General features: G+C 61.1%; 53 protein-coding genes (2 of these 53 running past the window's edge). 27 read left to right on the top strand and 26 right to left on the bottom strand.

The genetic code is table 11. From position 1 onward, the window contains the following. The 7 genes from KI231_RS03660 to KI231_RS03630 all read left to right on the top strand — a co-directional run. Nucleotides 1-281, top strand: the final stretch of a protein-coding gene (locus tag KI231_RS03660; RefSeq protein WP_103306255.1) for a LysR family transcriptional regulator. 640 nt of this gene lie to the left of the window's left edge; the window shows 281 of its 921 coding nt (coding positions 641-921); its start codon lies beyond the left edge, outside the window; the stop codon is at nucleotides 279-281. A gap of 121 nt (nucleotides 282-402) precedes the next feature. Next, nucleotides 403-1791 (top strand): uracil-xanthine permease family protein, encoded by a 1389-nt coding sequence (locus KI231_RS03655; RefSeq protein ID WP_103306256.1) that lies wholly within the window; start codon nucleotides 403-405, stop codon nucleotides 1789-1791. A gap of 88 nt (nucleotides 1792-1879) precedes the next feature. Further along, nucleotides 1880-2530 (top strand): TetR/AcrR family transcriptional regulator, encoded by a 651-nt coding sequence (locus tag KI231_RS03650; RefSeq protein WP_103306257.1) that lies wholly within the window; start codon nucleotides 1880-1882, stop codon nucleotides 2528-2530. Between the two features lie 7 nt (nucleotides 2531-2537). Continuing rightward, nucleotides 2538-3119 (top strand): IMPACT family protein, encoded by a 582-nt coding sequence (locus KI231_RS03645; protein WP_103306258.1) that lies wholly within the window; start codon nucleotides 2538-2540, stop codon nucleotides 3117-3119. A gap of 551 nt (nucleotides 3120-3670) precedes the next feature. Then, the gene (locus KI231_RS03640) at nucleotides 3671-5218 is read left to right on the top strand and encodes an ABC transporter ATP-binding protein (RefSeq protein ID WP_213027473.1); all 1548 of its coding nucleotides are present in this window, start codon (nucleotides 3671-3673) and stop codon (nucleotides 5216-5218) included. Nucleotides 5219-5232: 14 nt separating this feature from the next. Next, the gene (locus KI231_RS03635; protein WP_213027472.1) at nucleotides 5233-6339 is read left to right on the top strand and encodes an ABC transporter permease; all 1107 of its coding nucleotides are present in this window, start codon (nucleotides 5233-5235) and stop codon (nucleotides 6337-6339) included. After that, on the top strand, nucleotides 6339-7265 hold the full coding sequence (locus KI231_RS03630) for an ABC transporter permease (RefSeq protein ID WP_213027471.1): 927 nt from the start codon (nucleotides 6339-6341) through the stop codon (nucleotides 7263-7265). Before KI231_RS03635 ends, KI231_RS03630 begins: the two co-directional genes overlap by 1 nt. A gap of 73 nt (nucleotides 7266-7338) precedes the next feature. Here the strand turns inward: KI231_RS03630 and KI231_RS03625 are convergent, their stop codons facing one another. Continuing rightward, nucleotides 7339-7761, bottom strand: a complete 423-nt coding sequence (locus KI231_RS03625; protein WP_213028735.1) for a hypothetical protein — start codon at nucleotides 7759-7761, stop codon at nucleotides 7339-7341. An 83-nt stretch (nucleotides 7762-7844) separates the two neighbouring features. Here KI231_RS03625 and KI231_RS03620 point away from each other — a divergent pair, with 83 nt between their 5' ends. The 3 genes from KI231_RS03620 to KI231_RS03610 all read left to right on the top strand — a co-directional run bounded on the left by KI231_RS03620 (nucleotide 7845) and on the right by KI231_RS03610 (nucleotide 10517). After that, on the top strand, nucleotides 7845-8195 hold the full coding sequence (locus KI231_RS03620) for a MerR family transcriptional regulator (protein ID WP_213027470.1): 351 nt from the start codon (nucleotides 7845-7847) through the stop codon (nucleotides 8193-8195). Nucleotides 8196-8219: 24 nt separating this feature from the next. Beyond that, nucleotides 8220-8906: an SDR family oxidoreductase gene (locus tag KI231_RS03615; protein ID WP_213027469.1), complete on the top strand. Its 687-nt coding sequence runs from the start codon at nucleotides 8220-8222 to the stop codon at nucleotides 8904-8906. A gap of 252 nt (nucleotides 8907-9158) precedes the next feature. Then, nucleotides 9159-10517 (top strand): 8-oxoguanine deaminase, encoded by a 1359-nt coding sequence (locus KI231_RS03610; protein ID WP_213027468.1) that lies wholly within the window; start codon nucleotides 9159-9161, stop codon nucleotides 10515-10517. Nucleotides 10518-10650: 133 nt separating this feature from the next. On the opposite strand, the gene KI231_RS03605 is transcribed toward KI231_RS03610, so the two are convergent. Further along, nucleotides 10651-11742, bottom strand: coding sequence for a calcium:cation antiporter (locus KI231_RS03605; RefSeq protein ID WP_213027467.1), 1092 nt, complete (start codon nucleotides 11740-11742; stop codon nucleotides 10651-10653). Nucleotides 11743-12028: 286 nt separating this feature from the next. Here KI231_RS03605 and KI231_RS03600 point away from each other — a divergent pair, with 286 nt between their 5' ends. The 3 genes from KI231_RS03600 (at nucleotide 12029) to KI231_RS03590 (ending at nucleotide 15261) form a co-directional block, all read left to right on the top strand. Then, a complete protein-coding gene (locus tag KI231_RS03600) occupies nucleotides 12029-13102 on the top strand; it encodes a BMP family ABC transporter substrate-binding protein (protein ID WP_213027466.1) in 1074 nt (357 codons plus the stop codon). Between the two features lie 159 nt (nucleotides 13103-13261). Next, nucleotides 13262-14227, top strand: coding sequence for a 2-oxoglutarate and iron-dependent oxygenase domain-containing protein (locus KI231_RS03595; RefSeq protein WP_213027465.1), 966 nt, complete (start codon nucleotides 13262-13264; stop codon nucleotides 14225-14227). 80 nt (nucleotides 14228-14307) lie between these two features. Then, a complete protein-coding gene (locus KI231_RS03590; RefSeq protein ID WP_213027464.1) occupies nucleotides 14308-15261 on the top strand; it encodes an adenosine deaminase in 954 nt (317 codons plus the stop codon). A gap of 117 nt (nucleotides 15262-15378) precedes the next feature. Here KI231_RS03590 and KI231_RS03585 read toward each other — a convergent pair whose 3' ends face one another. From KI231_RS03585 to vimR, 3 genes are all read right to left on the bottom strand, one after another. Beyond that, entirely contained in the window at nucleotides 15379-16761 is a 1383-nt protein-coding gene (locus KI231_RS03585) for an MFS transporter (RefSeq protein WP_213027463.1), read from the bottom strand. Between the two features lie 141 nt (nucleotides 16762-16902). Continuing rightward, a complete protein-coding gene (locus KI231_RS03580; protein ID WP_103306270.1) occupies nucleotides 16903-17634 on the bottom strand; it encodes an ArsR/SmtB family transcription factor in 732 nt (243 codons plus the stop codon). A gap of 317 nt (nucleotides 17635-17951) precedes the next feature. Beyond that, nucleotides 17952-18881 (bottom strand): transcription regulator VimR, encoded by a 930-nt coding sequence (gene vimR / locus KI231_RS03575; RefSeq protein WP_213027462.1) that lies wholly within the window; start codon nucleotides 18879-18881, stop codon nucleotides 17952-17954. A 120-nt stretch (nucleotides 18882-19001) separates the two neighbouring features. On the opposite strand from vimR, the gene KI231_RS03570 reads away from it, so the two are divergent. The 3 genes from KI231_RS03570 (at nucleotide 19002) to KI231_RS03560 (ending at nucleotide 20668) form a co-directional block, all read left to right on the top strand. Continuing rightward, a complete protein-coding gene (locus KI231_RS03570; RefSeq protein WP_103306272.1) occupies nucleotides 19002-19295 on the top strand; it encodes a putative quinol monooxygenase in 294 nt (97 codons plus the stop codon). A 32-nt stretch (nucleotides 19296-19327) separates the two neighbouring features. Continuing rightward, entirely contained in the window at nucleotides 19328-20341 is a 1014-nt protein-coding gene (locus tag KI231_RS03565; protein WP_213027461.1) for a zinc-binding alcohol dehydrogenase family protein, read from the top strand. Between the two features lie 153 nt (nucleotides 20342-20494). Beyond that, entirely contained in the window at nucleotides 20495-20668 is a 174-nt protein-coding gene (locus KI231_RS03560; RefSeq protein ID WP_177431451.1) for a hypothetical protein, read from the top strand. Nucleotides 20669-20674: 6 nt separating this feature from the next. Here the strand turns inward: KI231_RS03560 and KI231_RS03555 are convergent, their stop codons facing one another. After that, nucleotides 20675-21871: a multidrug effflux MFS transporter gene (locus KI231_RS03555; protein ID WP_213027460.1), complete on the bottom strand. Its 1197-nt coding sequence runs from the start codon at nucleotides 21869-21871 to the stop codon at nucleotides 20675-20677. A gap of 212 nt (nucleotides 21872-22083) precedes the next feature. Next, on the bottom strand, nucleotides 22084-22281 hold the full coding sequence (locus tag KI231_RS03550) for a cation transporter (RefSeq protein WP_103306275.1): 198 nt from the start codon (nucleotides 22279-22281) through the stop codon (nucleotides 22084-22086). A gap of 150 nt (nucleotides 22282-22431) precedes the next feature. Between KI231_RS03550 and KI231_RS03545 the strand changes: the two genes are divergently transcribed. The 3 genes from KI231_RS03545 (at nucleotide 22432) to cueR (ending at nucleotide 25747) form a co-directional block, all read left to right on the top strand. After that, on the top strand, nucleotides 22432-22815 hold the full coding sequence (locus KI231_RS03545; protein ID WP_213027459.1) for a hypothetical protein: 384 nt from the start codon (nucleotides 22432-22434) through the stop codon (nucleotides 22813-22815). A gap of 128 nt (nucleotides 22816-22943) precedes the next feature. Beyond that, nucleotides 22944-25337, top strand: a complete 2394-nt coding sequence (gene cueA / locus KI231_RS03540; RefSeq protein WP_213027458.1) for a copper resistance metal-translocating P1-type ATPase CueA — start codon at nucleotides 22944-22946, stop codon at nucleotides 25335-25337. Further along, nucleotides 25334-25747, top strand: coding sequence for a Cu(I)-responsive transcriptional regulator (cueR, locus tag KI231_RS03535; protein ID WP_096819703.1), 414 nt, complete (start codon nucleotides 25334-25336; stop codon nucleotides 25745-25747). Before cueA ends, cueR begins: the two co-directional genes overlap by 4 nt. On the opposite strand, the gene KI231_RS03530 is transcribed toward cueR, so the two are convergent. The 3 genes from KI231_RS03530 to KI231_RS03520 form a co-directional block, all read right to left on the bottom strand. Continuing rightward, nucleotides 25701-26909 (bottom strand): MFS transporter, encoded by a 1209-nt coding sequence (locus KI231_RS03530; protein WP_213027457.1) that lies wholly within the window; start codon nucleotides 26907-26909, stop codon nucleotides 25701-25703. The genes cueR and KI231_RS03530 overlap by 47 nt on opposite strands. A gap of 232 nt (nucleotides 26910-27141) precedes the next feature. Beyond that, nucleotides 27142-28038: a PA4780 family RIO1-like protein kinase gene (locus tag KI231_RS03525; RefSeq protein WP_103306280.1), complete on the bottom strand. Its 897-nt coding sequence runs from the start codon at nucleotides 28036-28038 to the stop codon at nucleotides 27142-27144. A 341-nt stretch (nucleotides 28039-28379) separates the two neighbouring features. Next, entirely contained in the window at nucleotides 28380-29657 is a 1278-nt protein-coding gene (locus tag KI231_RS03520) for an acetyl-CoA C-acetyltransferase (RefSeq protein WP_213027456.1), read from the bottom strand. A gap of 239 nt (nucleotides 29658-29896) precedes the next feature. On the opposite strand from KI231_RS03520, the gene KI231_RS03515 reads away from it, so the two are divergent. From KI231_RS03515 to KI231_RS03500, 4 genes are all read left to right on the top strand, one after another. After that, complete coding sequence (locus KI231_RS03515) at nucleotides 29897-31249, top strand: 3-oxoacyl-ACP reductase (protein WP_213027455.1); 1353 nt, start codon at nucleotides 29897-29899, stop codon at nucleotides 31247-31249. 2 nt (nucleotides 31250-31251) lie between these two features. Continuing rightward, a complete protein-coding gene (locus KI231_RS03510) occupies nucleotides 31252-32106 on the top strand; it encodes a MaoC family dehydratase (RefSeq protein WP_103306283.1) in 855 nt (284 codons plus the stop codon). Nucleotides 32107-32518: 412 nt separating this feature from the next. Then, nucleotides 32519-34132, top strand: a complete 1614-nt coding sequence (locus KI231_RS03505) for a collagen-like triple helix repeat-containing protein (RefSeq protein ID WP_213027454.1) — start codon at nucleotides 32519-32521, stop codon at nucleotides 34130-34132. Nucleotides 34133-34265: 133 nt separating this feature from the next. Continuing rightward, nucleotides 34266-35936: a ShlB/FhaC/HecB family hemolysin secretion/activation protein gene (locus tag KI231_RS03500; protein WP_103306285.1), complete on the top strand. Its 1671-nt coding sequence runs from the start codon at nucleotides 34266-34268 to the stop codon at nucleotides 35934-35936. Between the two features lie 129 nt (nucleotides 35937-36065). Here the strand turns inward: KI231_RS03500 and KI231_RS03495 are convergent, their stop codons facing one another. The 10 genes from KI231_RS03495 to cpaB form a co-directional block, all read right to left on the bottom strand. Further along, nucleotides 36066-38471, bottom strand: a complete 2406-nt coding sequence (locus KI231_RS03495; RefSeq protein ID WP_213027453.1) for an autotransporter family protein — start codon at nucleotides 38469-38471, stop codon at nucleotides 36066-36068. A 342-nt stretch (nucleotides 38472-38813) separates the two neighbouring features. Next, entirely contained in the window at nucleotides 38814-39176 is a 363-nt protein-coding gene (locus KI231_RS03490; protein ID WP_103306288.1) for a DUF6124 family protein, read from the bottom strand. 633 nt (nucleotides 39177-39809) lie between these two features. Then, nucleotides 39810-40088, bottom strand: coding sequence for a DUF3613 domain-containing protein (locus tag KI231_RS03485; RefSeq protein WP_213027452.1), 279 nt, complete (start codon nucleotides 40086-40088; stop codon nucleotides 39810-39812). Continuing rightward, nucleotides 40088-40789, bottom strand: coding sequence for a tetratricopeptide repeat protein (locus tag KI231_RS03480; RefSeq protein WP_213027451.1), 702 nt, complete (start codon nucleotides 40787-40789; stop codon nucleotides 40088-40090). Before KI231_RS03480 ends, KI231_RS03485 begins: the two co-directional genes overlap by 1 nt. 10 nt (nucleotides 40790-40799) lie before the next feature. Further along, the gene (locus KI231_RS03475) at nucleotides 40800-41690 is read right to left on the bottom strand and encodes a type II secretion system F family protein (protein ID WP_213027450.1); all 891 of its coding nucleotides are present in this window, start codon (nucleotides 41688-41690) and stop codon (nucleotides 40800-40802) included. Beyond that, a complete protein-coding gene (locus tag KI231_RS03470) occupies nucleotides 41687-42571 on the bottom strand; it encodes a type II secretion system F family protein (protein ID WP_103306292.1) in 885 nt (294 codons plus the stop codon). The genes KI231_RS03475 and KI231_RS03470 overlap by 4 nt, the downstream gene beginning before the upstream one ends. Before the next feature lie 10 nt (nucleotides 42572-42581). After that, entirely contained in the window at nucleotides 42582-43853 is a 1272-nt protein-coding gene (locus KI231_RS03465; RefSeq protein ID WP_213027449.1) for a TadA family conjugal transfer-associated ATPase, read from the bottom strand. Continuing rightward, complete coding sequence (locus tag KI231_RS03460) at nucleotides 43850-45040, bottom strand: CpaE/TadZ family protein (RefSeq protein ID WP_103306294.1); 1191 nt, start codon at nucleotides 45038-45040, stop codon at nucleotides 43850-43852. The genes KI231_RS03465 and KI231_RS03460 overlap by 4 nt, the downstream gene beginning before the upstream one ends. Continuing rightward, the gene (locus tag KI231_RS03455) at nucleotides 45037-46308 is read right to left on the bottom strand and encodes a type II and III secretion system protein family protein (protein ID WP_103306295.1); all 1272 of its coding nucleotides are present in this window, start codon (nucleotides 46306-46308) and stop codon (nucleotides 45037-45039) included. Before KI231_RS03455 ends, KI231_RS03460 begins: the two co-directional genes overlap by 4 nt. A 21-nt stretch (nucleotides 46309-46329) precedes the next feature. Continuing rightward, a complete protein-coding gene (gene cpaB / locus KI231_RS03450; RefSeq protein WP_213027448.1) occupies nucleotides 46330-47277 on the bottom strand; it encodes a Flp pilus assembly protein CpaB in 948 nt (315 codons plus the stop codon). Between the two features lie 338 nt (nucleotides 47278-47615). Between cpaB and KI231_RS03445 the strand changes: the two genes are divergently transcribed. Together KI231_RS03445 and KI231_RS03440 are read left to right on the top strand one after the other, a co-directional pair. Then, nucleotides 47616-47819 (top strand): Flp family type IVb pilin, encoded by a 204-nt coding sequence (locus KI231_RS03445; protein ID WP_103306297.1) that lies wholly within the window; start codon nucleotides 47616-47618, stop codon nucleotides 47817-47819. A 59-nt stretch (nucleotides 47820-47878) separates the two neighbouring features. Then, a complete protein-coding gene (locus tag KI231_RS03440) occupies nucleotides 47879-48295 on the top strand; it encodes a response regulator (RefSeq protein WP_103306298.1) in 417 nt (138 codons plus the stop codon). A gap of 28 nt (nucleotides 48296-48323) precedes the next feature. On the opposite strand, the gene KI231_RS03435 is transcribed toward KI231_RS03440, so the two are convergent. Together KI231_RS03435 and KI231_RS03430 are read right to left on the bottom strand one after the other, a co-directional pair. Next, complete coding sequence (locus tag KI231_RS03435; protein WP_283246356.1) at nucleotides 48324-49097, bottom strand: response regulator transcription factor; 774 nt, start codon at nucleotides 49095-49097, stop codon at nucleotides 48324-48326. Nucleotides 49098-49221: 124 nt separating this feature from the next. After that, nucleotides 49222-49692 (bottom strand): prepilin peptidase, encoded by a 471-nt coding sequence (locus KI231_RS03430; RefSeq protein WP_213027446.1) that lies wholly within the window; start codon nucleotides 49690-49692, stop codon nucleotides 49222-49224. Between the two features lie 75 nt (nucleotides 49693-49767). On the opposite strand from KI231_RS03430, the gene KI231_RS03425 reads away from it, so the two are divergent. Together KI231_RS03425 and KI231_RS03420 are read left to right on the top strand one after the other, a co-directional pair. Further along, on the top strand, nucleotides 49768-50208 hold the full coding sequence (locus tag KI231_RS03425; RefSeq protein ID WP_213027445.1) for a TadE/TadG family type IV pilus assembly protein: 441 nt from the start codon (nucleotides 49768-49770) through the stop codon (nucleotides 50206-50208). Continuing rightward, nucleotides 50205-52940: a PAS domain-containing sensor histidine kinase gene (locus tag KI231_RS03420; protein WP_213027444.1), complete on the top strand. Its 2736-nt coding sequence runs from the start codon at nucleotides 50205-50207 to the stop codon at nucleotides 52938-52940. Before KI231_RS03425 ends, KI231_RS03420 begins: the two co-directional genes overlap by 4 nt. Here the strand turns inward: KI231_RS03420 and KI231_RS03415 are convergent. From KI231_RS03415 to KI231_RS03400, 4 genes are all read right to left on the bottom strand, one after another. Next, entirely contained in the window at nucleotides 52937-54925 is a 1989-nt protein-coding gene (locus KI231_RS03415) for a pilus assembly protein TadG-related protein (RefSeq protein WP_213027443.1), read from the bottom strand. The genes KI231_RS03420 and KI231_RS03415 overlap by 4 nt on opposite strands. A 250-nt stretch (nucleotides 54926-55175) precedes the next feature. Continuing rightward, nucleotides 55176-55733, bottom strand: a complete 558-nt coding sequence (locus tag KI231_RS03410; RefSeq protein ID WP_103306303.1) for a DUF4136 domain-containing protein — start codon at nucleotides 55731-55733, stop codon at nucleotides 55176-55178. A 54-nt stretch (nucleotides 55734-55787) separates the two neighbouring features. Beyond that, on the bottom strand, nucleotides 55788-56396 hold the full coding sequence (locus KI231_RS03405; RefSeq protein WP_213027442.1) for a DUF4136 domain-containing protein: 609 nt from the start codon (nucleotides 56394-56396) through the stop codon (nucleotides 55788-55790). A 12-nt stretch (nucleotides 56397-56408) separates the two neighbouring features. Beyond that, nucleotides 56409-56927, bottom strand: partial view of a methyltransferase gene (locus KI231_RS03400; RefSeq protein ID WP_213027441.1) — the 3' portion only. 231 nt of this gene lie beyond the right edge of the window; 519 of the gene's 750 nt are visible here — the last part of the coding sequence; its start codon lies off the right edge, out of view — the gene reads right to left on this strand; the stop codon is at nucleotides 56409-56411.

Genomic DNA, 56927 nt, shown 5'->3' with positions numbered 1-56927 from the left:
CGTTTCGTTTGCCGGCGGATATTCAGGCGCATTACCAGGCGCTCAATTGCACCGCCAGTGCCTCGGACCGTGAGGGCATGGCGTTTCTGATTCTGACTGGGCGTTATATCGGTTATTTGCCGGATCACTACGCCAGCCTTTGGGTGCAGCAGGGGCGCTTGCGTGCGCTGAAGGCGAACACGCGTTTTTATGATCTGAGCCTCGCATCGGTCACGCGCAAGGGTCGCCGCCCACATTTGGTGCTTGAAAGCTTTCTGGAGAGTCTGGCGGCGACGCGGTGAAAATCTTCAAAGGCCCAGCCATATTGGGCTCTGGCGGGACGCTCAGACAATAACCTGAGCAAGTGGACAGCTTTTTGCAAAGCAGGATCAATCTCGATCCATCAACAAGAAGCCCAAGCCCATGCAGCCAGATTCCGCACCGTCCAGCGATTTGATCTACGGCCTCAACGATCGCCCCAAACCGCTCGCCGCGATCCTCGCGGCGCTGCAACACGTGCTCGCCAGTTTTGTCGGCATCATCACCCCGCCCCTGGTGATCGGCTCGGCGCTCGGTTTGACCGCACACCTGCCCTACCTGATCAGCATGGCCTTGATGGTTTCGGGCGTCGGCACGTTTATTCAGGCGCGTAGGCCGTTCGGCATTGGCGCCGGGATGATCTGTTTACAAGGCACCAGTTTTGCCTTCCTCGGTGCGGTGCTGTCGGCGGGGTTTCTGGTCAAGCAGCGTGGCGGTAGCCCGGAGGACATTCTGGCGATGATCTTCGGCGTGTGCTTTTTCGGCGCGCTCGTGCAGATCGTCCTCAGTCGTTTCATTGGCCAGTTGCGCCGGGTGGTTACCCCACTGGTGACCGGGATTGTCATCACGCTGATCGGCATCAGTCTGATCAAGGTCGGCATCACCGATCTGGGCGGCGGTTTCAATGCGCCGGACTTCGGCGCGCCGGGCAATCTGGCGCTGGGTGTATTTGTGTTGCTGACGATCATTCTGCTCAACCGCTCGAACACGCCATGGGTGCGCTTGTCAGCAATCATCATCGGTTTGGTGCTCGGCAGCCTGGCGGCGTGGTTCAGTGGCAAACTGGTGCCGCAGCCATTGCCCGACTTGCCGCTGGTAAGCCTTCCTACACCATTCAAGTTCGGATTCAGCTTCGACTGGACGGCTTTCCTGCCCGTCGCGCTGATTTATCTGATCAGCACCATCGAAACCGTCGGCGACCTCACCGCCAACTGCATGCTCGCCCGGCAACCGATCAGCGGCCCTTCTTATATAAGTCGCCTGCGTGGCGGGGTGCTCGGTGATGGCGTGAGCTGCATGATCGCCGCGACCTTCAGCGCCTTTCCCAACACAACCTTTGCGCAGAACAACGGCGTGATCCAGTTGACCGGCGTTGCCAGCCGCTACGTCGGGTTGTACATCGGCGCGATCCTGTTTTGCCTTGGACTGTTCCCGATGATCGGCGCGGTGTTGCAACAGATTCCGAAACCGGTGCTCGGCGGCGCGACATTGGTGATGTTCGGCGCCGTCGCTGCTGCCGGCGTACGCATCCTCGCGCAGTCGCCACTGGATCGGCGCAGCATGCTGATCATCGCCACGTCGTTCGGCGTCGGCTTGGGCATCGCCGCGCAACCGAACCTCTTGCACTTGCTGCCAAAGCTTGTGCAGAACCTGTTCGATTCAGCGATTACCAGCGGCGGGCTGACCGCAATCATCCTTTGTCTGTTGTTGCCGGAGGCCAAAACCGGGTCTGCCGAAGTACATGCACCACTGAACAAGATCGAACAGGCGTAACGGTTTTATCGCTTCAGGGCTTGTCGGATGCCTGTGGGTGCGCTATCAACGCAATTGGTTGCACCCACAGACAAACCCGGAAGTGCCTATGACCTTTGAAGTCCCCGCTCACGGCGGCAAGCCCGCCAGCCGCATTCGTCAGAAGAACGAAGAGACCATCCTCAAAGCCGCCGAAGACGAGTTCGCCCGTCACGGGTACAAAGGCACCAGCATGAACACCATCGCCCAGAATGCCGGGTTGCCCAAGGCGAACCTGCATTACTACTTCACCAACAAGCTGGGTTTGTACGTCGCGGTGCTGAGCAACATCATCGAGCTGTGGGACAGCACCTTCAACACCCTCACCGCCGAGGACGATCCGGCCGAAGCGCTGACCCGCTACATCCGCGCAAAAATGGAATTCTCCCGCCGTCAGCCGCAAGCCTCGCGCATCTTCGCGATGGAAGTGATCAGCGGTGGCGAATGCCTGAGCGAATATTTCAATCAGGACTACCGCACCTGGTTCCAGGGCCGCGCGGCGGTGTTTCAGGCGTGGATCGATGCGGGCAAAATGGACCCGGTCGATCCGGTGCACCTGATCTTCCTGTTGTGGGGCAGCACCCAGCATTACGCCGACTTCGCCACGCAGATCTGCCGCGTCAGCGGGCGCAGCAAGTTGACCAAGCAGGACATGGAAGACGCCGGCAACAACCTGATCCGCATCATTCTCAAAGGCTGCGGCCTCACCCCTTCTATTTAAGACGTTTATGCCTTTCACCCTCAGCGGTTTTTGCGAGTACCGCGAAGAGATTCGCAAAAGCCGCTTTATCACCTACGCCACGCCGATTGGCAGCCCCGCCGATGCGCAGGCGTTCTTCGAGCAACACAGCGACTTGAACGCCTCGCACAATTGCTGGGCGTGGAAACTCGGCGATCAATATCGCAGCAATGATGACGGTGAACCCGGCGGCACGGCCGGGCGACCGATACTGGCTGCGATTGAAGCGCAGGATTGCGATCAGGTCGCGGTGCTGGTGATTCGCTGGTATGGCGGCATTCAACTGGGCACCGGCGGATTGGCTCGGGCCTACGGCGGTGGCGCGAACAAGTGCCTGCAAACGGCGGCGAAAGTCGAGTTGATCAGCCGTGTGCCACTGCGTTGTGCCTGCGCGTTTGCCGAATTGGCGCTGGTGAAATTGCGCGTGGCGGATCTCGGCGGGTTGGTGGTGGAAGAAAATTTCACCGCCAATGGCGTGGAGTTGCAGTTGGCGGTGGGCGAAGCGCAGATTGATTTGTTGCAGAGCCAATTGGCCGATCTCAGCCGTGGGCGGATTCTCTTGCAGCGGTGAAGCAAGATAAAAAGAAGGCTGCGATCTTTTAGGGCACAGCCCATATCCCTTATTCCACCGAGTTGCCCACATCTGCTGTGCACCCGACTGTGGATAACCTGAGTACATTCCGCTGTAACCCTTCTGTCACGCGGGTTTGCGGGCATTGCTCACTTTTCGCTCAATTCGCCAGACGAAATGCAAATCCCACGCAAAAACAACCAGTTAGCCGTGTTTATCACCATTAGAAGAAAGCACCCCAGTGCTTATGCCCGGGTTTTCCGCTTGCGCACAATAACTGTGGAACAACCTGTGGATAACCCGTTCATGGCTGGCGCAGTCGCAGGTATTGCATAGGCCCCACCGGTTTGTTCGTTTTTTGATCAATGGCCGACGGGCAAAACTGGAGCCTGCTCAATGGCTTTGCGCCGAATTGGTGCCATGAATCAGCTCGATTCCGGCTGCGAAGCTCTGTGTTCAGCCCTTGCGAGCAGGCACTGCACAGGTTCCTGACTCAATGGCCAGGAAATTGCTTTATCCACAGGCATAACTCCAAGCCAGTCGAGCCTGCCATGCCCATCGCCGATTCAACCCCGCGCCTGCAACTGCGCCATATCAGCAAACGCTACCCCGGTTGCCTGGCCAATGACGCCATCGACCTGAGCATCGCACCCGGGGAAATCCACGCCCTGCTCGGCGAGAACGGCGCGGGCAAAAGCACGCTGATGAAGATCATCTACGGCGTCACCCAGGCCGATGCGGGGGAGATGCTCTGGCAGGGCCAACGGGTGACTATCCGCAATCCGGCGCAGGCACGGCAGTTGGGCATCGGTATGGTGTTCCAGCATTTTTCACTGTTCGAAACGCTCAGCGTTGCGCAAAACATTGCGCTCGCGATGGGCGCCAAGGCCGGAACGCCGAAGCAGCTGGAACCGAAAATTCGTGAAGTCTCGCGCCGCTACGGCATGGCTCTGGAACCTGAGCGACTTGTCCACAGCCTGTCGATCGGCGAGCGGCAACGGGTGGAAATCATTCGTTGCCTGATGCAGGACATCCGCCTGCTGATCCTCGATGAACCCACTTCGGTGCTGACGCCACAGGAAGCCGACGAGTTGTTCGTTACCTTGCGCCGTCTCGCCGCCGAGGGCTGCAGCATTCTGTTTATCAGCCACAAACTCGCTGAGGTGCGCGCCTTGTGCCATAGCGCCACGGTATTGCGCGGTGGGCGCGTGGCCGGGCATTGCGCGCCGGCCGAGTGCTCGGATCAACAGTTGGCGCAGTTGATGGTCGGCGAAGCGGCGGCGCTGATTGGCGACTATCCGAAGGTCGGCGGTGGCGCGGCGTTTTTGCAGGTCAGTGGCTTGAGTTGGCACAACCCCGACCCATTCGGCTGCTCGCTGACGGCTGTCGACTTGCAAGTACGCAGCGGTGAAATCGTCGGCATCGCCGGGGTCGCTGGTAATGGTCAGGATGAATTGCTCGCGCTGCTCAGTGGCGAACAAACCCTGCCCCGTGCCGAGGCTGCGACCATTCGATTCGGCGAAAAAAACGTCGGTGATTTACGCCCCGATGCGCGACGCAAACTCGGTCTGGCATTCGTACCCGCCGAGCGACTGGGGCACGGCGCGGTACCGGAATTGAGTCTGGCGGACAACGCCCTGCTTACCGCTTTCCAGCAAGGACTGGTCAGCAATGGCTTGATCGAGCGCGGCAAAGTCGAAGCCCTCGCCGAAACAATCATTCAGCGCTTCGGCGTGAAAACCCCGGGCCCCCAAGCCGCCGCGCGCAGTCTGTCCGGCGGCAACCTGCAGAAGTTCATCCTCGGCCGGGAAATCCTTCAGCAACCGCAACTGCTGATCGCTGCGCACCCGACCTGGGGCGTTGACGTCGGCGCCGCCGCCACGATCCACCGCGCACTGATCGCGCTGCGCGATGCCGGCGCGGCGATTCTGGTGATTTCGGAAGACCTCGACGAACTGTTCCAGATCAGCGACCGCCTCGGCGCGTTGTGCGGCGGCAGGCTGTCGGCACTGCAAAACACCACAGACACCTTATTGAGCGACGTTGGCGGCTGGATGGCCGGTCAGTTTGACGTCGCGCAAAAACACGCCACGGTTTAACGGAGCTTTCAACCATGCTGCTTTCCCTCGAACCCCGTGGCCAGCAATCGCGCCTGATGCTCTGGTGCTCGCCGTTGCTGGCGGCGGCGCTGACGCTCGGTTGCGGTTCGCTGCTGTTCATCGCCCTCGGCCATGATCCGCTGCAAACCTTGTACACCTTGCTGATTGCGCCGGTCAGCGACGTGTATGGCGTCTCGGAATTGCTGGTCAAAGCCCTGCCGATTCTGCTCTGCGCGCTCGGTCTGGCGGTGGCCTATCAGGCGCGCATCTGGAACATCGGCGCCGAAGGTCAATTACTCCTCGGCGCATTGGCCGGCAGTGCCCTGGCGGTGAACATCATCGACATGCAAAGCCGTTGGGCGCTGGTGTTGATTCTGCTCACCGGCACCTTCGCCGGTGCGGCGTGGGCCGGGCTGACGGCGTGGTTGCGCACGCGCTTCAACGCCAACGAAATCCTCACCAGCATCATGCTCAATTACATTGCGCTGAACCTGCTGCTGTTCTGCGTGCATGGGCCGCTGAAAGACCCGGCCGGGTTCAACTTTCCCGAATCGGCGATGTTCGGTGACGCCAGCCGTTTGCCGTTGTTGCTGGAGGATGGCCGCGTGCACGCCGGGGTGTATTTCGCCCTGCTTGCACTGGTTGCGGTGTGGGTGTTGTTGCAGAAAAGTTTTGTCGGTTTCCAGATCAAAGTGCTCGGGCTGGACAAGCGCGCGGCAGGGTTTGTCGGCTTTCGCGAGAAGCGCCTGATCTGGCTGGCGCTGTTGATCAGTGGCGGCTTGGCGGGGCTCGCGGGTGTCTGCGAAGTGACTGGACCGATCGGCCAATTGGTGCCGCAGGTGTCGCCGGGTTATGGCTATGCGGCGATTACCGTGGCGTTTCTCGGGCGACTCAATCCGCTCGGGATTCTGTTCTCGAGCCTGTTGATGGCGCTGCTGTACATCGGTGGCGAGAGCGCGCAGATGAGTCTGAATCTGCCGCAAGCGATCACCCAGTTGTTTCAGGGAATGATGCTGTTTTTCCTGCTCGCCTGTGACGTGCTGATCCTCTATCGGCCGCGCCTGAACCTGCGCTGGACACGGCGTACTTCGACCACCGCCGTAACCGCCGGAGCGCTGTGATGGATATCGATCTGTTGAGCAATATTTTCTACGCCATGGTGCGTTGCGGCACGCCGCTGTTGCTGGTGGCGCTGGGCGAACTGATCTGCGAGAAGAGCGGCGTGCTCAACCTCGGGCAGGAAGGAATGATGCTGTTTGGCGCGGTGATCGGTTTTATCGTGGCGCTGAACAGCGGCAACCTGTGGCTTGGCGTGTTGCTGGCGATGCTTGCCGGGATGTTGCTGTCGTCGCTGTTTGCCTTGGTGGCGCTGGTGTTCAATGCCAATCAGGTCGCGACCGGGCTGGCGCTGACGATTTTTGGTGTAGGGCTGTCGACCTTCGTTGGCGCGGCGTGGGTCGGTAAACCCTTGGCCGGGTTTGAACCGTTGGCGATTCCGTATTTGAGCGACATCCCGCTGATCGGGCGGATGCTGTTCGCTCAGGATCTGCTGGTGTATCTGTCGTTTGCGCTGTTTGCACTGGTGGCGTGGGTGATCATCAAAAGCCGTGTCGGGTTGATCATTCAAGCGGTTGGTGAAAATCCGGATGCGGCCAGTGCGATGGGCTTGCCGGTATTGACGGTGCGCACACTGGCGGTGCTGTTTGGCGGCGCGATGGCCGGGTTGGCCGGGGCGTATCTGTCGCTGGCGTATACGCCGATGTGGGCGGAAAACATGACCGCCGGGCGCGGCTGGATTGCGCTGGCACTGGTGGTGTTTGCCAGTTGGCGGGTGTGGCGATTGTTGCTCGGGGCGTATCTGTTCGGCCTCGCCAGCATCCTGCATCTGGTGGCGCAGGGGTTGGGGCTGGCGATTCCGTCGAGTCTGTTGGCGATGCTGCCGTATGTGGCGACGATTGTGGTGTTGGTGGTGTTGTCACGCGATGCGGTTCGGACTCGGTTGTATGCACCGGTGTCGCTGGGGCAGCCTTGGCAATCAGGGCATTAGGGCGGTGATCTCACTGGCCCCATCGCTGGCAAGCCAGCTCCCACAGGTTTTTGTGGTGTGGCTGATATCTCATTCACATCCGAGATCCCTGTGGGAGCTGGCTTGCCAGCGATGGGGCCCGAACAGGCAACACTTGAGCAACGCCCCACGCCAGCTCAAAGAACAAGAAGATCACCAACAATGAACTGGCGCCATGGAGCAGCGCATAGCCCTGCCAAGCCGCAAACAGAAACCGCGCCACCGCGTCATAACGTCCATAAAGCGCCTGCGGATCACGAATCCGCAGCACCGCCCACACGCAAACCACTGAGCCCAGCAGATTCGCCATCAGCACATGCACAGGCTGGAATGCCGGCAAGTCACCCGGCAGATTCAGCGCGGTCAAAAAACCATGCACAACGGCAAAGCTCCACGGCGTGGCAAATGCCGCCGTCACGATCAGGTCATACCAGGCACTGCCGCGCACCACGTTTCGATACTGCGTTGAAGTCCACATCATCCATGCTCCAGAAATTTGAGGAGCAAGCACGGTAAAGCCTGGAGTATGCTCCAGGGTCAATAGACCTTTTGAGAGCCCCCATGCGCATCGGTGAATTAGCCCTGGCCAGCGCCGTCAGCCGCGATACTTTGCGTTTCTACGAGCAACGCGGATTGATCGCGGCACAACGCAGCGCCAACGGTTATCGCGACTATCCACCGGAAATGGTGCAACTGGTGCTCTACATCAAGACTGCGCAACGGCTGGGCTTTACCCTCAGCGAGATCGGCAACAGTGTTGCCGCGTTGTGGAAAGCGCCCGATCCGGAAAACGCCGTGGCGCAGTTGCTGCGCGACAAACTGCAACTGATTGAAACCCGCATGAGCGAACTCGACGCGCTCCGACAGGAGTTGCAACTACGGCTCGGTCAGGCGTGTCCATTGAATCCGTGAACCGTAACTTTCAAGGAACCCATCATGTCCCAGGCAAAAAATGCACTGATCATCGGCGCCTCCCGTGGCTTGGGCCTCGGGCTGGTGAAAACCCTGCTGGCTGACGGCTGGCAAGTGACGGCCACCGTGCGCAATCCGCAAAAGGCCGAGGCGCTGCAAGCGCTGGGCAAGGTGCGCATCGAGAAGCTGGATATGGATGATCAGCAAGCGGTCATCGCCCTGAGTCAGCAACTCAAGGGCCAAACGTTCGACCTGCTGTTCGTCAACGCCGGGGTCAAAGGTCCGGATCTACAAACACCGGGCGGGGCGACCCTGGCCGAAGTCGGGCAACTGTTTTTCACCAATGCCGTGGCGCCGATCAATCTGGCCCAGCGTTTTGTCGGGCAGATCCGCGATGGCAGCGGCGTGCTGGCGTTCATGAGTTCGGTGCTCGGTAGCGTGACCATGCCCGATGCGCCGGAACTGGCGTTGTACAAGGCAAGCAAGGCTGCACTGAATTCGATGACCAACAGTTTCGTGACCCAGTTGGGCGAGCAGAAACTCACCGTGCTGTCGCTGCATCCGGGCTGGGTGAAGACCGACATGGGTGGTGAAGGCGCCGACATTGATGTCGAAACCAGCACGCGCGGTTTGATTGATCAGGTGAATGCGTTTACCGGCAAGGGCGGGCATCACTTTGTGAATTACAAGGGTGAGACCATTCCCTGGTAAACAACCCAAATCCTGTGGGAGCCGGGCTTGCCCGCGATGACGGAGTGTCAGTGGCCATATAAGGTGCTGATCCGACGCCATCGCTGGCAAGCCAGCTCCCACAGGGATATGAGTTGTCCGGTCGGGTGGGGCTTGCCCGATGCAACAATTTGTTTGAAACTGCGCACCTCGTCCTTCGCGGCGACCCTGGATCAGCAGACAGGGCATCACTGAGCTGGCAACCCTGAACCCAACTTTCAGAGGAGCCGGCAAATGCCCGCGACCCGTACCTGGTTAAAAAATCCCCTCGCCATTTTCACGGCCAACGCGCTTGATGCCCGTGGCGGTCTGGTGCTGCAAGACGGCGTGATCGTCGAAGTGCTCGCTGCCGGTCAACAGCCGTCCGCGCCGTGCAATGAAGTGTTCGATGCCCGTGAGCATGTGATCCTGCCAGGCCTGATCAACACCCACCATCACTTCTATCAAACCCTGACTCGCGCTTGGGCGCCGGTGGTCAATCAGCCGTTGTTCCCGTGGCTGAAAACCCTGTACCCGGTGTGGGCGCGCCTGACACCCGAGAAACTTGCCCTCGCCACTAAAGTGGCTTTGGCTGAATTGCTGCTCTCCGGTTGTACAACCGCCGCCGACCACCATTACCTGTTCCCGGACGGTCTGGAAAACGCCATCGACGTGCAAGTCGAAACCGTGCGCGAACTGGGTATGCGCGCCATGCTCACTCGTGGCTCGATGAGCCTCGGCGAGAAGGACGGCGGCCTGCCACCGCAGCAGACCGTGCAGGAAGGTCAGGTGATTCTCGACGACAGTCAGCGCCTGATTCACGAGTACCACGAGCGTGGCGATGGCGCGCAAATCCAGATCGCCCTGGCGCCATGCTCACCGTTCTCGGTGACCCCGGAAATCATGTCGGCCAGCGCCGAACTCGCGAACAAACTGGACGTGCGCCTGCATACGCACCTCGCTGAAACCCTCGACGAAGAAGACTTCTGCCTGCAGCGTTTCGGCCTGCGCACCGTCGATTATCTGGACAGTGTCGGCTGGCTCGGCCCGCGCACCTGGCTGGCTCACGGCATCCACTTCAACCCGGACGAAATCGCCCGCCTCGGCCAGGCCGGCACCGGTATCTGCCATTGCCCGAGTTCGAACATGCGTCTGGCCTCCGGCATTTGCCCAAGCATCGATCTGACCGACGCTGGCGCCCTGTTTGGTCTGGGCGTGGATGGTTCGGCGTCCAACGATGCCTCGAACATGATCCTTGAAGCGCGTCAGGCCCTGTACATCCAGCGCCTGCGTTATGGCGCCGAGAAGATCACCCCGGAGCGCGTACTCGGCTGGGCGACCAAGGGCTCGGCGAGTCTGTTGGGCCGTACCGACATCGGTGAACTGGCGGTGGGCAAGCAGGCGGATCTGGCGCTGTTCAAGCTCGATGAGCTGCGGTTCTCGGGTAGCCATGATCCGATTTCGGCGCTGCTGCTGTGCGGTGCGGACCGTGCGGATCGGGTGATGATTGGCGGCAAGTGGCGGGTGATTGATGGCCAGGTTGAAGGACTGGATCTCAAAGGCCTGATTGCCGATCACAGCCAGGCGGCTCGCCAGTTGATCGCCGGTACCTGATTCCCCCTCCCCATCTGATCGTTCCCACGCTCTGCGTGGGAATGCATCTCGGGACGCTCCGCGTCCCAGCAGCGTACGCAGAGCGTCCATGGCGGCATTCCCACGCGGAGCGTGGGAACGATCAATGTGGCTATCAGAGACCCAGCAGCGACAGCATGATGAACGTCGCAAACAACACAAAATGCGTCATGCCTTCAATGGCATTGGTCTCGCCGTCGTTCAGATTGATCGCGCTGACGATCAAGGTAATGAAGATCATCACTGTCTGCACCGGCGTCATCGCCATCTGAAACGGCTGGCCGGTATACAGCGCCATCGCCTCCATCACCGGCACGGTCAAAATCACCGTCGACAGTGACGCCCCCATCGCAATGTTGACCACCGACTGCATGCGGTTGGCCAGCGCCGCGCGCAATGCGGTCAGAATCTCCGGCGCTGCGGAAATCGCCGCCACCAGAATCGCCGTAATCACCGGCGGTGCGCCCGTGCCTTCCAGGCCCAGATCGAGGGTTTTGGACATCACTTCGGCGAGTGCGCCAATTACCACGACACCGAACACCAGAATGCCGATCGACCAGCCCAGGCTGAGCGGTTTCGGTTCCTCCTCCACCGGCTCTTTCTTGCGGCGTTTGTCCGGGTAGCTGTAACTGAAAAAGTAACTGTGCGGGCCGACCTGCATGCGCAGGAATAACGCATAAAGCACCACCATCGCACCGATGGTGAACGCTGAATAAATCTTCCAGTTCGCCTCGGGAATAAACTCCGGCACCACCATCGACACGCCCATCGCGGTGAGGATCATCACGCTGTAGCTGCGCGCCGAATCGTCGTTGTAGGACTGTTCGCCATGTTTGATCCCGCCCATCAGTGCGGCGAGGCCGAGGATACCGTTGATGTCGAGCATCACCGCCGAATAGATCGTGTCGCGCACCAGCGTCGCCGATGCCTCGTTGCTCATCATGATCGCCAGGATCACCACTTCCACCAGCACCGCGGCGAGGGTCAGGATCATCGTGCCGTAGGGGTCGCCGACCTTTTCCGCGAGCAGTTCGGCGTGATGGGCGACGCGCATCGACGCGGCGACGATGAAGGCGATCAGCAGCAGGCCAGAGATCAGCGCAACGATCTGGCCGCTGTGCAGCATCCAGTGCTCCAGCGGATAGGCGACGCACGCGGCAATGACCGCCAGTAGCAGAAAGCTTTCTTGCTTGAGGATTGAGAACATGGCGGCCTTTTTGCCAAGAGAGTCGAATGAGCTACTGACTGCGGGGCGGCGCTAACGTTTCGTTACACCTTAGCGCACCAACTGATAGCGAGACTTTGCCAAGTGCACTTTTATTGGCCTTGAGGGCGTTATCGCGAGCAGGCTCACTCCTACAGGGGAACGCGTTCCAAATGTAGGAGTGAGCCTGCTCGCGATGGCCGTTACGCAGTTGCGGAAGGTTTGTTGTCCTGTTGGTCAGCAATTTGCATTGGCCCGGAGCACACACAACAAAATGGAGCTCCAATTCATGCAAATACGTCCGCTGCACAAACTGCTGTGCGCCGCCATCGGTCTGGGGATCAGCCTGAGCGCCAGCGCTGCCGATCCGCTGAAGGTCGGTTTCGTCTATATCGGCCCGATCGGCGACCACGGCTGGACGTATCAGCATGAGCAGGGGCGCAAGGCACTCGCGGAGAAACTCGGCAATCAGATCACCACCAACTACGTGGAAAACGTCGCCGAGGGCGCCGACGCCGAGCGGGTGATCCGCAACATGGCCAAGGACAAGTACGACCTGATCTTCACCACCTCTTTCGGCTACATGAACCCGACCGTGAAAGTTGCCAAGCAGTTTCCCAAGGTGACTTTCGAACACGCCACCGGCTACAAGCAGGACAAGAACCTCGGCACCTATCTGGCGCGCACGTATGAGGGCCGCTACGTCGGTGGCTTCCTCGCCGCGAAAATGACCAAGACCAAAAAGATCGGCTACGTCGCCTCGTTCCCGATCCCGGAAGTGATCCGCGACATCAACGCCATTCAACTGGCCCTGAACAAATACAACCCGGGCACCGAGATCAAAGTGGTGTGGGTCAATTCCTGGTTCGATCCGGGCAAAGAGGCCGATGCCGCGAATGCGCTGATCGATCAGGGTGTCGACGTGGTATTCCAGCACACCGACAGCCCGGCGCCGATTCAGGCAGCAGAACGCCGTGGCGTATACGCCGTGGGTTACGCCTCGGACATGGCGCACTTCGGCCCGAAAGCGGTGCTGACCTCGATCGTCAACGACTGGGCGCCGCATTACATCCAGGCGACGCAAAGCGTGATCGACCACACCTGGAAACCTCAGGATTACTGGGGCGGACTGAAGGAAGGCACAGTTGAATTGCCGATCAGCGATCTGGTACCGGCACCGGTGAAAGCCGAGGCCGAGCAGATCATTGCCGACATCAAGAGCGGCGCGTTGCAGCCATTTACCGGGCCGATCAAGGATCAGAGCGGTGTCGAGAAAATCCCCGCAGGTGTGAGCGCGACCAATGCGGAACTGGCGTCGATGAACTATTACGTGGAAGGCATGAAGGCCGAGATGCCGAAGTAATCCCCTCGAAAAAAACACCGACCCTGTGGGAGCTGGCTTGCCAGCGATGACGGTCTGACAGGCAACAATGATGTTGAATGTGATGGCCTCATCGCTGGCAAGCCAGCTCCCACAGGGTTTTTCAGTGTTCTCAAGTTAACGTTTCTTCAGGACAATTGTATGGATCAGCTTCCGATCATCGACATCAGCCCGCTCTACTCCGACAACCAAAACGCCTGGCCCGCCGTCGCCGAGCAAATCGACCGCGCCTGCCGCGAATGGGGCTTCTTCTACATCAAGGGCCATCCGATCTCCGCCCAGCGCATCGCCGATCTGCTGGATCACGCGCAACGTTTCTTCGCCCTGCCCGTCGCCGACAAACTCAAGATCGACATCACCCAGACTCGCCACCACCGCGGCTACGGCGCGATCGCCACGGAGCAACTCGACCCGAGCAAACCCAGCGACCTCAAAGAAACCTTCGACATGGGCCTGCACCTGCCGGCCAGCCATCCCGAGGTGCTCGCAGAAAAACCGCTGCGCGGACCAAACCGTCATCCTGCGCAAACGGGGTGGGAGGCGCTGATGGAGCAGCATTACCTTGACATGCAGGCCCTCGCGCAAACCCTGCTGCGCGCCATGACCCTTGCGCTGGGCATCGAACGCGATTTTTTCGACACCCGCTTCAATGAGCCGGTCAGCGTGCTGCGCATGATCCACTACCCGCCCCGCCACACCGCCAGTTCCGCTGAGCAGCAAGGCGCCGGCGCGCACACCGATTACGGCTGCATCACCCTGCTGTATCAAGACCGCGCCGGGGGCTTGCAGGTGAAGAATGTGCGGGGCGAATGGATCGACGCGCCCCCCATCGACGGCACCTTCGTGGTCAACCTCGGCGACATGATGGCGCGCTGGAGCAACGACCGTTATCGCTCGACACCGCACCGAGTGATCAGCCCGCTCGGGGTGGATCGCTACTCGATGCCGTTCTTCGCCGAGCCACACCCGGACACGCGCATCGAATGCCTGCCCGGTTGTCAGGACGCACAGCACCCGGCGAAATATCCGACCACCACCTGCGCCGAGTTCCTGCTGTCGCGCTTCGCCGATACCTACGCTTATCGTCGTGAGCAGGAAGCAGTGTGATGGATCGCTTGGTCAGGTTTTGCCAATTGTTTCGGCGAGCATCTGTAGAATGCCGTCATTGCACCTGATGAGAAAAGAATATGTACGACTGGCTCAACGCCTTGCCCAAGGCTGAACTGCACCTGCACCTGGAAGGCTCGCTGGAGCCCGAGCTGTTGTTCGCCCTGGCCGAACGCAACAAGATCGCCCTGCCGTGGAACGACGTCGAAACCCTGCGCAAGGCCTATGCCTTCAACAACCTGCAGGAATTCCTCGACCTGTATTACCAGGGCGCCGACGTGCTGCGCACCTCGCAGGATTTCTACGACCTGACCTGGGCTTACCTGCTGCGCTGCAAAGAACAGAACGTGATTCACACCGAACCGTTCTTCGATCCGCAGACCCACACCGACCGTGGCATCCCGTTCGAAGTGGTGCTCAACGGCATCGCCGCCGCACTGAAGGATGGCGAGCAGCAACTGGGCATCACCAGCGGTTTGATCCTGAGTTTCCTGCGCCACCTCAGCGAAGACGAAGCACAGAAAACCCTCGATCAGGCGCTGCCGTTCCGTGACGCTTTTGTTGCCGTCGGCCTCGACAGTTCCGAGATGGGCCACCCGCCGAGCAAGTTCCAGCGTGTGTTCGATCGCGCTCGTCACGAAGGCTTCCTGACCGTCGCTCACGCCGGTGAAGAGGGCCCGCCGGAGTACATCTGGGAAGCCATCGACCTGCTGAAAATCCAGCGCATCGACCATGGCGTGCGCGCCATCGAAGACGAGCGTCTGATGCAGCGGATTATCGACGAGCAAATCCCGCTGACCGTGTGCCCGCTGTCGAACACCAAACTCTGCGTGTTCGATCACATGTCGCAGCACAACATTCTCGACATGCTTGAGCGCGGCGTGAAAGTCACGGTGAACTCCGATGACCCGGCGTACTTCGGTGGTTATGTCACCGAGAACTTTTATGCGCTGCACGAACACCTGGGCATGACCCAGGATCAGGCCAAGCGCCTGGCGCAGAACAGCCTGGATGCGCGGTTGGTAAAACCATAAAGAGCAATACGAAAAACTGTGGGAGCGGGCTTGCCCGCGATGAGGCCATCAGTTCCAACATCAATGTTGATTGACGGTCCGCCATCGCGGGCAAGCCCGTTCCCACAGGAGTTATGTTTAGCTGGAAATCTCGCGCTCAGTCAGCTCTTCCAGCGTCTTGCCCCGCGTCTCCATCCCGAACAGCCACACCACCCCCGCCGCTATCGCAAAGCACAGCGCCCCCAGCGCAAATACCCCACCCTGCCCGGTAATCGGGAACACCAGCCCGGTCACCAACGGCCCGAGCAGCGAACCCACACGGCCGATCGCCGAGGCGAATCCCGAGCCCGTCGCCCGTGCCGAGGTCGGATACAACTCTGGCGTATAGGTGTAGAGCACCGCCCACATGCCGAACAGGAAGAACTGCATCAGCAGCCCCGTGCCGATCAACAGGGCAACGTTGCCGCCGAACACCGCGCTCTGCCCGTAGAGAAACGCCATCACCCCGCCACCGAGCAAGGTGACGATGCACACCGGTTTGCGCCCCCAACGCTCGACCAGCCACGCCGCCATCAAAAATCCGGGAATCCCGCCCAGCGAAATCAGCACCGTGTAATACACCGACTGGGTCACGGCGAAGCCCGACTGTTGCAGCAATGCACTCAACCACGAGGTCAGCCCGTAAAAACCCAACAACGCAAAGAACCACAGGCTCCAGATCATCGTTGTGCGCTGGCGATACTGTGGCGACCAGATCTGCTTGAGCGCCGAGAAGAAATGGCCCGGTGGCGTCACGGTGCGGGGCAACCGCACCGGCGCGGGCAACATGGTAGCGCCGAGCGATGCGCGTACGCGCTGTTCGATGCCGTCGAGGACCTTGTCCGCCGCCTCCTGCCGCCCGGCCTGTTCCAGCCAGCGCGGTGATTCGGGGATGAAAAAACGGATCGCCAACACGAACACCGCCGGCACCGCCAACACCAGAAAGATGTCGCGCCAGCCAATCACCGGCAACAGGAAGTACGACAGCACACCGGCAGCAACAAAACCCAGCGGCCAGAAGCCATCCATCAACGCGATATAACGCCCACGCCGCTGAGCCGGGATCAACTCCGAGAGCATCGACTGCGCAATGGGAAACTCCATGCCCATGCCAATCCCCAGCAGAATTCGAAACAGCGTCAGCGCCTCGACCGTTTGCGCCGTCGAGCACAGGTAACTGGCCACGCCCCACAGGACGATGCTCCACTGAAACACCGGTTTGCGCCCGAAGCGGTCCGCGAGCATGCCGGACAGCGACGCACCGAGCACCATGCCGAAGAAGCTCGAACTGGCGAGCAATCCTGCCTGTGCGCTGCTCAGGCCGAACTCGGCTTTGATCGAGCCGAGCAGGAACGTCATCATCGCCAGGTCCATGGAGTCGAAGAAAAACGCCAGCGCGATGATGATGAAAATGATCCGGTGATAACCGCTGATCGGCAGTCGTTCCAGGCGTTCTGCCGCGCTGAAGCCTTGAGTATCCATATCGCCTCCCCCATCCGAAATATCCCCGGATCGAGTGTGCGCGATAGTGCCTTGGCGTTCGTGCTGGATGCGACCTGTTCGCAACCGTAGACGACGCCAGCAGGACTGATGGCGTAACAGGCGACGCTTGCGCAGCGTCTGTTACGCCATTTCCAGCTCGGTTTCCTTGGCGAATCGATGCAGCTCGCGCTGGCCGGCGGCCGTCAGTTGCAGGGCTCGTGAATCATTGGGCAGGGTCAGCCAACCGGACTGCATGAATAACTGCAACAACGCTGCGCCGAGTGAGCCGCCCATGTGCGGACGTCGCTCGCTCCAGTCGGGGCATGCACAGGCCACTTGAACGTTGCGATGGGCCAGCGCCTGGATGAACACCCCGCGCCCGGCCAGTTGCTTCGCACCTTTGTGGGTCACCACTACGCGCTGTTCGAGCTGTTCAATCCAGCCGGCGTCGAGCAGTCGCTGATACAGATCGGCGGCCAGCGTGCCCCCCAGGTGGTCATCGCAAAAGCGTGCACGCAACAGCGACGACGGCGCCGACTGAGGTTTGGCCATGGGGGTGGTGCGCTTGAACACCTCGGCGATTTCCCGCGGAGCACTGGCGATGGTGGCGCTGGCCAGTGCTTCTATCGCGGCCCCCACCTCCGGCGCCGAGAGGCGGAAAAACCGTTTGCGACCACGGACTTCGACCTTCAACAGACCGCCGGTGGCCAGCCGTGCCAGATGCGCACTGGCCGATGACGGCGACAGCCCTGCCAGTAGCGCAAGCTCCTCGGTCTGCCGCGCCGAGCCATCCATCAACGCCCACATCATCGCGCTGCGCTTGGGGTCGGCCAGCAACGTGGCGATCTGGCTGATGCAAGGTGCATGTTCCATGTATTCACTCCCTGTGGAATCGTATCGTCTACTGCTCGGAGACATCTTGACCAGTAATGGGTCGGCGGCCAAGACGCGAAAAACGCCCTGAGCCGGGGCAAGGCAGGCCATTGACGCAACATGCTTCGGCGCAGAACCCGCCACCGCAGCGAACCCCGCAATTAAACAGGGGCAACTCGGCATTGACGGCGTTCGGGCCGGGTTTCGGTACTGGCATGAGGCGGGCGCTAGTATAAGCGGGATGCACGCTCCGTCCCGCCTCGCAGCCTGCACGGGTGGTGATTGTTCCTGACAGAAATTTCTCTATTTACCTGCGACTAATGATCAACTTTTGGGAAAACGGGAAATTGACTACTCAAATCAGCGCATCGGCTGGCGAGCATTTCCCTTAACAGGTTCACCGGCTTACTCAATTGTGCGCGATGGGCGCACAACAGATTCAGCGGAGCGCGCTCACATTGCAGCTCTGGCAACAGCACTTTGAGGCGTCCGGCGAGCACATCGGCGCCGACGTCGAGCCAGGATTTGTAGGCGATTCCCGCCCCGGCCAGCGCCCACAGCCGCACCACGTCGGCATCATCGCTGAAGCGGTCGCCACTGACCGTCAAGCCGACTTCGCGCTTGCCGTCGTGAAAGCTCCAGTGGTCATGAACCCGGCTGCCGAGCATGTACAACAGGCAATTGTGCTGCGCCAGTTGTTCGAGCTGGCGCGGCTCACCGTGCCGCGCCAGATAGGCTGGCGAGGCGCAAAGCACACGGCGGTTGTGCGGGGCGATGGGCAAGGCGATCAGGCTGGAGTCTTCCGGCTCGCCATAGCGCAGGGCAATGTCCACCGGCTGGCGGAACAGGTCGGCAATGCGGTCGCCGAGCAACAGACGCACGGTCAGCTTCGGGTGCTCGCGCTGAAACTCGTCGAGCCACGGCAACAGCAGGTTGCGGCCAAAATCCGACGGTGCCGACAGTTGCAAGACCCCGCTGACCTGATCCTGCCCACTGGCCAGCAGGCGCCGGCCTTCGTCCAGCTGACTCAATGCCGCCCGGGCGTATTCGAGGAAGCCTTCGCCTTCCGCGGTCAGCCGCAGACTGCGCGTCGAACGCGCCAGCAAACGCGCGCCGAGTTGCTGCTCTATGCGTTTCAACGCCGCACTGGCCACCGCAGCGGACATGTCCATCACCCGCGCCGCCGCCGACAGGCTGCCCAGATCCGCCGCCCGGACAAATAACTGCAAGTCATCGAAACGCAGCATTTACAGCCTCGATTATCAAAAAAATATTGAAAGAGACTGCTCTTTTAGCCGGTTTTATCTCGGGGAGAAATAGCCAATCATCTGCTCCATCGAATTCATCCCGCTTCTGTGGAGCCGAACATGTCCCAGCCATTCACCGCCATTGCCACCCTGATCGCCAAACCCGGCCAACAGGACACTCTCGAACACGCGTTGCGCGCACTGGTTGAACCGAGCCGTGCCGAGGACGGTTGCAGTCAGTACGACTTGCACCGCGACCTGGCCGACCCACGGGTTTTCTACGTGATCGAACACTGGGCCAGTGAAGCGATTCTGCAAGCGCACAACGCCAGCGCACATTTTCAAAACTTCCAGGCCACTGCCGGGCAGTGCATCGAACACTTCGAATTGAAACGTCTGGGCAGCATCGCCTGAGCCCTTCTTCCCTTACTTGTACGGAGCCCACCATGAAAGCCATTGCTTATTACGCTTCCCTGCCCATCAGCGACGCCGATTCCCTGCAAGACATCGAACTGCCGGAGCCGGTCGCCGGCCCGCGCGATCTGCTGGTGGAAGTCAAAGCCATCTCGGTCAATCCGGTCGACACCAAGGTGCGCCAGAACGTGGCGCCTGAACCGGGCGCAGCGAAGGTGCTGGGCTGGGACGTGGCCGGTGTGGTCAAAGCCGTCGGCAGCGAAGTGACGCTGTTCAAGGCTGGGGATAAAGTCTTTTACGCAGGTTCCATCGCCCGTGCTGGCGGCAACAGCGAACTGCACGTCGTCGATGAGCGAATCGTCGGCCATATGCCCAAGTCCCTCGGTTTCGCTGAAGCCGCCGCCCTGCCGCTGACCGCGATCACTGCGTGGGAGCTACTATTCGAACGCCTGCAAATCCGCGAAGGCCAGACCGACGAAGGTCAGAGCCTGCTGATCGTCGGCGCAGCCGGTGGTGTCGGCTCGATCCTCACCCAATTGGCAAAACAATTGACCGGTCTCAAGGTGATCGGCACAGCCTCCCGGGCGCAGACTCGCGACTGGGTCAGCGAACTGGGTGCGGATCTGGTGATCGATCACAGTCAGCCGCTGAGTGAAGAGCTGAAACGTGCGGGGCTCGCCAACGTAACCCACGTCGCCAGCCTGACCCAGACCGATCAGCATTTGGATCAACTGGTCGAAGCCCTGGCGCCACAAGGCAAACTGGCGCTGATCGACGATCCGAAGTCACTGGACGTGAGCAAGCTCAAGCGCAAGAGCCTGTCGCTGCATTGGGAATTCATGTACACCCGTTCGCTGTTCGAGACGCCAGACATGATCGAGCAGCACCATCTGCTCAACCGCGTGGCCGAGCTGATCGATGCCGGGACCTTGAAGACCACGGTCGGCGAGCATTTCGGCACGATTAATGCCGCCAACCTGCGCCGGGCGCACGAATTGCTCGAAAGCGGTAAAGCCAAAGGGAAAATTGTTTTAGAAAGTTTCTGAAGATCAAAAGATCGCAGCCTGCGGCAGTTCCTGCCCGGGCTGCGGTGTTTTTTTGCCGTCAGTCAGATGCTTGACCTTTGTCACAATTGCGATCGTATTCAGGACTAGAATCGAAGCCTCTGCGATACATCTTTTACGCAAGGGAGGTCAGCAATGAAGATCCTGATAAAAGAAGTGGCAAAGTCTCAATGGCAGGTTCGACTCGATCAACACGCCGTGACATTCCGCAGTGAAGCCGAGGCCCTGGCCTTCACTCGCACCCTCGAAGCGCGAATTTGCGCGCCCCATCAGATTCCCGACCGCAGCCAGCAGCGCGCCGCCGGCTGAGTCTGCTCAGACAGCCGCTTGCGCCAGCGCCCGGGCATTCTGCAAACGCCGGGTGAGCATCGCGACGCATACCACCAGCAGACCGCACAGGCTGATGACCATGGCCATCGGCATGGCGCTGCCGTCGTGCAGAATCCCCACCAGCGAAGCAGCGCCGGAAGCCACGCTGAACTGCAGACAGCCCATCAGCGCCGACGCACTGCCGGCCCGCGCCCCCTGGCCGTTCATTGCGCAGGCCGCAGCGTTGGGCAGGATGCAGCCGAGGCTGGCGATGCAGATGAACAACGGAATCAGTAACGGCCACAACGCTTCGGTATGAAGCGCGCTGACCGCCAGCAGTGTCAGCCCCGCCAACAGATACACCCACACCGCACGCGCCAGCAGAAACGCCGGACCGCGCTTGGCCAACAGCCGTGCATTGACCTGCGCCACCAGAATGAAACCTGCCGCGTTGGTGCCGAACAGCCAGCCGAAATGCTCGGCCGGCACGCCATAGAGTTTGATGAAGACGAAAGGTGAACCGGCGATGTAGGAAAACATCCCGGCGACGGCAATGCCGCCGGTGAGGGCGTGGCCAAGAAAGACTTTATCCTTGAACAAGCGCCCGTATTGGCGCAACGCGCCGGACAATGGTTGGCGTGGCATATGCGCTGGCATGCTTTCCGGCAAGCCAAGTGCAACGGCGAGCCCCGCCAACGCACTGAAACCGGTCAGCACCAGAAAGATCGACTGCCAGCCTGTGGTGTTGACCAGCAGCCCGCCGAGCATCGGTGCCAGAATCGGTGCCAGGCCCATCACCAGCATCAACTGCGAGAAGACTTTCGCCGAACCCACCGCATCGCATTTGTCACTGACCACCGCCCGCGCAATCACCATGCCCGCACAGCCGCCCAGCGCTTGCACGAAGCGTGCGCCGATCAGCCAGTCCAGGTTCGGTGCATAGGCACAGGCCAGTGAGGCCAGCGTGAACAGTGCCAGACCGGTGAGCAGAGGAATCCGTCGCCCGAAGCGATCCGCGACCGGGCCATACAACAGCTGCCCCATGGACAAACCGAGGAAATACGCCGCCAGGGTCATCTGCACGTGTTTTTCGTCGGTGCCGAACGCCAGCGCCATGGACGGAAAGGCAGGCAGATAAAAGTCGATGGCCAACGGCCCGAAGGCAGTCAAGGCACCGAGAATCAGAATGGTACGGAAGTTCATCAGGCATCCAGGTTGGCAAGTCGGCAGCCCGACAGTCTAGCCGCGCCCGAACGCCTTGAACATTCCGATAGCTCGCTAACAATTAAAAATCTGACAAACCACAACTTGCTCCCGCTGGGGCGCGCAGCGGCCCCGATTTATATCCAGGCCAGAAACAATGGGCCTGCTGCGCAGTCCAGCAGGAGCAAACTCCCTCGCCACAGGGATTTGTATCAGGCCAGTTTCACTGCGTAGCCTTCTTCGCTGATGACTTCGATGACCTGCTCAGCACTCAGCGCACTTTCGACGCCGACTTCCTTGGCCGCCAGATCGACGCGCACACTGGCCGCCGGATCCTTGGCCTGTAAGGCGTTGGTGATGGCTTTGACACAGTGACCGCAGGTCATGCCTTCAACATTGAACACTTGCATGCAAATGACTCCTTTTGAGTGAGGTTGCCGGCAGTTTCGAGCTTGCCACGATGGCAAGGTCAAGTTCTTGAATAAACTGCCGGGCTGGCAATCGGCGCCGCGCTCGGCCAAGCTGCGTGCATCAATGACATAAATTCAGGAGATTCAGCCATGCGCTGGTCAGCTTTCAGCCTGTTTGGCTTCCTCGGCCTGTTTGCCGCTATCCCTCAGGTGCAAGCCGCCGGCGAGGATTATGGCGTGCTGATCATTTCCCGCGAGCGCCTGGAAGTAGCGACGTCCTGCGAGATCGGCGTTTACATTCAGGATCAACTGTCGGCGCGCCTGTTTCAGGAGCAAAGCACCTCATTCAATCTGCCGCCGGGCAATGTCTCGCTACGGCTTAAACTGCTGCCGGGGCAAATGCCGGGCTGCAACCCGGGCATGCTCGCGCCGGGTTCGCAGGAGATCAAACTGCATGCCGGCGACATCCTGAAGTTCCGAATCGCGATGAACCAGGAAGGCATGTACTTGAAGCGCACCGATCTCGGCTACTAAGCAAATCCCCATGTGGGAGCGGGCTTGCTCGCTCCCACATTGATTGATGGTGCCTCAAAGATTGGCGCTTGACCTTGCCCGCATGGCAAGGTTGATCCTGTAGGCAACTTCTACAGGGAGCGTGACCGATGTCCGAATCCATCACTTTCGATCTGCCGATTGCCGGCATGACCTGCGCCAGTTGTGCCGGGCGTGTCGAGCGGGCCTTGAGCAAAGTCAGCGGCGCCAGTGCCGTCAGCGTCAACCTCGCCACCGAGCAGGCCCGCGTGCACGCGCCCGGCGACAGCTTGCCGGCGCTGATGGACGCCGTTGAGCGCGCCGGTTACAGCGTGCCGCAACATACCCTCGAATTGAAAATTGATGGCATGACCTGCGCCTCCTGCGTGGGTCGTGTCGAGCGCGCCCTGAACAAAGTCATCGGAGTGAAAAGCGTCAGCGTCAACCTCGCCAATGAACGCGCGCACCTCGAACTGCTCGGCCAGATCGACGCGCAAACCCTACTCGATGCCGTCAGCAAGGCCGGTTATTCAGCCAGCGTCTGGCAAGCCGAAAACCCACCCACCGATAACCAGCAACAGCGCCTGAAGCACGAGCGCTGGGCTTTGATCTGCGCGATCGCCCTCGCCCTGCCGCTAGTCTTGCCGATGTTGCTGCAACCGTTCGGCATTCACTGGATGCTGCCCGCCTGGGCGCAATTCGCCCTCGCCACGCCAGTGCAATTCATCTTCGGTGCACGGTTCTACGTGGCGGCGTGGAAAGCCGTGCGCGCCGGGGCCGGCAACATGGACTTGCTTGTCGCCCTCGGCACCAGCGCCGGTTATGGCTTGAGTCTTTATGAGTGGGCGACTGCCGCCGGGCGCATGCCACATCTGTATTTCGAAGCGTCGGCGGTGGTGATTGCCCTGGTGCTGCTCGGCAAATACCTCGAAAGCCGCGCCAAACGCCAGACCGCCAGTGCCATCCGCGCCCTTGAAGCCTTGCGGCCGGAACGGGCAATTCAGGTGATCGACGGCCGCGAACAGGACGTCGCCATCAGCGCCCTGCGCCTCGACGATCAAGTGCTGGTCAAACCCGGCGAGCGCTTCCCGGTCGACGGTGAAGTGCTGGAGGGCCAGAGCCACGCCGACGAAGCCTTGATCAGCGGCGAGAGTCTGCCGGTGCCGAAACAACCGGGGGACAAAGTCACCGGTGGTGCGATCAACGGTGAAGGTCGCTTGCTGGTGCGCACCACCGCACTCGGCGCGGAAAGCGTGCTGGCGCGGATCATTCGTCTGGTCGAAGACGCTCAAGCGGCGAAAGCACCGATCCAGAAACTGGTGGATAAAGTCAGCCAGGTGTTCGTGCCGACCGTGCTGGTCCTGGCCCTGGCAACGCTGATCGGTTGGTGGCTGTACGGCGCACCGCTGGAAACCGCGTTGATCAACGCCGTTGCGGTTCTGGTGATCGCTTGCCCTTGCGCCCTCGGTCTCGCCACGCCGACGGCGATCATGGCCGGCACTGGCGTGGCGGCGCGGCACGGCATTCTGATCAAGGACGCCGAAGCACTGGAACGCGCCCATGAAGTCAGCAGCGTGGTGTTCGACAAGACCGGCACGTTGACCTCCGGCACCCCGCGCATCGCGCATTTGAGTGCCGTCAATGGCGATGAAAATACGCTGCTGAAATTGGCCGGGGCCCTGCAACGCGGCAGCGAGCATCCGCTGGCCAAAGCGGTGCTGGACGCGGCCGCCGAGCGAAATCTGCCGGTGCCGGATATCAGCGACAGCCAGTCACTGACCGGTCGTGGCATCGCTGGCACGCTGGACGGTCGGCGTCTGGCCCTTGGCAATCGGCGGATGCTGGAAGAAAGCGGATTGAGTGCAGGCAACCTCAGCGAATCCGCCAAGGCCTGGGAAGCCGAAGGCCGAACCCTGTCGTGGCTGATCGAACAAAGCCCCGAGCTGCGCGTACTGGGTTTGTTCGCCTTCGGTGACACCTTGAAGCCGGGCGCACTGCAAGCCGTGCAACAACTCGCCGCACGCGATATCCACAGCCATTTACTGACCGGCGACAACCGCGGCAGTGCGCGCGTGGTGGCCGAGGCCCTTGGCATTAAAAACGTTCATGCCGAAGTTCTGCCGGCGGACAAAGCCGCCACCGTCGCCGAACTGAAGAAAACCGGCGTCGTCGCCATGGTCGGCGACGGCATCAACGATGCTCCGGCACTCGCTGCCGCCGACATCGGCATCGCCATGGGCGGCGGCACCGACGTCGCCATGCACGCAGCGGGCATCACGCTGATGCGCGGTGATCCACGGCTGGTGCCGGCGGCGCTGGAGATCAGCCGCAAGACCTACGCGAAGATTCGCCAGAATCTGTTCTGGGCCTTCGTCTACAACCTGATCGGCATTCCGCTGGCGGCGTTCGGCTTCCTCAACCCGGTGCTGGCCGGCGCGGCGATGGCGTTGTCGAGCGTCAGCGTAGTGAGCAATGCGCTACTGTTGAAAACCTGGAAACCCAAGGATCTGGAGGAGCACCGATGAACATCGGCCAAGCGGCCCGGCACAGTGGTCTGAGCGCGAAAATGATCCGCTACTACGAGTCGATCGGTTTGCTCAAAGCGGCCCATCGCACCGACAGCGGTTATCGGGTCTACGGCGATGATGACTTGCACACACTGGCTTTTATAAAGCGTTCGCGCGATCTCGGCTTTTCTCTCGAAGAAGTCGGCAAACTGCTGACGCTCTGGCAGGATCGCCAGCGGGCCAGCGCCGATGTGAAGGCGCTGGCGCGGCAGCACATCGACGAGTTGAACCAGAAGATCCGCGAACTCGGCGAGCTACGCGACACCTTGCAGGATCTGGTCGAGCATTGTCAGGGCGACCATCGCCCTGATTGCCCGATCCTCAAGGAACTGGCGTCGGGCTGCTGCGCACAACCCGCCCGCGCCTGAGCGCCAGCCCTTTCACCGTGAGCAAGGTGCCGAGGGGAATGCCGTGGAACAGCATGACCACGGCCCCCGGTGTCCACCACTCGTAGAACGGCGCGGCGATCAACATGCCGACGCCGAATCCGGTCATTTGCAGCAGCGTCAGGAAACTGAAAATCGGCAGGCGCAGGTGTTCCGGTTCGCGTTGCAGCCGCGACATCAGGCCGACTTCTGAGAAGCCGTCACCCAGCCCGGCCGGCAAGGAAAACAACAGCAATCCGTAGAGACTGTGCTGCTGAAACATCAGGATGAAACCGCAGGACATCAGCGCCACGCCAAAGAAAAACCGCCGTTCGAGATGGATGTTGTCCGAGCCTTTCAGGCGGCTGGCGATCCGTGCACCGAGCAGTTTGCCGCTGGCCCATACCGCCAGCATCAGGCCCAACGTGGTGCTCGCCGACTCGGGCGAGAGCAGTTTCGAGATGATCGGAAAACCGACGTTGTGCGCGGCGCTGCCCAAGGTGTCGGCCATCGTCACGGCGAGCATGGCGGCAATCACTGGCGCACTGCGCAGGCCTTGCTTGAGGGCCGACCATTCGCCGCGCTCGGGCTCTGCTTTATGGTTCGGAGCGTCGAAACGCAGCGGCACAATCAACAGCGCCGCCAGCAAATAGGTCAGCGCGTTCAGGGTGAACACCGTTTCGAAGCCAAAACCCGCTACCAGCAACCCCGAGACCAGACTGCCGCCGACCATCGCCGCCGAAGAGGCCGAAGTAATCCACGCGTTTGTTTTCAGCAACTGCGACGGTTCGATCAACCTGGGCAACTGGCTGTTGAGACCGATGGCGAACATTGAGTTGCCAAAGCCCAGCCCGAAGGCAATCAGCGGCAACAGCAGCGCTTGCTGACTGACCGGCACGATCAGCAACAGACCAAGCACGCTGGCACGCAGCAGATCGAATGCAATCAGCGGCAAACGCCCGCTCCAGCGCCGATAGAACCGCGTGCCGATCAGACTGGCGAAAATCCCGCCGCCGACGCGACTGGCGAGGAAAATGCCGACGCTCATGGCGCTGTTGCTCAGCAGATAGACGTACGTGGCCAGCGCAACCATGTTGAGGAAAGCGCCGAAATCGGAGATCAGTCGGGCGGTGATGATCAGGGAGGCGTTGCGGGGGGTGGTCACATTCAGTCCTTGAGTGTGCGGAAGCAGACAAGATTCCCACACGCATTTCAAGAACACCACCATCCCCTGTGGGAGCTGGCTTGCCAGCGATAGCGGTGGTTCTGCCTGAAGACATGTATTGGCTGTACAGGCCCCTTCGCTGGCAAGCCAGCTCCCACAGGTTTTTTGGGTGCTGTCTGGAAAATGGCGGGCACAAAAAAACCCGGCCGAAGCCGGGTTTCTCTTTACACGATCACTGCATCCATGGCGGAGGCGGTGGCTCGTCCGACTTGCCCTTGGGCTCGTCATCTGCCGCACGAATCGCCTGCTTGCGCTCTTCGTCCAGCCGCGCCGCTTCGATCTCGCGCAGCACCCCGCCGACATCGGCCAGGTCCTCCGGATCGTCGAACTCACCGGTCAGCACACTGTTCGGATGCAAGGTGCCGGCTTCGTACAACGCCCACATTTCCTTGGCGTACTTGGTCGTCTTCAGCTCCGGCGCAAAACGGCCGAAGTATGAGGCCATGTTGCCAACGTCACGCTCGAGCATGCTGAACGCGTGGTTGTTGCCCGCTGCATCGACTGCTTGCGGCAGGTCGATGATGACCGGGCCGGTCGGTGTCAGCAGCACGTTGAACTCGGAGAGGTCACCGTGCACCAGACCGGTACACAACATCAGCACGATCTGCGAAATCAGGAACGCGTGATACTCGCGGGCCTGATCCGGCTCCAGCACCACGTCGTTCAGACGCGGCGCGGCGTCGCCGAATTCGTCGGCCACCAGTTCCATCAACAATACGCCATCGAGGAAGTCGTACGGTTTCGGCACGCGCACACCGGCACCGGCCAGACGAAACAGCGCCGCCACCTCGGCGTTCTGCCAGGCATCCTCGGTCTCTTTGCGACCGAACTTGGAGCCTTTGGCCATCGCTCGGGCCTGTCGGCTGTTGCGAACCTTGCGGCCTTCCTGATACTCGGCCGCCTGGCGGAAACTACGTTTGTTCGCCTCCTTGTAGACCTTTGCGCAACGTAACTGATTGCCGCAGCGCACCACATAAACAGCTGCTTCTTTACCACTCATCAGTGGGCGCAGCACTTCGTCGACCAGACCGTCCTCGATCAGGGGTTCAATGCGTTTTGGAGTCTTCATCAGCTTTTATTGTGGGTCCTTTATTACCAAACACGCGAATGTCACTCGTTATACGGCAATCCTCGCGTCTCGGGGAGGGGTTGCCGACCTGTGAACCTTGAGAATGCACACACTGTGCCGAAAATCTGACCGCGGCGAATCATAGCCGAGGCGGTGGTGAATGTAGCTGATCGGTGTTGAGGGCATTTGCGACAGAATCTGACATTGGCCTGTAAGTGGCCTTGAACATGCCCGCATAAACCTGTGAGAGCTGGCTTGCCAGCGATGGCGATATCCCAGTCAATAAAAATATTGAATCTGATGGCCTCATCCCGGGCAAGCCCGCTCCCACAGGATCCGATTTATCTTTCAATGATGGCAGTGACGCCCTGGCCGCCCGCGGCGCAAATCGAAATCAGCCCCCGGCCCTTGCCCGCCGCATCCAGCAACTTCGCCAGATTCGCAACAATCCGCCCACCCGTCGCGGCAAACGGATGCCCCGCCGCCAGCGAACTGCCTTTGACATTAAGCCGGCTGCGGTCGATCGAACCCAACGGCGCATCCAGCCCCAGACGGGTTTTGCAGTATTCAGGATCGTCCCAGGCCTTGAGCGTGCACAAAACCTGCGCAGCGAACGCCTCATGAATTTCGTAGTAGTCGAAGTCCTGCAAGGTCAGCCCGTTACGCGCCAGCAACCGTGGCACTGCATAAACCGGCGCCATCAGCAGGCCCTCGGCACCATTGACGAAATCCACCGCCGCCGCTTCGCCGTCGCGCAGGTAAGCGAGAATCGGCAAGCCGCGCTCTTTCGCCCATTCCTCACTGCCGAGTAACACCACCGAAGCGCCATCGGTGAGCGGCGTGGAGTTGCCCGCCGTCAGCGTACCTTTTGCGCTTTTTTCGAAGGCCGGTTTCAGCGACGCGAGTTTTTCCAGGGTCAGGTCCGGGCGCAGATTGTTGTCGCGGGTCAGGCCGAGGAACGGCGTCATCAAATCGTTGTGCCAGCCTTCGCTGTAGGACGCGGCCAGTTTGTGATGGCTTTCCAGGGCCAGTTGATCCTGCTCTTCGCGGGGAATCTGCCAGGTCTGCGCCATCAGCTCACAGTGCTGGCCCATCGACAGGCCGGTGCGCGCTTCGCCATTGCGCGGGAATTCCGGGATCAGGTGCTGGGGGCGCAGTTGCAGGAAAGTTTTGAGTTTGTCGCCGGTGGTCTTGGCGCGGTTGGCTTGCAGGAGGATCTTGCGCAAACCCTCGCTGACGCTGATCGGCGCGTCCGAGGTAGTGTCGACGCCGCCAGCAATGCCACTGTCGATCTGGCCAAGGGCGATTTTGTTCGCCACCAGCAGCGCCGCTTCCAGGCCGGTGCCGCAGGCTTGCTGGATGTCATAGGCCGGGGTGGTCGGAGACAGGCGCGAGCCAAGTACGCATTCGCGGGTCAGGTTCATATCCCGTGACAATTTAAGCACCGCGCCCGCCACGACCTCGCCGATGCGCTGGCCGTGCAGGTTGTAGCGTTCGATCAGGCCTTCGAGGGCGGCGGTGAGCATCGCCTGATTGCTGGCGGTAGCGTACGGTCCGTTGGAACGGGCGAAAGGGATACGGTTACCGCCGATGATCGCGACGCGGCGCAGCTGACTCATGAAAAGCTCCTTTTTAGATGTCCAGGTTCACATAGAACCCTGTGGGAGCTGGCTTGCCAGCGATGGGGCCGGCACATCCAACACCTTCAGTGGCAGACAGTCCGCCATCGCTGGCAAGCCAGCCCGCACAGGGTCAGTGGTCTACTCTGCTGTTCTAGCGTAGGCCTTATTGCGTGGATCGAACGATTGTTTGCCATTGGCAGTCCACACTTTGAACCCCAACATTTGGAGAGCGTTCCATGTCTGACCGCTATATCGACTTTGCCAACTCGTCCATCGGCCATCGTCTGGTCGGGGCTCTGGGCCTGCCGTCGCCGGTGCGACTGGAGCGCTGGCAGGCCGGACGCCTGCGGCCGGTGGAGGGTGCGCTGCTGATCGGCGGCGGGCCGCTGGCCGAGCGCGTCAGCGCCTTCGCCAATCGTTTGACCGAGGGGATTTACCGCTACGGCGAGCAACCGGCGAGCGCTACCGAATGGATTCCCGGCCTTGGCCCGAAACTCAAGGCTGTGGTGTTCGACGCCAGCGATCTGCAACAGACCGATCAGCTCAAACAGCTGCGCGAGTTCTTCCAGCCGCTGATGAAAAATCTTGAATCCAACGCCCACCTGGTGATCCTCGGTCGCGCCCCGGAAACCCTGAGCGATCCGTTCGCCGCCAGCGCACAACGGGCGCTGGAAGGGTTCTCCCGTTCGCTGGCCAAGGAGTTGCGCAGCGGTGGCACGCTGCAATTGATTTATGTCGGTGACGGTGCCGAAGATCAGCTGGAAGGCCCGCTGCGGTTTTTCCTTTCGCCGAAAAGTGCTTTCGTTTCCGGACAGGTGATTCGCCTGACCGCGTGCGCGACGCCGGTCACCGACTGGACGCGACCACTGGCCGGGCGCAAGGCGCTGGTCACCGGCGCAGCGCGCGGCATTGGCGCTTCGATTGCCGAGACCCTGGCACGCGATGGCGCCGAGGTCATCCTGCTCGACGTGCCGCCGGCCAAGACCGATCTTGAAGCCCTCGCCGCGCGCCTCGGCGGGCGCAGCATCACCCTCGACATCTGCGCGGAGGACGCTGCCACGCAACTGATCGAACAACTGCCGGACGGCCTCGACATTCTGGTGCACAACGCCGGGATCACTCGCGACAAGACCTTGGCCAACATGACTCCGGAATTCTGGGACGCGGTGCTGGCGGTCAACCTCAATGCGCCGCAAGTGCTGACCAAAGCCCTGCTCGACAGCGGCACGCTGAAAGACAACGCGCGGGTGATCCTGCTCGCCTCGATCAGCGGTATCGCCGGTAATCGCGGGCAAACCAACTACGCCGCGAGCAAGGCTGGCTTGATCGGCCTGGCCCAGGCGTGGGCGCCGACACTGCTGGAACGCGGCATCAGCATCAACGCCGTGGCGCCGGGATTTATCGAAACGCAGATGACCGCGCACATTCCTTTCGGCCTGCGTGAGGCCGGACGACGCATGAGTTCGCTGGGCCAGGGCGGCTTGCCGCAAGACGTCGCCGAGGCCGTGGCTTGGCTGGCGCAACCGGGCACCGGCGCGTTCACCGGGCAGGCGCTGCGGGTCTGTGGACAAAGTGTTCTGGGGGCTTAGGCATGAGCATCGAATGGCACACACTGGACCGCGAACCAAGCCTGACCGGGCTATATGCGCGGGCGGCGACGCGACGCAAGATCACTGGCACGCAACTGCCCGACAGCGGCTTGCGCTGCTGGGTCGACGTCGATGGCAAACGCCTGGCGGACTATCGCAAGGTCTGCGGTTTTACCGACGACGGTCTGCTGCCGCCGACTTATCCACACATCCTCGCGTTTGCCTTGCAGATGCAGTTGCTCACGGCGAAGGACTTTCCGTTTCCGCTGCTGGGCCTGATTCATTTGAGCAACCGCATTCGCGTGCTGCGGCCGATGGGCGCGATCAGTCGCGCGCAAGTCAGCGTGCGCGTGAATAATCTGCAAGCGCATCCCAAGGGCGCGACGTTCGATCTGCTGACCACGCTGGATGATCAGCTCGGGCCGTTGTGGGAAGCCGAAAGTCAGATGCTCTGTCGCGGGGTAAAACTTGACGGTGAAGCCGTCGAACAGCATTGGCAGCCATCGCAAGCGCTGACGGAAGTGGCCCATTGGAAGGCGCCGGCAGACATTGGCCGGCAATACGCCAAGGTGTCGGGAGACTACAACCCGATCCACCTGAGCGCGGCGAGCGCAAAGTTGTTCGGCTTTCCCACGGCCATCGCCCACGGCTTGTGGAACAAGGCCCGCACACTCGCGGCGCTGGCGGATCATTTACCCAAGGCCAATCTGGAGATCGCGGTGCACTTTCGCAAACCGGTGCGATTGCCGAGTGAGGTGACGTTGCTGGCCAGCGAAGCGGGATCCAGTGGCGAATTGCGGCTGGTGGGGGCGGGGGATCTGGAGCATATGGTGGGCAATTGGCAGCCGATTGCCTGAATCCAGAAGTGGGTGATGAAAACAGAATTTGTGTGAAGGAATCTCTGTGGTGAGGGGATTTATCCCCTCACCACAAAAGCTCCCTGTCACCACAAGGTTTTCAGCGCCCGGGAAATAGGGGCCGACCTGTAAATTGTGTATATATCACTTAAGTTTTTCCGCACCTTGACCACCTCTTCGACAAACACCTGGCCTTGATTCTCAAGGCTTTTTTTTGCGCGTCTATATCTTGGGTATTAGTCCTTAGGCGCTGCGCATCACCTTATATATAAAGGCGTTAATACCAACTTGAGAATGGCCTGGAACCTGCCCTTGGACTGAGATTGACACAACGGACGGAGGCATCACCGGCGATAGACCGGGGAGCCATCGAAGACAACGAACGTTGTAACAGGTGCAAGGAATCTCGATCATGAAAACTCAAGACGTGTGGTGCAAATCAGCAATCGCTCTGGCATTGATTCTCTCCCTCGGCCTCACCGGTTGCAGCAGTGGCGGTGGCGGCCATAAAAGCAGTTCCGGGAGTTCTTCTCCCGCTAGCAGCGCAGGAACCGATGGCTCCGGCGGCACGGGTGGGACCGGTGGCACTGGCGGTACCGGTGGCACAGACGGCACTGCAGGCACTGGCGGTACGGGCGGAACGGGAGGCACCAATCCAACCAACCCGACTAATCCGACCAATCCGACCAACCCGACGGATCCAACCAATCCAACGAACCCGACTGATCCAACCAACCCGACCAATCCAACTACTCCGTCACTGGTAACCACCACCCTGGTGCAGGATGTGGGCAAAACCGTCAGCGGCGTCGGCGATGGCGTCGGTCAGATTGGCGACTCCCTGAGCACTGTGCCAGTGGTCGGTGGCGTGGTGCAGAGCGCGGCGAACACCGCCGGCAACGTCGTCAGCACGCTGGGCGATGGCATTGCCAATGGCGTCGGCAAACTGGCGACCGACCCTAAAGGCCTGACCACCACCGTGGCCTCGGTCGGCGGAGTTGTTACCGATGTCGGCAACGGCGTGTCCGACCTCAGCGGCAAACTGGCAACCGCCACCGGCAGCGTTCCCGTGGTCGGCGGCGTGGTCACCAAAGTGGCACCATTGCTCGACGGCGTTGGCGAGAAAGTCACCATGCTCGGCGATACCCTCGACACCACGCTGACCAATGGCCCAACCAGCCAATTGACCAATAAAGTCGGCGCCAGCCTGGTCCCGGTGATCGCCATGGTTGAAAGCACCACCGGCAAACTCGGCGCTACCACCGGCCTCGGTGATCCGCTCAAAGGCGTGATTTCGCAAGTCGGCGGCACCGTGAACGGTTTGGGCGGCAAGGTCACCGCTGCTGGCAATGGCAACGCCGTGACCAACACCCTCGGCGGTGCCGTGAGCAACGTCGGCACAGCGGTTGGCAAGGCGGGTGGGCTGGTGTCCAACGGCACCGGCTCAGGAACTGGTGGCGGTATCGGCGGTGGACTGGGTGGCGGCCTCGGCGGCACGGGTCTGTTGCAAACCGTGGGCGGCGCCGTGGTTAACGTCGGCACAGGCTTGAACGCTGGCAATACCAACGGCGTGGTCAGTGCCGGTGGTGTTGCCGCAGGCGGACTGGGTAACACCGTCGCTTCGCTGAACACCGTGCTCGGCGGTTCGGGCTCACCGATTACTGCAACGACTTCGCCACTGGCCACTGTCGGCGCCACCGTCGGTGCTGGTCTGAATCCGGTCACCAGCGCCGTCACCAACGTGACCCAGCAAGTCGGCGCCGCTACTGGTCTCGGCTCGCCAGTCGCCGCGCTCACAGGTCAAGTCGGCGGTGCGGTCAGCAATCTGGGTGGCGCGATTGCCGCCACCAACAACCCGGTTACCACAGCCGTCGGAGGTCTGGTCAACAACGTCGGTGGTACCGTTGCAGCGGTTGGCGGCCTGGTCAACGGCGGCACCGGAACCGCAACCGGCGGCGGCACCACGGGCGGTCTGGGCGGAGTACTCGGTGGCCTGACCGGCGCCCTGGGAGGCAACAAACGCTAAATTGCACCTGGCCGATTCGACGGCCTCACATACAGCGCCTACGCTTGGTTGAGGGCGGAAGATTCCCACGAGTCTTCCGCTTTTTTCTTAGGAGAACCCAGCCCTGTGCTGTGATCTGACCATGGAGTGTCCTATGCGCGTTATGGCATCCCTGCTGTGCCTCAGTCTCAGTTCCGCCGCCCTCGCCGACACCCTCCCCAGCTTTCTCAACAGCAACGAAACCATCCGTAATCTGCCCGTGCCGAATTTGCCGGCCGACGCCTATCGCCCGGCTGCCGCGCCGTTGCAGGTGCCAGACCCCGGCGCAACTGCCGCGCAACCGTTGATGATGAGCACCAAGGTCAATCTCAAAACCGTGCAGATCGAGGGCGGCACGATCTATCCGCTGAACGAGTTGGCCGACAATTACAAACCACTTATCGGCCACGAAACCAGCCTCGCCGAGCTGATCGAAGCGACGCGCAACATCACCCGGCGCTATCAGCAGGACGGCTACCTGCTGTCCTACGCCTTTTTACCGCAACAGAACTTCGACGACGGCGTCGCCCGCGTCGTACTGGTCGAAGGTTACGTGCGGGATGTGCAGATGCAGGGTGATGTCGGCAGGGTCAAAGGCCTGCTCGACAAACTGGCGGCGAAAATCCAGGCCGAGCGGCCGCTGACCCGCAAGACGTTCGAGCGCTATACCACGTTGATGACGCGCATCCCCGGCGTGACGATCCAGGCACAAGTACCGCCGCCGGGCACCACCGATGGCGCCACAACGCTGGTCGCGCAAGCCAGCCGCAAACCGTTCACCAGCACGCTGAGCACCACTGAAGACAACCGCAACGGCACGCAAGCTTTACTCGGCGTGAGCAGCAATTCGCAGACGTCCATGGGCGAGCAATTGAGCCTCAGCGGTCTGTTTCCGCCGGGTGACGACAAAGAACATTACTACCGCCTCGACTACAGCCAGTTCCTCGATAGCGAAGGTACGCAACTGGCCCTTTCCGCCTCCCGCTACCGTGCCGACCCCGGCACCAATGTGCTGCTCGACAATGGCCTGCAACTCAAACCGCATCGGGAGAACGACCGTTATTCGATCGGCTTCACCCTCCCCCTGATCGCGGCTTCCAACGAACTGCTGACCGCCGGATCGCGGCTGTACGCGGTCAATGACAAGACTCGCTACAACGTCATCGGTTACCCGCTGAGCGTCGAAGAACGCACCGACATCCGCGCCCTCGCTTTCGAGAGCGATTGGCGCAAGGCCGATGCCCGGCAATTGCGGATTCTCAGCGGTGGCGTGTACCAGGGCCTGGACAGCATGGGCGCGAAGACCAACAACAACGCCATCGACCTCGACTTCTTCCGGGTGCGCCTGTCCGGCGTGCAGAGCGACAAGTTCTTCGACAACTGGCAAGGCGTGCTGTCGGCCGCGTTGTACTGGAGCGACGACACCCTCCCGGACAGCGAACGCGCAGTGTTCGGCGGGCAGAATTTCGGGCGCGGTTATCCCGATGATCAGGCGTCGGGCGACAAGGGCTGGGGGGTGGCTTACGAGGTCAACTACAGTTTCAATCGCGACGGCAACTGGGTGCGCATCCTGCAACCGTACGTGGTGCTCGATCGTTCGCGCAGTTGGTTCAATGAATTGCCGGTGCAGGCCAACAACTTGTCGTCGGCGGCGGTGGGTTTGAGATTCGGCGACGCCAAGTACTACAACATTGCGCTGGAAGCGGCGAAGGCGATGTCGGATGAAGCGCTGGACACGTTCAATCGGCGGACGCGGTACAGCATCAGCTTCAGTTATCAGCTGTAGGGGTGTCAGATAAATCTGTTGAGCTGACAGACCGCCATCGCTGGCAAGCCAGCTCCCACAGGTTGGAACGTATTCCAAATGTGGGAGCTGGCTTGCCAGCGATGAACGATCACGCGGTTATCTGATGGATCAGAACGCGTAACGCACCTTCGCCGTGAAACCATCGGAATCAAATCCGCTGGCCGTCACGTAGTTGTAGGCACCGCCGACACTCCACGCGCCCATCCGGTAGTTCGCGCCCAGGCCCAGTTCATAGCTGTCACGCACTGGCGTGGTGCCGCGGCTGGTGAACGAATCGCCGCCCTGTACAAACGAAGATTGAGTAGCAACCTTGTCGCCAATCACGTCGTGCCAGGCCATCAGTTTCGCTTCAGGCTCAAGACTGCCTGCGCCGACTGCAAACGCAGCAGCCAGACGCGCGCCCATGCCCAACTCACCGACTTCGTAACGCTGGCTGCCGACATTCAGCGAGGCGGCGCTGCCTTTCTCGCGATACGCATCCATGCCCACGTTGGCGTAACGTGCGCCGACTTGCGGCTCCAGCACGACATCCGGCATCAGACGCAGGCTGTAACCGGCCAGGGCACTGACGCCAAACACATCACTGTCGTAATCACCCTTGGCGCGGGTGCCGGCGATGTAGCGCTTGGACTCGTTGTCGTTCCAGCCGTACATCAACGAGGTGTCGACGAACCAGTTGTCATGCACCCAGTTGCCGTAGACCGTCAGCGCGTGACCGGTGACTTTGGTCTTGCTGCCCAGGTCGGATTTCACGTCGGTATCGAGGTAGCTGTAAGCCAGGCCCAGCGTCGTGTCTGCGTTCAACTGGCCGTCGGCACCCACGGCAATCCCGTGGCTGTCGGCGTCATAACCCGACACACCGCGGCGCTCGTCCTGATTGGCATCGCTGCTCAGGGCTTGCAGCCACACGCCTTTTTCCGGCGAGCCGATTGCGTTGCGCGCACGACTGGAGCGTTCGTTGATCACGCCGGAGACCAGCGTCTGGCTGTTGGTGGCGGCGTGCAGCACGCCTCGGCTGACATCCGGGCTGAGGGACTCGGACAGACGCGCCAGTTGCGCATCGGTGCTGGCATTGGCGAAGGTCTGGAACACCGGATCCTGCTCGTCGATGCGTGACATCAGGCTGGTCAAATGTCCTGCCGCCGTTGCAGCGTTGTGGCTGCCACCGGCATCAAGCGTGTTTTCCGTCACCACTTCCTGCGACTTGGTGCTGACCAATGCCTTGATGTCGTTGCCTTCGACGCCATAGCTTTTTACATAGAGCAGCGCGGAGGTCGACTCGACGGCGAGGTTTTCCCCACCGACGAGATTGCCCGAACTGATCAAGGTGTATCGGTTGCCGGCGGCGGCGGTGCGGAAATCGCTGGAGCGCGCCTGCAACTGCAGGTGTCCGCCCGGTGCGATGTCGGTGGTGCCGCTGACCGTCAGAATCGGCCGGTTGATATCGGTGTCATTGCCGACCGACATCGCGATATTCGATTCGGCGTCTTCCATGTCCAGATTGCCGATGATCGTGGTGTGAGGCTGCACCAGATTCAACGTGGCCTTTTGAATGGCCACGTAACCGGACTTGATCAGCGAACCATCGAAGTCGACTTCGCCATCGACCGCCATCCCGGACAGGCCGAGCAAATTGCCTTTGATGTCGCCGCCCCACCAGTACAAATAACTGCGCCCATCGTCCACCTGGATGGCAGCCGTTCGGCCTTCGACCAGTCCCCCGCCGAGGGTGATATTGAACGAGCCTTGCGCGGCCGGCTGATTGCTCACATGGATGCCAATGCTTTCGCCGGAAATGGTGCCCATGTTGAAAATGCTGTCGGTACTGTCACTCGCCCTCGGCACAAACGCTGCGCCGTTCAATGACAGCCCTTCTGCGCCATTGCCGGTGGCCTTGATCGTCTTGACGTTGTAGATCGACGCTGATTGCCGGGTGTTTTCCATGTAAATGCCACGGGCATTGTTACCACTGACGATGATGTTGCCACCGAGGTCATTGTTCACACCGTCGCCGATGGTCGTGCCGATCAGCGAAATCCCTGTGGCGTTATTGCCGGTGACGGTGATAGTGCCTCTGTTGAGCAGGTGACGCGTGATCGGCATGTCCTTTAGCGCGATACCGGTCGAATCACCACTGTCGGCCAGACCATTGACGGTGATCGAGCCCTCGTGAATGAGGTTCGAACCGAGTCCGACCCAGGAAATACCCGCTGACTTTATGTCGATCCCGACACCGTGGGTGGCACCATCAATGGCGATCGCAGCCTTGTTGGTCATCTCGACATTGACCCGCGATCCGGAAAACTGCGCGGCGCTGGTCATGGCCGACGGCGAAGTCTCCACAACGTTTATCGAGCCGACGAGATTGAGGAAGTCATACGTTTTCCTGACGCTGACCAATGGCCCGCCACTCAGATCGTAATTGAGCGTGGCGGCCAACGCAGTCGGGGCGTTGAAAGTGGCAGCAGCAACGGAAAGCGCCAATAACGAGCGGCGCAGGCAAGAAGTGTTCACGCGAGATTCCCTTCCAAAACAGCAAATACGGTTTCAGCAGGGTTCACGCATTCACTTTGGCATCCCTACCGGCCCACCAGTTCATCTGATCCGGGCGCGGCGCAATCTACACGAGCCATCATTTCGACACCATTAAAATGTCAACGTGATGGCGTCAATTTTTCGATAGCCCACTGCGGCGGCTCCGACGCAGAACGGACAGGCAACAAGTTTGGGGATGGCTGAAAGGGCCTCATCGCTGGCAAGCCAGCTCCCACAGGTTTTCCATCAGTCTTGAATCAGCGCATGACCTTGTGGGAGCTGGCTCGCCAGCGATGAACGATAACGCGGTAAACCTGCGGATCAGGTCTGTGGGTCCACCCGGTCCAGCGCGCGGTTCACCGCCAGTTCGGCGAGCATGACAACCTGCTGGATGCCCAACACCGTGCTGCGCTGCGTGCCGCTCAGTTCATTGGCGAAGTTGCTGGTCGCCGCGCTGGCACTGGCCAGTGATTCGCAAGCGTGCGCGAGCAGGCTTTCGGTGTCGACACTCGGGTTGACGAGGAACATCGTGCTGGGTTGGCGGGGTTTGACGGGATTGGGGCAGAGGTAGAAATCGAGGGCGCGTTTGATGGCTTCGCGGTTTCTGGCCTGGTCCTCGGCGCGCAGGATTTCTTCGAGCGGGGTGGTGGTTTCGAGGGGTGGGTCGGGAATCAGTTTGTCCATGAAAAAGCTCCTACTTGGCTGTTGGAGCCACCTCCCGATCGTTTCCACACGATAAAAAGGTGGCAGCTGTACGCGGGGTGGAAAACCGATAAGTAGGCAACCGGCCAGACCGAAGTCTGCCCACGCACAGCCGCCGCGACGCAGTTTGCAGACGAACGAAGACGTCGGCAACGATTACGGTGCTGATGCAGTGCATCTACTTAGAATTCAGGTTTCCACACCCGATCGCTGAGAGGTCAGCGACCGCCCAAGACTAGTGAGCGCACGTCCGACGGACAACCTGAAAACCTTGTGGGACAGTTCCGGTAAATCCACACATATTTAAACAACTGATGATGGGGTGACTGGGCGGGCCTCATCGCGGGCAAGCCCGCTCCCACAGGGGTCGTGTGCAAATTCAAGACTGATGCAAATCCTGTGGCAACTGGCTCCCCAGGTTCATGTGCAAACCCAAGACTGATGCAAATCCCATGGCAGCTGGCTCCCCAGGTTCATTTGCAGATCCAAGATCTGATGCAAATCCCCTGGCAGCTGGCTCCCCAGGTTCATGTGCAAACCCAAGACTGATGCAAATCCTGTGGGAGCTGGCTTGCCAGCGATGAACGATGACGCGGTAAACCTGCTGAAAAACTGTCAGCCCCCGCCCCCCGAGCCACTGTCGACCTTGCCGCCCTGCTCCTGATCGAAAAACTGCGGGATCTCGTGCTGATAGCTTTTCAGCCAACGCTGCATGGTCAGTTCACGCTCGGTCGGCGTGGCCGTTTGCACTTTCGGCGAGGCGACTTTGTTGCGGCCCTGCAGTTGCAGCCAGCCTTCGGTTTCCTGTTGCTGGGCCGAGGCCGGGCCGGCGTCGATGGCGTGGCTGGTCAGCGGCAGTGCCAACAAGCCCAGACAAAACATCGCGGTTTTCATCACAGTTCTCCTGACTTGAGCATCGCCGTGACAGCGACGGTGGCGCGACTCGGCGACTTGAGTTTTTCCGCGCGGCTCTGGGCCTCACTGAATTGCGCCGGGCTCAGACCGAGACGGCTGACCAGTTCGGCGGCGCGGGTCCAGTCGTCCTGATAGAGCAACAGCGTGACCAGATTCAGCGCCGCCAGTTGATCGCTCTGCTTGAGCTCCATGGCGGTGAGGAATTCGAAACGTGCGTCTTCGATGCGCAACTGGTTGAGGTACACCACACCGAGGTCATTGCGGATTTTTTCGTCGGTCGGCGCCAACCGTGCGGCACGTTGCAGATGCGCCTGCGCCTGGCCGTAGTCGGATTTCGCCGCGGCGAGTTGGCCCAGACCATGCTCGGCCTCGGCGGCGAGGCAGGTGCCGAGCAGGCTGCGATACAGCGGTTCGGCCTCGCTGCGCCCGAGCAGGCGATAGACCTTGGCCTTGCGCAAACGCACATCGGCAAGGTTGTCCGGCAGGCTTTGCAGGTTGGCCAGGCTGGCGTGCAGCTTGCCGTCATTGGCCATGTCATCGGCCAGGTTCAGCGACAGCTGCTGATCGGAACTCAACTTGCCGCAACTGGCGCTGTTGGTCAGCGCCTCCCACGGGTTCTGCCCGGTATTGGCGCAGCCACCGAGCATCAACAAACACAAGCCTGCAATCATTGCTTTCATCACCACTCCTTCATGCACCCAACGCTTTCGCCAGGGCAGTGAAGCCCGGGCCGGCGAGGACAATCAATAACGCCGGGAAGAGAAACAGCATCATCACGACGGACATTTTCGCGGACATCTTCGAGATGTATTCCTGCAGACGCGTCAGGCGTCGGTCATCGAGCAATTGCTTGAGCGACAGCAGCGACTTCATTGCGCCGCCGCCCTGATGCAGCAGTTGCTGGAGGATCACGCAGGTGTCGGTGAACTCATCCACCGCCAGCAATTGCGTGGCCTTGTTCAGTTCTTCGCCCAGTTCAAGACCCGAGTCGACACGCGCCAGCACCAGACGCAGCTCCTGAGTCAGCACCGGCAGCAAAGCCTGACCCTCATGGCTGAGGACACGTAATGCCTGCTCCACGGCCATGCCGGATTCGAAGAGGATGCGCAGCAGCGGAATGAATGTACCGATCTCGGTCGCCAGTTGTTTCTGCCGTCGGGCGACCGCAATCACCAGCAGTCGCTTGGGCAACAGATAGCCGACGCCGAGGGCGAACAACGGCGCGATCCACTGCTTTTCCACGGCCGGGAAAAACACCGATTGCAGCAACACCGTCAGCGCCAGCAGCAATAACGGTGAGCCGATCTGGCAGGCAGCGAACAACGAACGCTGGCGCGCGCTGCGCCAGCCCAGACGGTTGAGCAGGGCCTGGGTTTCATTGTCGAGTTTGACGCTGCGCTGGCCGACCTTGCTGTCGCCGAGCACTTGCAGCAGATTGCCGAAACGGTTTTCCCGCAGCAGGTCGCCCTCCAGTCGACGGCTGACTTGCCGGGTGCGGCGGCGCTGCTCCAACAGGCTGACCAGCAGCAACAGCGCGGCGCCGAGCAACAGCACGGCGCTGATCATCAGGGGCGTGGTCATAGGCTGCGCAGCATCCGCCAGAGTAGAAGACTGCCGATCACCTGCATGCCGAACGCCGTGGCCAGCATTCGCTGCCCGGACGGGTCGTGCCACATGGCGACCAGATAAATCGGATTGGCCATCAGGAAGTACCCGGCCATGATGATCGGCAACAAACCCAGCACCCAGGCCGTGAGGCGGGTTTCACCGGTCATGGCGCGTAATTGGCGGGAGGCCTGATCACGCTCGCGGATCATCTTGATGAGGTTTTCCAGCAACTCGCTGGCGTTGCCGCCGTAGCGATGATTGACCTTGAGACCGAGGGCAAACAGGCGAAACTCATCACGCTCGTACAGCTCGGCCAGATCCGACGCGGCGTCCGGCAGGCTCACGCCCAACTGCACGTTACGCTGGACCCGGCCCATGGCGTCTTTGAGCGGATATTCGCTGGCCTCGATGCCACCCAGCACCGCATCGGCGAGGGTGCGCCCGGACTTCAAACTGCGCACGGTGTGATCGAGCAATTGCGGCAGTTGCTCGATCATGCGCCGCAACCGGCGCTGGTAGCGCCAACTGACATACACGCGCAATGCCAGCGGTGGCAGCACGAGCAGCACCAGCAGACCGATCCACCCCGCCAAGGCAAAACCGATGAGCACCGCGAAACCCCAGAGCAGCAGCCAGACACCGATGCGCTCGGTCGGCCGGCCCAGTCCGGCGCGCAAAAAGGCGCGTTCAAGACCGGCCCAGCGCGGCGAATCCGCGGTCAGTTGGGGTTGCCCCTGATTAAGCCGATCAAGCACCCGCTCGGCACCGCCCTGACGCCAGCCGGTGTAAAACATCCGCAGCGACAGCCCGAGCAAGGCCAGACAAATCACGATCAGCAACAGCGGTTTGAGCATGCCGTAGCCCTCAATGCGCGAGCGCCGGTTCGCGGCGCAACTTGTCGCCCGCCGGATTGACCGCCTCGCGGAGGAAGCCGAAGCCAGTGCGCCGATCAAGGCGAAACAGGGTGTTGGTGACGTAGACGTCGTCACGCACGCCGACCACCTCCACCACTTCGCTGACGCAGCGGCGCCCGTCGGGCATGCGCGTCAGTTGAATCACCACATCCAGCGCGGCGCAGATCATCTGGCGCAAGGTGCGTTCGGCGATGGTGCGCCCGGTCAGGCCGACCAGGGTTTCCAGACGCAGCAAGGCATCCTGGGCATTGTTGGCGTGCACGGTGCTCATCGAGCCGTCGTGGCCAGTGTTCATCGCGGTGAGTACGTCGACCACTTCGACGCCACGAATCTCGCCGAGGATGATCCGGTCTGGGCGCATGCGCAGGGCGTTGCGAATCAGGTCACTGGCCTTCACCTCGCCGTGACCTTCGGCGTTCGGCGGGCGGGTTTCCAGACGCACGACGTGGGGATGGCCGAGCTGCAATTCGGCGACGTCTTCGATGGTCACAAGCCGTTCGTGGGGATTGATCAACTGGCTGAGGATGTTCAGCAACGTGGTTTTGCCGGTGCCGGTGCCGCCGCTGATGAGGATGTTGCAGCGCTTGCCCACGGCTTCCTCGATGAAGTCGTAGATCGCCTGATCGATGGTTTGCATCGCCATCAGGTCGGCGCTCTTGAGCATGTCCTTGCGAAATTTCCGGATCGACAGACACGGCCCGTCGAGGGCAATCGGCGGGATGATCGCGTTGACCCGGCTGCCATCGGGCAGGCGCGCATCGACCATCGGCGACGACTCGTCGAGACGCCGCCCCAGCGGCGCGAGAATGCGTTGCATGACCCGCTCGACGTGATGCGCATCGATAAAGCGCAAGTCGCTCATATGCAGCACGCCATCGCGTTCGATGAACACCCGGTGCGGGCCGTTGACCAGAATCTCGGTCACCGCGTTGTCGCGCAGCAGCACTTCCAACGGGCCGAAACCGGTCAGCTCATCGACGATTTCTTCGGCCAGACGCTCCATTTCATAACGAGAAATCGCCAGGTGCAGGCGCGCGATGTATTCGGCGACCTTGTCGATGACAAATTGCGACAGCACCTGCCGCGAGCCCTCCAGCAGGTTTTTCCCGGACTCTTCGATGGCGTCGATGATGTAGCGGTGCAACACCAGTTTCAGGCCATCGTGATCAGTGTTGCCGGAGGCATGGCGCTGCGGCCCGCCGAACAGTTGTTCGCCGTTCATGAGGTGCCTCGCAAGCGGTTGAACCAGTTGGCCTTGGGTTTGGCCAGGCCTTCGGAGCGTTTCGCCAAGCGTTCGCCAAGGGTGCGCAGGCTTTGGCTGATGGCCTCACGCGGGGCCAGTTCGAACAGGGTCACGCCTTGGTTTTTTGCGTTGAGACGGATCTCCGGGCTGAACGCGAGTACCGCGATCACCTCCAGGCCGAAAGTCTTGCCGAGGGTCTCGGAATCCGGCGCAACGTTGCGCAGGTAGCGATCCACCAGCAGCCGACCGTGGTCGAGTTTCATGCCTTTTTCGCGCCACAGATTGAGCACGGCGAGGTTGCGCCGACAGTCGAGCACGTTCTGGTCGGTGTACCACAACAGCTTGTCGCAATGGCTGACGAAGGTGCGCAGCGCCTCACTGTCGGGCTGGCCGGTAAGGTTGACGACGATGTGCTGGAAGTGTTGGCGCAGGGCACTGAGCAACATGTACAACTCGGCGGCGCTGGTGCGCTCCAGCGGTTCGTCGCCAGGCGCGTAGGCGAGAATGCGCAGGCCGGCCTCGGCACTGGTGAAGGCGCTGTCGATCAGGGTCGCATCGAGCCGCCGCAAGTGGCGCAGCGCATCGCCAAAATGGAACGAACTCTCAAGCCCGAGCAAGGCCAGGCTGTCGCCGCGCGGCAAACCCAGATCCAGCAACAGGGTTTGCTGGCCGCTCTTCTGCACCACCAGCGCCATGTGGTTGGCGAGCAGCGCGCCGTCGGCGTTGCTTTGCACGCCGTAGAGCACGGTCAAGCCACCGAGCTGGGCGTTCGGCGTCACGGCTGGCAGGCGTTTGCTCAGGCGCCGCACCAGCCCGGCGACTTCGCTGGAGCGTGAACCGTAGGCGACAAAATCCCGCGCCCCGGCACGCATCGCGTTGAGCACCAACTGATTGTCCATGCCGTCACCGAGGGCGACGATGGCGAGCATCGGTTTGGCTTCCAGCACGCCTTCGATCAGGGCGCTCTGGGCCACCAGATGATCGCGATCAAGCCCGACGAAGACCAGGCTGGCAAAGGTCACGTCAACCAGCGCCAGCAACTCGTCAAGGCTGCCGCCCCCGGCGCTGACCACTTGCCCGAGCGGCGCCAGCGCACCTTGCAACCACTCAAGATCGGTGTCGTTGCGGGTGATGGCGAGGAAGGTCTGACTGAGGCTCTGGCTCATTGCGATAACCCGCTGCGTTTATCGAAGTTGCCGTTTTCGAGGAAGTACAGGCGATACCAGTTGGGGTCGTAGTTGCGCAGTTTTTCACCCGGCAGCGAAGGCAACGGTGCGTTGACGGCCAGCGGTTGAACCAGATGCGGGGTGACGATCATCAGCAGCTCGCGCTCCTCTCGGTTGATCGAGGAGTTACGGAAAAAAGCGCCGAGCACCGGTATGTCGCCCAAGCCGGGAAACTTGTTCACCTGTGAAGCGTTTTGCGTGCTGATCAAACCGCTGATCACAAAACTCTCGCCATCGGCCAGCGAGATGCTGGTGTCGGTGCGGCGGATGGTGAAGGCCGGCACTTTGGTGCCGCCGATGGTCACGCCGTTGTTGTAATCCAGCTCGCTGACTTCGGGTGCCACTTTCAGGGCGATGCGGTCACTGCTGACCACCGTCGGCGTCAGGGTCAGGCGGATGCCGAATTCCTTGTATTCGATGGAGTAACTGTTGCTGTTGGCGCTGGGCACCGGGATCGGGATTTCACCGCCGGCGAGGAAACTTGCGCTCTGCCCGCTCAACGCCACCAGACTCGGGCGCGCCAGGGTGTAGGCGAATCCGCTGCCTTCCAGTGCGTTGACGATGCCGAGGAATTTGCTGCTGCCGCCGCCCCAGACGATGTTGAACATGTCGTTGGCCAGCGGGATGCTCGGCACCGCGATGCGCGGGTCGATATTGTTCAGCGGCACGACGCCGGGCGTGACCCCGGTGTTGGGCACCGTGCCCGGTCCACCGAAGAGGAAATTGTTCGAGCCTTTGCCGTAGATCGAGGTGCCCGCCTCTTTGAGTTTGGTGCGGCTGACTTCGACGAAGCGAATGTCGGTCTGCACTTGCGAGGGCAGATTCGGGTCGTCGGAGGCCGGCAATGAGACCGCCTTCATCGCCGCACTCGCCTTGCCTTGTACGAACACCATGCTCTGGCGCGGGGCACTGGCACACGCGCTCCAGATCATCAGTGTGGTGGCGCCGGGCGCGACGCCGGTGAGCAGGATGCCCTGATCGCCGGTCACGCGCACATCGGCAATTTTCGGATCGCCCACCGCCACCCGAGTGATTGCCACGGGCGATTGCAACGCCTGTTGCAGGCCTTCGCCGACTTCCAGTGTCGCCGGCAACGGACCGAGGGCGGCGCAGTTGCTCGCGGCGGCAACGGCCGTGCCGATCGAGGCGACGCTCAGCAGCGAGGCGCGGAACAAGCCGTTGAACAGGGGCGTAAAGCGTGTGCGCATGTAAAGGCGTCCTTGCTCGAATCAGGGAGTGGGTTGAGCGTTTTCGGCACCGCGGATGACTTCCACGGTGGGTTTGCGCGCCGTCGGTTGTCCGGCCACAGCGAGTGGTTTTGGCGGTGCTGCCAGAGACAACTGGCTGAACTCGAGCAGGTCGCGGCGCGGCGTGTCGAGACGGGTGGCGACATCGTTTTCGCCAGCCCAGTATTTCGCCAGTTGTTGCTCATCGGCGCTGCGCACTGCCAAGCGCAACACCCCGGCGCCGGAGGCCAGCATCAAGCGGTTGAGCAACGGCTCAGGCACGGCCAGCACCACGCTGCGTGCGGCCATGCGTTGCTGTTCCTGTTTCAATCGTTCGTCGTCACTGCGCGCGGGGCTGCTTGGCTGGCCGTCGTTGGTCAGGCCGCTCTGGCTGCCGACCACGAGCACTCGCACCGCCGGAACCACCAGTTGCGCCGAGGCCTGTGGATTGCTTTCGTCCTTGCGCAGAAACAGCAGCACATCGACGTAATCGCCGGGCGCCAATTGCCCGCCGACATTGATCACCTCATCCACCGCCACGGCCAGTGCGCGCTCACCGGGGCGAATCATCCGTGCCAGTTGGCTGCCCGGCTCGAAGCTCTCTTCATTCAACCAGCTGCCGGCACTCAAGGGCCGCCACGGCGTGCGGCCGATCACTTGATCGACGTTGCCCAGACTACCGGCGGGTGCAGTGCGCAGTTTTTCCACGGCAATGTCAGCCGCAGTGATTTTCACGAAGGGTGCAATGTCCCGCAGCAGCACAACGACGGGTTGGCGTGTGGGGTCTTCCACGGGTTCGGCCTTGGCGGCGGGCGGTACGACCGGCACCACGGCAGGTGCAGCGACCGGTTCGGCCACTGATGGCCGGCTCAATGTCAGCCCCCAATATCCGGCAATGATGGCGCCTGCCAGGAACAACCCGGCCAGACCCAAGGTGACGCGACTGTTCATGACGGCTCTCCCTTTCCCGCTGCGCTTTGTCTCTCTTGCAGTGACCCGTGACGTTCAACGAGATAACTTCGCAATCAGGCAGCTATGAACAAGTAACTATTTCGCTATTTGACGGTAGCGCAGCCCGAACAAAACGCCATTACGAAGGCGGAAATATCCAACGAAAGTAGAGGCCTGAAGCGCCAAATGTCGTTTTATGCCGTGAATCGGCCCCCTACTACTTTAGGGTTAATCCGTTCTTACAGTTGTAGGCTCGAGAAATGCCGACAATGCTGATGCTGGCACAGGGAAATCATGTTGCGAACGCGCAACACCTGGCGTGCTCAAGGAGAATTCTCATGTCGTATTCCCTCATTGTTCAAAAGATCAAATCCACGACCACATTTTTCAAAGGTCTGACCAAAGACACTGAAGGCGCGTCCGCCATCGAGTACGCGTTGGTGGTCGGTCTGGTGGCGCTGGTGATTGCCGCGTTCGGTTCGGGCATCGGCACTCGTGTCACCGCGATTCTGACCCAGATCCAGACCGCGCTCGGCGGATAACTTGTCAATGCAGCCATTGGGTTCTACCGTCAGCACTCAGTCCATTGCAGGTGTTGCCTATGAACTCCTCACACACTCCACGCCAGCAGTTGCTCCTCGTCGACGATGAGGAGGACGCACTGCTGGAGCTTGCGGAGTTGCTGGAGGGCGAAGGCTTCACCTGTCACACCGCGACGTCGGTGAAACTCGCCCTTCATCACCTCACCCGCCATCCCGATATCGCGTTGGTGATCACCGATCTGCGCATGCCGGAAGAAAGCGGCATGTCGCTGATCAAACGCCTGCGTGAGCACACCTCGCGCCAGCATCTGCCGGTGATCGTCACCTCCGGGCATGCGGACATGGAGGACGTCAGCGACATGCTGCGCTTGCAGGTGCTGGATCTGTTCCGTAAGCCGATCTACCACGTGCGCTTGCTGGAAACCCTCGACAACCTGTTTCCCAAGCCCAAGGTCAGTAGCGTTCGCGGGGTGTGACCCCGTTGAGTGCGGGGGTCAGTTGAAGTCAGTGCGCGGTCACCCGTTGCCGTCCCGAGTTGCCGGGTGACAACGCCAGGGCCAACTGGGTGCGGTTGTGCATGTGCGTCAGACGCAGCACTTGCGAGACATAGAGCTTTACCGTGTTCTCGGTAATGCCCAATTCACAGGCGATCTGATAGTTGGTCTGGCCCTTGCCCACCAACCTTGCGACGTCGAGCTGACGTGGCGACAGCTGATTGAAAATCGCCGGTATCTCCACGCCTTCCAGCTCAGCCGACGTATCGTCACTTGCAGGCGCGGGGCCACGGCGAACTTTGTCGAGGTCCTGGTAGAGATCGTCGATCGACTCGGAGAGGTATTGCAGCTTCTGATTCAGATGGCCCAATTGCAGGGTTTTCTGCCGTTCCTGCAATGCCACTTCCTGGCGTTGCAGACCTTCGAGCAGTTCGTCCAGATCAATCGGTTTCTGGTAGTAGTCGGCGATCCCGGCGCGCAAGGCTTTGATCACGTCCTGTTTGTCGGCGCGACCGGTGAGCATGATGGCTTCGAACACGCGATGCTTGCCCGCCAGCCGTTGCAGTTCCTGCACCAGTTGAATGCCGTCCATGTCCGGCATATGCAGGTCACACAGGACCAGGCCGATGGCGGAGTCTTCGACGAATTGTTCGATCGCCTGCTTGCTCGATTCGCAAGGCACGCAACGGTAGCCGCTGCTTTCGATGAATTCGCAGAGTTCCTCGACAATCAGCGGCTGATCGTCGACCACCAGCACCTTTACCGCAGACGTAAGCTTGTTCACTTGCCACTCCATGCCCAGGCCAAAGGCTGACCGTTCCTGTACTGACAGCGCGAAGCTGTACAACGTTGATTTGAAAGTAGACGCACTTTCCGACTATGTACATAGCAGTAGTGGCATGCGGCGACTAATGGATCCAAAGCAAAGTCAGGATTGTTCCGATTAGCACGAACGGTGCAAATGGCAGCTTTTTTGACTTGTCTGGCCCTAGATATCGAAGACGTTCTCTAAGCCCTTGACTCATATGCAGCCAGAGTTTTGGCACCAGCAGGATCCACAGGGCGCTGGACAATGCTGCACCGATGAACGCGCCGAGCAGCAGCGTACCGTCCGTCGCAAGCGCCAAGGCTGTCATTAATTTCACATCGCCGGCGCCAAAACGTTTCAGGATATAACCAGGAACAGAAAGCACCACGGCCAGCAGCACTGCCCAGCCTGCTTGCGCCATGTCGGCGCCGAGCCAGGTGTGGCCGGTGAGCAACAAGTATCCCAGCGCCAGCCCGCCCACCCCCAGGGTCAGGCCGTTGCCGATATGCCGCTGGCGGGCATCCTGCGCCGCACAAAGTGTCAGCCAGATCAGTAGGACAAAGCTGTGCATGCGGTAAAAAACGTCCGTTTTGGCCGAATGATTCTATGCTGATATTACGTAGTGATTGTCAGGGTAGACGCACTCATGAAATCCGGCCTCCCCCGCAAGCAAAAAGGCGCTGTCGCCATCGAATTCGCCTTGGTGTTCATCGTCTTTTTTGCCGTGTTTTATGGCTTGGTCAGCTACAGCCTGCCGCTGTTGCTGATGCAGTCGTTCAATGAATCGACGGCCGAAGCCGTGCGCCGCAGCGTGGCACTTGATCCGGCCACCGCCAATTACCCCGCCGCCGTCACGGCCACTGCCAGAACCGAGCTGACCCGGCAATTGGCATGGCTGCCTGGCGCCTTGAACTTCAACGCCGCCTCGGACAGCACCATCACCTATACCGGCGGCGTGCTGACCGTGACCATCAACTATCCCACCAGCAAATTGAATCAGGCACTGCCGTTTCTGGTGTTGCCGGGCATCGGTTCGGTACCGCGCCTGCCCGCGACGCTACGCGCCTCGTCGAGCCTGCAATTTTGAGTTCCGGTGACAAGCTGTTCGGTCGCCTGCTCAATCGACACCCCGAAGCGGTCCAGCCGCTGGACAACCCTGTGGTGCCGAGCGTCGGCCTGCAACTGCATCTGGATGGCGATGGCCAGGTCCTTCATCTGAGCGGGCCGCTGCGCCATGTACTCGCGCAGCGGATGTCCACCAGCCATCCCGCGCCGTTGCTGGAGTATGTGTTGCCGCACAGCAGCCTCGCGCTGGAGGGCAGGCCCGCCGACTGGCAAGGTCAGTTGCTCGACCTGGATTTTTTCAGCCTCGCCGGTCCGCCGCTGCATTTACGCGGCTGGGTGCAGGCGCAAGGTGACGGCTGGTTGCTGCAATTGCTCGACATCGGCGACCTGCTCGGCGAACGGCGGCAGACCCGCAGTCGCGAGCAATGCCAGTTGTTGGCCACGCAGGTTCGCGATCAGTTGCGCCTGGGCAGCCTCGCCCGCTTGCCCGAGGTACTGGGCGAACAGCTCCAACGCCTGAGTCAGCATTTGCACATCCCTTGTCTGGCGGTGGCACTGCTCGATGAGCAAGGCCAGGGCTGGCAGGTTCACCAGCATTACGCCGCGTTGCAGGCACCGCAGATATGGCGTGATCAGCAGCGTCTGGGCACTGGCCTCGACAGTCTCAACGGCGCCTTGCCGCAACGTTTGCTGGCCAGCGAACAACCGCGCCTGAGCGCGCTGTTCGGCCCGCACGCAGGTTTCGCCGTGCCCTACCGCGACGCGCAGGGCGTCGCGGCGTGGTTGCTCTGCGCCAGTTATAACGCACAGCAACAGGCACCGGATCTGAACGATCACGACTGGCTGCTGTTGGCCGCTGCCGTGGCCGCGCCGTTACTGGAGCGCCTGCGCGAGCATCGCCATCACCAGCAACTGGAACGCCTTGACGTGCTGCAAGCGCTGCTCGGCACCGGTTGGTGGGAGGTCAGCAGCGACAGCGCCGAAGTCCAACTGGCCCCGGCGCTGGCCGCCAGCCTGGGTTTGCCAACCGAGCGGCTACCGATTCAGGACTGGTTCACTCAGGTGCATCCCGCCGACCGCGATGAGCTGCGCAGCCATCTGCAAGCCTTGCAGGACGAAGGCACGCCACTGGAATTGTGTGTGCGCCTGCAATCCAGCGATCAGCCGTTGCCATTGTGGTATCGCTTGCAGGGTCGCTCGCTGGGCATCGGTGCCGAGCGCCGCTTGGTGGGCTTCATGCTCGACATCAGCGACATCAAGAATCAGCAGCAACAGGCTGCCGCCGCCCACGCGCGGCTGGACAATCTGATCGCCAGTGCCCCTGCCGTGATCTATGTGCAGCGCTATGTCGAAGGCGCGCTGCAACCGACGTTTTTCAGCGCCAGTCTGCAACCGTTGCTCGGCTGGAATCTCGCTGATTGCGACAACGGGCGGCTGGTCGAACACGTCCATCCCGAAGACCGCCCGCGCTATTTCGAACGCACACGCCAGTTGCTGCGCGAAGGTTCGGTGAGCACGCGCTATCGCGTGCTCGACCGTCAGGGCAATGCGCACTGGCTGCTCGACGAAGCCAAGCTGCTGCGTGACGATCTCGGCCTGCCCGTAGAAGCGGTGGGATTGTGGCTGGACGTCACCGAAGCGACCCTCGCCGCCGAACAGGTCAAGGCCAGCGAAGAGCGTTACCGGATTCTGGTGGAAGACTCGCCGGCGATGATTTGCCGCTACCGCCCGGACCTGACACTGACCTTCGGCAACCGGCCGTTGGCGACGTATCTGGAATGCCTGCCCGAGCAATTGCCCGGCGTGAATCTGGGCGGCTGGATGTCCGACGAACAGCGCGAAGCCTTCATCCAGCGCCTGGCGCAATTGACCCCGGAACAGCCGGTGAGCAGCGCCGAAATCAATTTGCGCCTGCCCGGTCGCGAGCACGCGTGGTGGGTCTGGTCGGATCGTGGAGTGTTTGATGAGCAAGGTCGCCTGATCGAGGTGCAAGCGGTGGGACGCGACAACACCGAGGTGCGGCGCTCCCAGCAGCAGCTGACGCAAAGCGCAAAAATGGCCACCCTCGGCGAAATGGCCACCGGTCTCGCCCACGAAATCAACCAGCCGCTGAACGTGATGCGCATGGCCATCGTCAATGTGCTCAAGCGTCTGGGCAACGGCGATGTGCAGATCGACTATTTGACCGACAAGCTCAATCGCATCGACGCGCAAGTGCAACGGGCGGCACGGGTGGTGGATCACATGCGCGTGTTCGGCCGCCGCTCGGAAATCGAACAGCATCCGTTCAACCCCCTCGATGCCATTGAAGGCACGCTGTCGCTGTTAGCGGAAGGGCTGCGTGGCAAAGGTGTCGAGCTGCGGGTCAACGAGGCGGAGTTTCAGGTTCAGGTGCGCGGCTATGTCGATCAACTCGAACAAGTGCTGATCAATCTGATGGTCAATGCGCGCGATGCCTTGCTCGGCAAGCGCGAGGCGGATCGCGACTTCCAACCGTGGATCGCCGTGCGTGCCGAGTGCGATGAGCACGTGGTGCGGTTGTGGGTCGAGGACAACGGCGGCGGCATTGATCCGCGTCTGCTGGAGCGCATTTTCGAGCCGTTCTTCACCACCAAACCGGTCGGCGTCGGCACCGGTCTGGGCTTGTCGGTGAGTTACGGCATCATCGACAACATGGGCGGACGCCTGAGTGTGCGCAATGGCGACGAAGGTGCTCAGTTCTGTATCGAGCTGCCGATCGCGCTCAACGATTAAATCACCAGGGTCGGCTGGCCGGGCGGTCGACAACTGAGGTTGGCGCCGACATCGACCTTGTTCAGGGTGATGCCGAGGTTGGCGAGCAAACTGTCGAGAATCGGGTCAAGCACCGGGCTGAGCAAGTTGTCGATGACCACGCCCAGCGTGTTGTTGACGCCAGCCAGGACATCCGCAGTGGTGGTGAGCAAACCGCCCAGCAGGCTCGAACCGGTGGGTTTGTAGGCTTGCACCTGAACCCCGCTCAACGTGCCTTTCAGGCTATTGACCACGCCTTGTGTACCGAAGCTGTAGTTCAGCGGCGGTTGCTTGATTTCCGGTGGCTGGTTGTAGGTGTGGATGTTCTGGGTACTGGCCACCGAGGTGTCCACCATCACGCCGAGACCGCCACCGTAAAACGGCTTGCGCGAGTTGGGATCGCAAGTGGCCGAGCCCAGGCCCAGCAGTGGAATGGTGCAGGTGATGACGCCGACATCGATCAACGCCAGCGGCTGCACCGTGACGTCTGCCGAGGATGAAAACGCATTGGTCGCGTCGATCTTGCCGACCTTGAGTTTGACCAGTGAGGAGTTGGTCTGGGTGGTCAGGCTTTTGGTCGCATCGCTCAAGCAGTTGTAATCGGTTACATGGCTGTCGGCGGCCGAAGCTTCCAGGAGAATGTCGATGCTCGACGTCGACAGAATCTTCAGGTCCGTGCGCTGACAGGTGCCACCGAGCGTGCAAAACAACGAGTTCAGCGTACCGGCAATGTTCAGGTGCAACAGGTTGTTCAGTGTATCCGTCAATCCGCCCACCAGCGGCGTACTGACGATGGCGCTGGCCAGCCCGGCGACGCCGGACAGCACCGGCAGGTTCAGCGAGATCAACGTGCGCACCTGCGCGGTTTTCACGTAAATCCGGTTGGCACCCATGGGGTCGGCCTTGGCCAGCATCGGGTTGCCCACGGCCGACAATTGCGGCGGCTGAATGACTTTGACTTTGACCGAGCCATTGACCAGCCCCGGAATGCTCAACGGCACCGTCGCGCTCAGCGCGTTCTGACTGTTGGCCACCTGCACGACGGCCTCAAGCAGCTGGAACACTTGCAGATTGGCATTGAGCGCGGCAGACGTGGCACCGGTCTGCAACTGTAGCAATTTGCCCAGCGCCACTTCAGTGCTGCCGACCACGGCCTTCAACCCGAGCAGGCCGTTGACCGCGACACTGGTGGTGGTGCCACCCTTGGTCAGCACGGTGATGGCGGTGTCGATCAGTTGGCCGATCTGGATGTTCTTGCTCAACAGTTGGGTGTAGTTGCCAGCATCGACATTGACATCGAGCGCCAGTTGATTGAGGTAACTGAGCAGGTTGATATTGGCGTCCAGCAGCCCCTGCCAGCCAGCAACGCTGAGGTTGAGGCTGCCACCGAGCATGCCCCCCCATACCGAGTTGAGGAGCGCCGACTTGCTCGCATCGACGGTGGCCAGCGTGGTGCCGATGGTCAATTGCGCCTGCGGGGGCAGAATCGAGGAGGCGCCGACGGCGGTGGCGCCCAGGCGAGTGGTGGGCGAAACGCTGCCCGGCGAAAACAACCCGTACAGCGCCGCAGCCACACTGCTGGGCACGACCCGGGTGGCGACCACGCTGATGGCTTCTTTCTTGCTGGCATCGGCGGCGAAGGCGCGCAGGTTGTTGGCACCGGTTTGCACGGTACCGCAGGTCACGACAAGGGTCGCCCCCTGGCCCACGGTGAAACTGTTGCGCGCCGCACTGGCGGTAGCGTAAGCGTTGGCGCTGGCACCTGACAGGCAATCGCCACCGCGCGATACCGCCTCCAGCGCGGCAACGTCGACCACCCGCTGCAAACGGCGTTGCTCCATGTACAAACGGCCGCTGTCGACCACCAGGACCATGCACACCAAGGCCAGGCCCAGGGTCAGCGCCGCCATCAGACCGATCGCCCCGCGCTGCCGGGCCGGGCCGTTGAATTGCGAACGAGGCGACATCGCGCACTCCTTTGCCGGCGCACTGCCGAGCGCTACCTCCATTGGTGGATTTGAGTGTAGACGGCGCTGGATAAGACTGCTGGCAACAAGCCAGTCCCTTGGCAATGGAATGCTGACTTTGGGCAACCAAAGAACCTGTGGGAGCGGGCTTGCCCGCGATAACGGTGGGTCAGACACATCAGTGCTGGATGTGCCGCCGTCATCGCGGGCAAGCCCGCTCCCACAGGGTTCGAGTTGATGTTAAGGGCAGTTAACGCGGTGGGTAGTTGGAGAGGATGCGGGCGACTGTCTCGCGAATGGCATTGCTGCGATCCTCCGGATTCGGCTTGCTGGCCAGCATCTGCTCATCGCTGCCGCGCCACACCAGTTTGCCGTCCTTGCCGTCGAGCAGGTCGATCTGGATTGTCGCGACCTTGTAGGTGATGTTGCGCGTTTCGTTGTACATCGGCGCGCCCCAGTAGCCGTTCCACGGGCCACCCCAACCGCCGCCGTAGTTGGTCGTCACTTGCTGCTGACGATCCTCGACGATCAGGTAGGTCTGCACGCTCAAATCACCTTTGCCGCCCGCGGCGGCAGGGCGCAAGCCACGCTGATCGAGTTGATCGCTGACGGCCTGGCGGATGCGCTGTTCGGTCAGGTCGCTCTTGATCCGTGGATCGTCGGGGCGATATTGCAGAGCGGGGTCTTTCCAGCTCCAGCTGCGATAGGCGGCAAAGTCGCGGCTGGCATCAAAGTCATGGTTGACCTGGTTGGCGGCGCAGGCACTGAGCAGCGCGGCCATGGCCAGTAAAGCGAGACGGCGGAACATGGTTGTTCTCCACTTGAAGACATGAACCTGCAGGAGCTTCCCGACTGCCGGAAGCTAACTGGGAGGATACGCCGACATGGCCTTTTCGACAGCCTCGCGAATTGCATCGGTGCGATCGATCTGGCTGCCCTTGTTCGCGGTTTCGGCACTGGCGCTCCACACCGGTTGCCCGGTGCCGGCGTCGAACAGATCGACCCGCACCACCACAACCTGCTCCTGATATGTGCGCACGATCGGCACGCTGTTGTACATGCCGTAACCGCGACCGTAACGATCATAGCCGCCGTACCCGCCGTAGCCGTAATCGTCCTGGACCTGACGCAAGCGGGTTTCCAGACGCAGGTTGGCTGTGACGAACAGGTCTGCCGGGCGATTGTCGTGCAGAGGACGCAAGCCGCGTTGATCCAGCGCATTGCTCACCGCTTCGGCCACTTGCGCCGAATCCGCCCAGGCCGTGCCCGGCGGCAACTGCCCGTTGAGCCAGGCCCAACTGCGGTAACGCCCATAATCGCGCGGTGGCGCCGGGTAAGCGCTGCGATCAAAGGTGTTGGACGCTTGCGGTGGCGCTGGCGGCAGGGGCCGCGACTGCGCGACGTAGGGGTTGCTGCCCTGGCACGCGGCCAACCCCAGACAGATCAGCAATAACCCCGCTTGTGCTTTCATTTCGCGCTCCGATCAGATCGGCCGGCAGATCCAGTGCAAGTAACGCCCAAGCCCGGCGAAGCCTGGGTGACGACGGTGAGCGAGCTCCATCTCGAGCAAATCCACGAGTTCGGCGCGGGCCTGGAATTCCACCGGCATGTAGTCGTGGAAAACCCGTATCCCGCTCTGGCTTTCGACCTGCCACAGGCCGTCGAGTTGCGTTGCCAGTTCCCTCGGATCGAGAGGTTGCTGCGGAGTCAGGCTCTGCTTTTCGCCGGCCATGTCGTTCTTGCGCATCTTCTTGAAATGGCCCTTGAGCAGATTTCGATAAATCAGCGCATCGCGGTTGTAGAACGCCAGCGACAACCAGCCACCGGGCTTGGTCAGTTGGTGCAACACCGGCAGGATCGCGTGGGGTTCGGCCAGCCATTCCAGCACCGCATGGCAGATCACCAGGTCATACGGTTCGGTGAGCTGCCCGAGGAGTTCCTGCCACGGCGCCTGAATGAACGTCGCGGTCTGCCCCGCCTCGGCGAAGCGCTGGCGGGCGCC

The organism is Pseudomonas sp. Seg1, from assembly GCF_018326005.1.
Lineage (GTDB): Bacteria > Pseudomonadota > Gammaproteobacteria > Pseudomonadales > Pseudomonadaceae > Aquipseudomonas.
This window is presented reverse-complemented; position numbering and strand designations above follow the sequence as displayed.

Excerpts from the sequence above, each read along its gene's own strand:
- KI231_RS03655 (WP_103306256.1), top strand. The coding sequence starts at position 403 with ATGCAGCCAGATTCCGCACCGTCCAGCGATTTGATCTACGGCCTCAAC.
- KI231_RS03650 (WP_103306257.1), top strand. The coding sequence starts at position 1,880 with ATGACCTTTGAAGTCCCCGCTCACGGCGGCAAGCCCGCCAGCCGCATT.
- KI231_RS03645 (WP_103306258.1), top strand. The coding sequence starts at position 2,538 with ATGCCTTTCACCCTCAGCGGTTTTTGCGAGTACCGCGAAGAGATTCGC.
- KI231_RS03640 (WP_213027473.1), top strand. The coding sequence starts at position 3,671 with ATGCCCATCGCCGATTCAACCCCGCGCCTGCAACTGCGCCATATCAGC.
- KI231_RS03635 (WP_213027472.1), top strand. The coding sequence starts at position 5,233 with ATGCTGCTTTCCCTCGAACCCCGTGGCCAGCAATCGCGCCTGATGCTC.
- KI231_RS03630 (WP_213027471.1), top strand. The coding sequence starts at position 6,339 with ATGGATATCGATCTGTTGAGCAATATTTTCTACGCCATGGTGCGTTGC.
- KI231_RS03625 (WP_213028735.1), bottom strand. The coding sequence starts at position 7,761 with ATGTGGACTTCAACGCAGTATCGAAACGTGGTGCGCGGCAGTGCCTGG.
- KI231_RS03620 (WP_213027470.1), top strand. The coding sequence starts at position 7,845 with ATGCGCATCGGTGAATTAGCCCTGGCCAGCGCCGTCAGCCGCGATACT.
- KI231_RS03615 (WP_213027469.1), top strand. The coding sequence starts at position 8,220 with ATGTCCCAGGCAAAAAATGCACTGATCATCGGCGCCTCCCGTGGCTTG.
- KI231_RS03610 (WP_213027468.1), top strand. The coding sequence starts at position 9,159 with ATGCCCGCGACCCGTACCTGGTTAAAAAATCCCCTCGCCATTTTCACG.
- KI231_RS03605 (WP_213027467.1), bottom strand. The coding sequence starts at position 11,742 with ATGTTCTCAATCCTCAAGCAAGAAAGCTTTCTGCTACTGGCGGTCATT.
- KI231_RS03600 (WP_213027466.1), top strand. The coding sequence starts at position 12,029 with ATGCAAATACGTCCGCTGCACAAACTGCTGTGCGCCGCCATCGGTCTG.
- KI231_RS03595 (WP_213027465.1), top strand. The coding sequence starts at position 13,262 with ATGGATCAGCTTCCGATCATCGACATCAGCCCGCTCTACTCCGACAAC.
- KI231_RS03590 (WP_213027464.1), top strand. The coding sequence starts at position 14,308 with ATGTACGACTGGCTCAACGCCTTGCCCAAGGCTGAACTGCACCTGCAC.
- KI231_RS03585 (WP_213027463.1), bottom strand. The coding sequence starts at position 16,761 with ATGGATACTCAAGGCTTCAGCGCGGCAGAACGCCTGGAACGACTGCCG.
- KI231_RS03580 (WP_103306270.1), bottom strand. The coding sequence starts at position 17,634 with ATGGAACATGCACCTTGCATCAGCCAGATCGCCACGTTGCTGGCCGAC.
- vimR (WP_213027462.1), bottom strand. The coding sequence starts at position 18,881 with ATGCTGCGTTTCGATGACTTGCAGTTATTTGTCCGGGCGGCGGATCTG.
- KI231_RS03570 (WP_103306272.1), top strand. The coding sequence starts at position 19,002 with ATGTCCCAGCCATTCACCGCCATTGCCACCCTGATCGCCAAACCCGGC.
- KI231_RS03565 (WP_213027461.1), top strand. The coding sequence starts at position 19,328 with ATGAAAGCCATTGCTTATTACGCTTCCCTGCCCATCAGCGACGCCGAT.
- KI231_RS03560 (WP_177431451.1), top strand. The coding sequence starts at position 20,495 with ATGAAGATCCTGATAAAAGAAGTGGCAAAGTCTCAATGGCAGGTTCGA.
- KI231_RS03555 (WP_213027460.1), bottom strand. The coding sequence starts at position 21,871 with ATGAACTTCCGTACCATTCTGATTCTCGGTGCCTTGACTGCCTTCGGG.
- KI231_RS03550 (WP_103306275.1), bottom strand. The coding sequence starts at position 22,281 with ATGCAAGTGTTCAATGTTGAAGGCATGACCTGCGGTCACTGTGTCAAA.
- KI231_RS03545 (WP_213027459.1), top strand. The coding sequence starts at position 22,432 with ATGCGCTGGTCAGCTTTCAGCCTGTTTGGCTTCCTCGGCCTGTTTGCC.
- cueA (WP_213027458.1), top strand. The coding sequence starts at position 22,944 with ATGTCCGAATCCATCACTTTCGATCTGCCGATTGCCGGCATGACCTGC.
- cueR (WP_096819703.1), top strand. The coding sequence starts at position 25,334 with ATGAACATCGGCCAAGCGGCCCGGCACAGTGGTCTGAGCGCGAAAATG.
- KI231_RS03525 (WP_103306280.1), bottom strand. The coding sequence starts at position 28,038 with ATGAAGACTCCAAAACGCATTGAACCCCTGATCGAGGACGGTCTGGTC.
- KI231_RS03520 (WP_213027456.1), bottom strand. The coding sequence starts at position 29,657 with ATGAGTCAGCTGCGCCGCGTCGCGATCATCGGCGGTAACCGTATCCCT.
- KI231_RS03515 (WP_213027455.1), top strand. The coding sequence starts at position 29,897 with ATGTCTGACCGCTATATCGACTTTGCCAACTCGTCCATCGGCCATCGT.
- KI231_RS03510 (WP_103306283.1), top strand. The coding sequence starts at position 31,252 with ATGAGCATCGAATGGCACACACTGGACCGCGAACCAAGCCTGACCGGG.
- KI231_RS03505 (WP_213027454.1), top strand. The coding sequence starts at position 32,519 with ATGAAAACTCAAGACGTGTGGTGCAAATCAGCAATCGCTCTGGCATTG.
- KI231_RS03500 (WP_103306285.1), top strand. The coding sequence starts at position 34,266 with ATGCGCGTTATGGCATCCCTGCTGTGCCTCAGTCTCAGTTCCGCCGCC.
- KI231_RS03490 (WP_103306288.1), bottom strand. The coding sequence starts at position 39,176 with ATGGACAAACTGATTCCCGACCCACCCCTCGAAACCACCACCCCGCTC.
- KI231_RS03485 (WP_213027452.1), bottom strand. The coding sequence starts at position 40,088 with ATGAAAACCGCGATGTTTTGTCTGGGCTTGTTGGCACTGCCGCTGACC.
- KI231_RS03480 (WP_213027451.1), bottom strand. The coding sequence starts at position 40,789 with ATGAAAGCAATGATTGCAGGCTTGTGTTTGTTGATGCTCGGTGGCTGC.
- KI231_RS03475 (WP_213027450.1), bottom strand. The coding sequence starts at position 41,690 with ATGACCACGCCCCTGATGATCAGCGCCGTGCTGTTGCTCGGCGCCGCG.
- KI231_RS03470 (WP_103306292.1), bottom strand. The coding sequence starts at position 42,571 with ATGCTCAAACCGCTGTTGCTGATCGTGATTTGTCTGGCCTTGCTCGGG.
- KI231_RS03465 (WP_213027449.1), bottom strand. The coding sequence starts at position 43,853 with ATGAACGGCGAACAACTGTTCGGCGGGCCGCAGCGCCATGCCTCCGGC.
- KI231_RS03460 (WP_103306294.1), bottom strand. The coding sequence starts at position 45,040 with ATGAGCCAGAGCCTCAGTCAGACCTTCCTCGCCATCACCCGCAACGAC.
- KI231_RS03455 (WP_103306295.1), bottom strand. The coding sequence starts at position 46,308 with ATGCGCACACGCTTTACGCCCCTGTTCAACGGCTTGTTCCGCGCCTCG.
- cpaB (WP_213027448.1), bottom strand. The coding sequence starts at position 47,277 with ATGAACAGTCGCGTCACCTTGGGTCTGGCCGGGTTGTTCCTGGCAGGC.
- KI231_RS03445 (WP_103306297.1), top strand. The coding sequence starts at position 47,616 with ATGTCGTATTCCCTCATTGTTCAAAAGATCAAATCCACGACCACATTT.
- KI231_RS03440 (WP_103306298.1), top strand. The coding sequence starts at position 47,879 with ATGAACTCCTCACACACTCCACGCCAGCAGTTGCTCCTCGTCGACGAT.
- KI231_RS03430 (WP_213027446.1), bottom strand. The coding sequence starts at position 49,692 with ATGCACAGCTTTGTCCTACTGATCTGGCTGACACTTTGTGCGGCGCAG.
- KI231_RS03425 (WP_213027445.1), top strand. The coding sequence starts at position 49,768 with ATGAAATCCGGCCTCCCCCGCAAGCAAAAAGGCGCTGTCGCCATCGAA.
- KI231_RS03415 (WP_213027443.1), bottom strand. The coding sequence starts at position 54,925 with ATGTCGCCTCGTTCGCAATTCAACGGCCCGGCCCGGCAGCGCGGGGCG.
- KI231_RS03410 (WP_103306303.1), bottom strand. The coding sequence starts at position 55,733 with ATGTTCCGCCGTCTCGCTTTACTGGCCATGGCCGCGCTGCTCAGTGCC.
- KI231_RS03405 (WP_213027442.1), bottom strand. The coding sequence starts at position 56,396 with ATGAAAGCACAAGCGGGGTTATTGCTGATCTGTCTGGGGTTGGCCGCG.